Genomic DNA, 54,329 nt, shown 5'->3' on the forward strand with positions numbered 1-54,329 from the left:
GGAATAAGCCGCCTTGACCGCCAGAAAAACCGCCATCGTCACCGGTTCCACCTCGGGCATCGGCCTGGCCATTGCCCACGCGCTCGCGGCCGAAGGCTGCAACATCGTCGTCAATTCCTTTTCCGACACCGCCGACGACCACGCCATCGCCGACGCAATTGCGAAACACCACAAGGTCCAGACCGCCTATGTCAAGGCTGACATGTCGAAGCCGGCCGAGTGCCGGGCTCTGGTCATGAAGGCAGCCGAGACATTCGGCTCGGTCGACATCCTGGTCAACAATGCCGGCATCCAGCATGTCGCGCCGGTGGAAAGCTTCCCGATCGAGAAGTGGGATGCGATCATCGCCATCAACCTGTCATCGGCCTTCCACACCATCGCCGCCGCCATCCCGTTGATGAAACAGGCCGGTGGCGGCCGGATCGTCAACGTCGCCTCGGCCCATGGGCTGGTGGCCTCGCCGTTCAAGTCGGCCTATGTCTCGGCCAAGCACGGCATTATGGGCCTGACCAAGACGGTCGCCCTGGAACTGGCGCGCGACAAGATCACCTGCAATGCCATTTGTCCCGGCTATGTGCTGACGCCGCTGGTCGAGGCGCAGATCCCCGACCAGATGAAGGCCAACAAGATGGACCGCGAGACTGTGGTCCGCGAGGTCATGCTCGAAAAGCAGCCGACCAAGGAGTTCGTCACCGTCGAGCAGGTTGCGGCGGCGGCAGTGTTCCTGTGCTCGGATGCGGCAGCGCAGATCAACGGCACGCACATCTCTGTCGATGGCGGCTGGACCGCTCAGTGAGCCGTCCAGCGGTCAAGGGTCACGCCATGCCGAAAAACGGCAAGGCGGAGGAGCCAAAGAAGATCAACATCGCGCTGCAAGGCGGGGGTTCGCACGGGGCGTTTTCCTGGGGCGTGCTCGATCGGCTGCTCGAGGACGGGCGCCTCGATATAACGGCGGTTTCGGGCACCAGCGCCGGCGCCATGAATGCCGTCGCGCTGGCCGACGGCTTTGTCCGCGGCGGCGTCGAGGGCGCGCGGCGGAAGCTCGACGATTTCTGGCGTGCGGTGGCGGCAAAGGGCCGCTTCAGCCCAGTGCAGCGCATGCCTTGGGACGTCGCCTGGGGCAATTGGTCGATCGAGAACACGCCCGGCTATTTCCTGTTCGACACGATGTCGCGGGTATTTTCGCCCTATGTCGCAAATCCGCTCGCCATCAATCCGCTGCGCGACGTGGTCGAACGTGAGATCGATTTCGACAATGTGCGCGCCTGCAAGTCGATGGAACTGTTCATTTCCGCGACCAATGTCGAGACCGGCCAGTTGCGTGTCTTCTCGGACGGCGAGATCGACCTCGACACGGTGATGGCGTCGGCCTGCTTGCCGCAATTGTTCCGTGCCGTCGAGATCAAGGGCGTGCCCTATTGGGATGGCGGTTATGGCGGCAACCCGGCACTGTTCCCGTTCTTCAAGACAGCGGCCACCGAGGACGTGCTTTTGGTGCAGATCAATCCGGTGGTCCGCGAGGGGACGCCGAAGAGCGCCAATGAGATCCAGAACCGCATCGACGAGATCACTTTCAATGCCGGGCTGTTGCGCGAATTCCGCTCGATCGCCTTCGTCAAGGAACTGATCGCCGCCGGCCGATTGCCGCACGGCGAATATCGCGACATCCGCATGCACCGCATCGATGCCGACGAGGCGTTCAAGGATCTATCGGCATCGTCCAAGGTCAATGCCGAATGGGCGTTCCTTGCCTATCTGCGCGACCTCGGCCGCACCGCAGCCAGTGACTGGCTGGAAGAAAATTACGACGCCGTCGGCAAGCGGCCGACGATCGATCTGTCCGGCGAGCTCGACGACGGCTTGAAGCCGGTGCGCGGGCCGGCGCCGGGCCGGCGGGTCAAGGAGTTTCTTGCGGCGCGCAAGCAGCCCGAGGCCGCCCGCCGTCCGGCCTAGAACGATTCATCCTTTCGGAAACGCCGAACCGCTCTATCTTTTTTGACGCAATTCCGGACGGAAAACCGTTTCACACTTTTTCTGGAATTGTTCTGGCTCCCCCGCAAAGCAGATGACATCGCAATCTGTCCAATCATCCTGACACTTGCTGCCATACCGCTGTTTTGGCGATCAACAGCCGATGCTGCAGCCGCATCTTTGCGGACAAAGCAACAATCCATCAACTTTTCTGACTATATTGCGATGCAACTTTGAGGTAGAAGCGCGCTTCGCCGATCACGGCAATTTGAATACGGCCTCGCGCGCACCCATATCGGCGACGCGCCCCAAGTAGAAGATGCGGCCTGGCCGAACCCCGCGCACTGGAAAAAATGACGATGCCGAAATTCAGGTTTCACAAGCTTGCAGCCATTGTTGTGCTCATCGGGTTCGCCGGCTGGATGGCGACAGGCGAATTCTCGTCCGTCGGCAGCGCGTCCGCCGACAACAAGCGCAAGGCAGGAGAGGTCGAGCAGCCCAAGGCAGCCGACGTAGGCAAGCCCCAAACTGGCGAACAGGGAGCTGCCAAGCCGGGGACTGCCGAGGCAGAACAGCCCAAGGCGCCGTTGCGCACGGTCGCGGTCATAACCCCGCCGCGGCGTACCTATGCACGCGCTATCCGCATTTCCGGACTGACCGAAGCCGATAAACGCGCCGTCCTGGCGACACGCGTAGCAGGCGTCATCGACAAGCTGCCGGTCAAGCAGGGTCAACACGTCAAGACCGGCGACCTCGTGCTGATGCTTGCCGCCGAGGAAAAAATCTCGGCGGTCGACAATGCCAAACAACTTGTCGTGCAGCGTGAGGCGGAACTGGCTGCGGCCTTGCGGTTGATGAAAACCGGCAATCTGCCGACGCTGCAGCTCGATACGGCCCGCTCCAACCTGTCGCTGGCCAAGTCGCAACTGGACGCCGCGCAAGCCGAGCTCGACCGCAACGAGGTGAAGGCGCCCTTCGACGGTGTCATCGACCGGGTGCCGGTGGAGCTTGGCAGTTCCGTCATGCAGGGCGGCGAGGTGGCGACCATTCTGAAGCTCGATCCGGTGATCGCCCGCGGCGAAGTCAGCGAACGCGATCTCGGCTATCTGAAGATCGGTGACGAAGCCAATGTGCGCCTGGTCAGTGGCCAGATCGTCAAGGGTACGGTGCGCTACATCAGCCGGGATGCATCTTCGGCAACCCGTACCTTCCGGGTTGAAGTCGCTATCCCCAATGCCGATGGGTCCGTACCGGCCGGCATGACGGCAGAAATTGCGCTCAGCGCCCAGCCGACCGACGCCGTGATGCTGCCGCGATCGGTGGTGACGCTCGGCGACAAGGGCGACCTCGGCATCCGCGCCGTCGACAAGGATGACAAGGTCGTGTTCTTCCCGATCGACCTGGTCGACGACACGCCGACCGGCCTGGTGCTCGGCGGCATTCCGGCCGACGCCCGCATCATCGTCGCTGGCCAGGAGCTGGTGAAGGAAGGCGAAGTGGTCAAGCCGGTCGAGGCCGACCAGGCGACCATTCAAAAGCTGTTGGGCGAAGCGACGACCGGGACGCAGTAATCATGGACATCGTCAAACTTGCAATCAGCAATGCCCGGCTGACCATTGCGGTCCTGGTCTTTCTCATCCTTGCCGGTGCGGTCGCCTACCAGTCGACGCCGAAGGAAGCGGAACCCGACGTTCCGATTCCGATGATGTATGTCAGCCTGATCTACCAGGGAATCTCGCCGGAAGACTCCGAACGCCTCCTGCTGCGGCCGATGGAAGCCAAGCTGAAGAGCCTGAAGGGCCTCAAGGAGATGCGCTCGGCCGCCTTCCAGGGCGGCGGTTATGTGCTGGTCGAATTCCAACCACAGACGGATCTCGCCACCGCGCTGCAGGACACGCGCAGCAAGGTGCAGGACGGCAAGGCCGACCTGCCGCAAGCGGCTGAGGAGCCCGTGGTCTCCGAGGTCAACATCTCCGAGTTCCCCGTCCTGGTCGTGACGCTGTCGGGCGAGGTGCCCGAGCGCGTGCTGACGGCGGCGGCGCGCGAGTTGCGCGACCGCATCGAGGAAGTGCCTGGCGTGCTCGAGGGCTCATTGCAGGGTGCGCGCGACGACCTCGTCGAAGTGGTCATCGATCCGATGAAACTTTCGTCCTACGGGCTGCAGCTCGACCAGTTGATCGGTGCGGTCGGCGCTTCCAACAGTCTTGTCGCCGCCGGCAACATCGAAGGATCCGAGGGCAAATACGCAGTCAAGGTGCCCTCGCTTATCGAGACACCAGAAGATGTGGCGGCGCTTCCGGTCGTCGCCGGCCCCAACGCGGTGGTGCAGGCCAAGGATATCGCCACCATCCGCTCGACCTTCAAGGACGCCGAGACGGTTACCCGCCTGGACGGCAAGCCGGCGATTGCCATCGAGGTGAAGAAGCGCATCGGCTCCAACCTGATCGATACGATTGGCAAGGTCAGGGAGGTGTCCGACGCCTTCATCAAGACGATGCCGGAGGGCATGCACGTCACCTACACGCAAGACAAGTCCGTCTTCGTGAACCAGTTGCTCGGCGACCTTCAGAACCACGTGATGATCGCCGTCATCCTGGTGTTCATTGTCATTCTCTACGCGCTGTCTGGCCGTGCCTCGCTACTGATCGGATTGGCCATCCCCTCATCCTTCCTGATCGGCATCCTGTTGCTGGCGATGATGGGCTACACGATCAACATGATCGTGCTGTTCAGCCTCATCCTGGCGGTCGGCATGCTGGTCGACGATGCCATCATCGTCACCGAATTCGCCGAGCGACGCATGAGCGAGGGCATGCCGAAGGAACAGGCGTTCGCGCTTGCGGCCAAGCGCATGGCCGGCCCGGTCATCGCCGCGACGATGACGCGCATTGCCGCCTTCTCGCCGCTGTTGTTCTGGCCGGGCATCATCGGCGATTTCATGAAATACATGCCGATCACGTTGATCGTGACGCTCTCGGCCTCGATGCTCTATGCGCTGGTCTTCGCGCCGACGCTGGGCGCCATATTTGCCAAGGCGCCGGCTCATCACCCCGACGACAATCGCGACGGCTGGTACATGGCCGTGGTCAAGCAGGCGGTGCATTATCCCATCACCGTGCTTGTCCTTACCGTCGCGCTGTTGTTTGGCGTGGGCTACGCCTATTCGAAATTCGGCGCCGGCGTCGAATTCTTCCCGAATGTCGAGCCTGACTACGGCCTGCTCTATGTCCACGCCCGCGGCAATCTTTCGCTTGCCGAAATGGACGCGGCCACCAAGACGGCGGAAAATCGGCTGCTCGGCTGGCCGGGCGTGAAGTCTGTCTATACCCGTGTCGGCAAGACGCAGGGCGGCGGCCAGGACGTTCCGGAAGACGTGGTCGGCGTGATCCAGTATGAATTCGTCGATTGGCGCGAGCGCAAATCGGCGAACTCAATCCTGGACGAGTTGCGCGGCGTGATGGCCGGCATTCCCGGTGTCGACGTCGAGGTTCGCGTGCCGGAAGCCGGCCCGCCCACCGGCAAGCCGATCCAGATCAGGCTTTCGGCCGTCGACCCGAAGGGTCTTGACGACAAGGCCCGCGCCGTCGCCACGCGCATTGCCAAGGTGCCCGGCGTCATCGATATTTCCGATGGCCTGGCGCCGCCCGGCGTCGATTGGGCGCTCGAGGTCGATCGCGCCAAGGCGGCGCAGTACGGCATCAGTCCGACCGCGGTCGGAACGGTCGTGCAACTGGTGACCAACGGGCTGAAGCTCAGCGAGTACCGCCCCGCCGGCGCCGACGATGCAGTCGACATCAGACTGCGCCTGCCCGAGGATCGGCGCACGCTGTCGACGCTCGACGAACTCAGGGTTCAGACCGCGCAAGGCTCGGTGCCGATCTCGAACTTCGTCGTACGCAAGCCGGAGCCGACGGTCGGTATCCTCAATCGCATCGACGGCGCGCGAACGGTGGTCGTCCAGGCCAACGTCGCTGCCGGCGCCCAGGTGGCTGCCGTCCAGCAGGAGGTCACCAAAGCTGTCGCCGACATGAACCTCGGCAGCGGCATTCGCTGGAAGCTTGCCGGTTCCAATGAGGACAGCGCGGAGGCCGGGGCCTTCCTCAGCAAAGCCTTCGGTGCCGCGATCTTCCTGATCTTCATTGTGCTTCTGGCGCAGTTCAACAAGTTCACCAGCGTCTGGCTGGTGCTGTCCTGCGTGGTCATGGCGACGATCGGCGTGTTCCTAGGGCTGCTGCTGACGGGAGAGGCATTCGGCATCGTCATGTCGGGCATCGGTGTCATCGCGCTGGCCGGCGTGGTGGTGAACAACAACATCGTGCTGATCGACACCTACGACCGGTTGCGCGAAGAGGGCTGGGACAAATACGAAGCCGTTCTGCAGACCTGCCGCGAACGTGCCCGCCCGGTGGTGCTGACGGCAGTGTCGGCGATCCTCGGCGTGCTGCCGATCGCTTTCGGCCTCGGCCTCGAAATCTTCCATCACGAGACGACGATCAACGCGCCGTCGACGCAATGGTGGATTTCGCTGTCGTCGGCGATCGTCTTCGGCCTGTCCTTCGCCACCGTGCTGACGCTGGTGGTGACGCCGTCAATGCTGATGGTGTTCACCCGCGCCAAGGTAAAACCCGGTGCGCGTCGGGGCTGGTTCAGTCGCCTGTTGGGGCGCGGCAAGGCCGAGATCTCGTCGGAAGGCCTGGAGGCCGATCTGGGCGCCGAACCGGCGATCGCCTTCCCGAAGGCCGCCGAATAGAGGCTGAATCGCCGTTCTGATCAAGCAAAGGCCGCCCGGGAACAATGGGCGGCCTTCTGCATTGTTCCGTCATTGCAACCTCAAAGCGAGGATTTTCTGATGACGATAAGCACCATTCTCATCATTATCCTTATTCTTATCCTGATCGGCGCGGTTCCGGCGTGGCCGCATTCGCGGTCCTGGGGTTACGGACCATCCGGCATCGTCGGCGTCATCCTGATCGTTGTCCTGGTGCTGCTGTTGATGGGCCGGATCTGACCGCAATCATTGGTCCCCGACAAGCGGCGGATGACCGTCAGGCCATCCGCCTTTTTTCAGATTGCTTCTGCGCTGCCTTCACCGTGGCGATACCGATGTCTTCAAGCGCTTCCGACACTGCATTTTCCAGCGGCGTGTGGGGGATCGCACCGATAATGCCTTCAAGCCTGCCTGAAACCAGCCGGTGCGGCTCGAAGCGGAGATAGGACATCGAAACGATCTCGCGCCACATTGCCACAAATGGGCTGCCGGCACGCAGCACCCACCACGGCATCGACGTCAGTTTCAACGTGCGCCCGAGCGCCTTCTCAGCGGCCGCCTTGATCTCCAGATCGGTCACCGCATGGCCGGGAAAGTTCAGCGCCTCGTAGGAGCCGAGCTTGTCGAGATTGTCGGCCAGTCCGACGAAAGCCTTGGCCAGGTCGGGCAGATAGGCCCATTCATGCACGAGATCGACCGGCCCTGGGGCGGTATAGACGCCCTTGGTCATCTTGGCGGCAACGACCAGATCGAACCACGATCCGCTGCCGGTGCCGCCGAAGAAGTCACCGGCGCGCAGCAGGATGGTGCGCACCCGACCCGCGTCGGCCTCGCGGCGAAACAGGTCTTCCATGGCAACGCGGATGCGGCCCTTTTCCGTCGTCGGGTGAAACGGCGTGTCTTCGGTGATCACCGCCGGTATCGGCGAGCCGTAGTTGTAAACGGTGCCCGGGAAGAGATGCAGCGCGCCGTTCGCCCAGCAGGCGGCCATGACGTTCTCCGCCATCGGCAGGCACTTGCTCCAGTCGGTGTAGAGCGGGCTCAGGCCGTTGAAAATGATATCAATGCCGTCGGTGGCGCGGATCAGCGCCTCGCGGTCGAGCGCATCGCCGGCGATCGCCGTGGCGCCTTCGAGCTCCGCCGGCACCTTGCCGCTGCGGGTGACAGCGCGGACGTGGTAGCCAGCATCGATGAAGGCCTTGGCCACCGCGCGGCCGAGCCGGCCATTGGCGCCGAGAATTGCGATCTTGGTCATTGTTCGTCTCCGTGTTTGCGTTACGACGCCAATGTGATCTCTTCGCTAACGAATGAAAATTGACCAAAGCTGGCGATCTGATATTCAATTTTGAATGGATATCGACTGGAACCTGATCAAGAGTTTCGTCACGGTGGCGGAGACCGGGAGCCTGTCGGCCGCCGCGCGAAAACTTGCCGCAAGCCAGCCGACACTCGGCCGCCACATCGCCGAGCTGGAGCAGGCGCTCGGCGTCACCTTGTTCCGGCGCGGGCGGCGCGGCTATGCGCTCACGGAAGCGGGCAGCACGCTTTTTGAACGGGGCCGCGCGGTGAGCGAGCAGGCGAGCGCATTTTCGCTGCTGGCCCTGGGATCGGTCGAAGCGATCGAGGGCACGGTGCGCATTGCCGCCAGCGAGGTGGTGGCGGCCTATGTGCTACCCGAGATGACGGCGCGGATCGCCGTCGAGGAACCCGGCATCGAGGTTGAGATCGTCGCTTCGAACCAGGTCGAGAATCTGCTGCGTCGCGACGCCGACATTGCCATCCGCATGGTCAAGCCGGCGCAGAATGAACTGGTCGCGCGCAAGGTGACCGACATTCCGCTCCGCGCCTGCGCGGCAAAATCCTATCTCGACCGGCGTGGCCGTCCGCGCGAGGCCCGCGATCTTGCCGAGCACGATCTGGTCGGCTTTGACCGGAGCGATGAAATCATTCGCGGCTTTGCCCAATTCGGGGTTCCGCTCAACCGCAATGCCTTCCGCTTCAGGACCGACAACCACATAGTTTTGTGGGAGGCACTGCGGGCGGGAAACGGCATCGGCTTTGGCCAGGAGCCGCTGGCAGATCGCGATGCGCTGCTGGAGACAGTGCTGCCGGGGCTCCCGCTGCCGACGCTGCCGGTGTGGCTGGCCATGCACCGCGACGTGCGTACCAGCGTCCGCATCCGCCGCGTCGCGGATTTCCTCTACGAACAGTTCAAGCGCTATTCAGCCGGTGCAGGCTCGGCAGCAAATTCGGCGCGATGAGCGAGCCCGGCCATCAACAGCACGACTATCAGCAACCCGGACAGAGCGACGAAGATCGGGCCGAAGCTCGAGTGTTCGGCGATGAAGCCGATCGCCGAAGGCGCCACCAGGATGCCTGAGTAACCCATTGTGGTGACGACGCTCATGCCGGTGCCGGGCGCCATGCCCTCCTGGTTGCCGCCGGCCGAAAAGATGATCGGCACCATATTGGCAATACCCAGGCCGCAAAAGGCAAAGGCGGCAATGGCCAGCCACGGCGAGGGAGCCAGCCCGGCCACCAGCATGCCGGCTGCAGCGGCAAGCGCCGACGCGCGCAGCGTCGTAACGGCACCGAAACGGTTGCGGACGCCATCGCCGAGAAAGCGCATGACGGCCATGACGCCGGAAAAGGCGGCATAGGCCAGGCCTGCGATAGCAAGATCGGCGCCGAGCTCCTGCCTGAGATACAGCGCTGCCCAGTCGAGCACCGCGCCTTCGGAGATCATCGTCAGCAGCGCCATCAGCCCGACCAGATAGACAAGCGGGTTTGCCGGCAGGGCGAATTTGTGATGCTCGGCGACCGGATGCTTGTCCTCGGCGATCAGGTAGCGGATCGCTACCGCGATGACAGCAAAGGCGAGCGCCGTCACCATCGTCGCATGCGCGAGATGACCATAGTTCTGGATGGCGAAACCGCCCAAAGCGCCGCCTGCGAAACCGCCAAGGCTCCAGAAACCGTGCGAGGACGACATGATGGCGCGGGACAGCCGCCGTTCCACCGCCACCGCATTGGCATTCATGGCGACGTCCATGCCGCCGATCGAACCGCCGAAGATGAACATGGCGATGGCCGCCAGGGGCACATTGGGGGCCAGAGCCACCATCAAAAGACCGAAGCTGCCGGCAAGTCCGAACCAGCGCAGCACGGTGCGCGAGCCATGCTTCGAGATCAGATGGCCGCACCAGGTCATGGCGGTGACGGCGCCGGCGCCGAACAACAGGATCAGCAGGCCGAGCGTGAATTTGCTGATGTCCAGCCGGGTCAGGAACACCGGGATCTGCGGCGCCCAGCTGCCGGTCAGGAAGCCGTTGGCGAGGAAGATGCCGGCCACGGCCCAGCGTCCACGAATCGCGAGTTGCGTGATTTTCTGCGCGTCCATCGGGTAGAATCCGGTCCGGAAATGGCTTTGCGCGGCAAATTAGATCGATTCAATTCACAGTCAAGCGCTCTTCGCCGAAAGTGCTTGGACCAGACGGCGCCACAAGGCGCCGGTGGACGCTACGTCCTCTCGTGTCGGCCAACCACCTCGGTGGTCCACTCCAAAATCTCTACGGCTCGGGATAAGGCGCGCCATCCTTGTGCACAAACCGGCCGTCGGCGTTGGTGCTCATCATGTCGATGTCGGAGCAGGTGGTTACGTCGGCGGGCCAACGCGAACCAACTTCGAGATAGATCGCAACTGCGCCCGATTTGTTGATCATGTGATGGCCGTTGCCGGAGCCTTTCGGAAAGGCCGCGCAATCACCCGCGCGCAGCACCGTCTCGCCGGCATCTTCGACGAGCGTCAGCTCGCCTTCGAGCACGTAGACGAACTCGTCTTCGTGCGAATGCCAGTGGCGCTGGCTCGACCAGTTGCCCGGCGGCAGGCGCATGAGATTGATGCCGAAGTCGGTGAGCCCGCCGGCGTTGCCCAGCCGCTGCCGCACGCGTTCGGCACAGGGTGCATCGAACGGAGGTGGATAGGATGAGCCCTTGCGTCCGGGTACGTCGGCGACGTCGATCTTAGGCACGGCAGTCCTCCCATTTGGGGCAAAAACCATTCGTGAAGGTCGTTCAGTGCGATGGATTGTGACCCTGGAACGGTTCATCGTTTCACGGAAACGCCGAACCGTTCCATCCTTTTGTCTTGACGCAATTCCGGACGGAAAACCGTTCACACTTTTCCTGGAATTGCTCTAGTGGTCCCTGGGGCGTCTTGCCTCGAACTCGGCCTTCTTGGCATCGGAGGCCTCGATCTGGTTCAGTGCCTGCCACTCGGCATAGGCCATGCCGTAGATGATCTCGCGCGACTGGTCCTTGCTGAGTTCGACACCCTCGGCTTGCGCCGCATCGCGGTACCAGTTGGACAGGCAGTTGCGGCAGAAGCCGGCGAGGTTCATCAGGTCGATGTTCTGCACGTCGGAACGCTCGCGCAGATGCGCGACCAGCCGGCGGAAGGCAGCGGCTTCGAAATCGCGCTTTTGTACGTCGCTGAGTTCGGGCATGGCTTGTTGGCCTCCTTGGCCTCCATCATGCCGGCCCGGTGCGCGAGCCGAATATTTTCACTGCATGTATATCGGCACGTCGATCTATCGCGTCAACGATCGGCGCCAGCCGTTCGGCCCAGGCGAGCGCACCCTTCCGGTCGGCGATCAGGTCCTGGCGGATCTCGATAAGCGCATGGGCAAAGCCGTTGACGATAGCGTGCCTGAACATGGTATCGCCGCGCAGTGCGCCGTCATAGGGTTCGTTGTCGCCGACGACGAGGCTCTTGTCCTCGGCGAGCATGTCGATCAGCGGCCGCGCAACGCGATCGTCGAGATCCCATAATATGCCGACATGCCACGGCCGCACGAAGCCCTGCATGGTCGGTGTGAAGGAATGCACCGAAAAAATGAAGGGCGCCTGCGCCGACGCTTGCGCCACCGAGGCGATCATGGCGCCGGCGGCGTCATGATAGGGGCGGTAAAAGCGATCCAGCCGTCTTTCGCGTTCCTCCGGCGCCATGGGATAATTTCCCGGGATGACGGTGCCGTCATAGAGCTGGCGAATCAGCGTTGGATCGTCCTCGCCGCGATTGGGGTCGATCAGCAGTCGCGAAAAATTGGCAAGCACCGCCGGAACGCCGAGCAGACTTGCGAGTTCGCGGGTTACAGTCTCGACGCCGATGTCGTAGGCGATGTGGCGGTCAAACTCCGCCGCGGGCAGGCCGAGGCTGCCATACTCCTCCGGCAGGTCGCGGCGGGCGTGATCGGCCAAAAGCACCATGCCGCGCTTGCGATCGCCTTCGACGATGTCGAAAGGCGCGAAAACTGTGGATCGGGTCATTGGCGGGAAAGGTCTGTTCGCTGGCTTCCGGGGAGGGTGGTATCGTCATTCCACGAAGAGAACGCTCGCGCAATGCCGTTGTTTGGCCACGGTTTCTGCCAAAAAACTGAGCAGGGGCGACCGTAAGCGCGTCAGAGCCTTCTAAATCGATTGGAATTGGATAGATCGGCGCGTTGACATGCGTACGGACTTTTCCGAAAAGGGGCGTTGAGAGATGCAAATGTGGTTCTTGAGGGGTTTCAGGATGGGTTTCGCCGGCAGGCTGCGTGTGCGCCATGCCTTGGCCATGCCGCTCCTGATACCGGCCATGGGCCTTTTTGTGGTGATTTCGGCCTCGCCGGCACGCGCCGATTTCCGCGTCTGCAATGCCACGCAGAACCTGGTCGGCGTCGGCATCGGCTATCGCGCCAAAGCCGGCTGGATCACCGAAGGCTGGTGGCACATCGAAGGATCGAGCTGCAAGACGCTGATCGAGGGACCGTTGTCATCAAGGTTTTACTATCTTTATGCAGAAGACGCCGAGCGCGGCGGACGCTGGGATGGCCCGATCAACATGTGCGTGGCCGAAAAAGAGTTCAAGATCGCCGGCGTTACCGATTGCGTCGCCCGAGGCTTTCAGCGCGCCGGATTCCAGGAATATGACACGGGCGAGCAGGCAAGCTGGATGGTCCAGCTGACTGACGAGCCCGCAACGGATGGCGCTCCAGCCGCCCCGGGAACAAACAGTCAATGAGACGCAGCCGCAAGGTCAAGATCCTCGCCACCATCGGTCCGGCCTCCTCGTCCGAGGAGATGCTGAAGAAGCTGTTCGAAGCTGGCGCCGACGTGTTCCGCATCAATATGAGCCATACCGATCATGAATTGATGCGGACGCTCGTCGGCCGCATTCGTGCCGTCGAGGAGGCGGTCGGCCGGCCAATCGGCGTTCTCGCCGACCTGCAAGGGCCAAAGCTGCGCGTCGGCAAATTCGCCAACGGCAAAGAGGTGCTGACCGTCGGCCAGACCTTCACGCTCGACGACAATCCCGAGCCCGGCAATTCGACGAGGGTCTACCTGCCGCATCCCGAAATCCTGCGTTCGGTCGAGGCTGGTCATCGCCTGCTGATCGACGACGGCAAGCTCGAGCTCAAGGCGGTCAGCAGCAACGGCAAGGCGATCGTCTGCACCGTCGTGGCCGGCACGACCATTTCCGACAAGAAGGGCGTCAGCCTGCCCGACACCGATCTTCCGGTCGGCGCGCTGACAGAAAAGGACCGCCGGGATCTCGACGCGGTTCTGGCGACCGGCGTCGACTGGGTGGCGCTGTCCTTCGTGCAGCGGCCCGAGGACTTGGCCGAGGCACGCAAGATCGCACGCGGCCGGGCGCTGATCATGGCCAAGATCGAAAAGCCGCAGGCCGTCGCCCGGCTGGCCGAGATCATTGAACTTTCGGATGCGCTGATGGTTGCCCGCGGCGATCTCGGCGTCGAGATGCCGCTCGAAGCCGTGCCTGGCATCCAGAAGCAGATCACTCGCGCCGCGCGCCGTGCCGGCAAGCCGGTGGTGGTCGCCACGCAGATGCTGGAATCGATGATCACCGCGCCGGTGCCGACACGCGCCGAGGTGTCGGACGTTTCGATCGCCGTGTTTGAAGGCGCCGACGCGATAATGCTTTCGGCGGAGTCCGCCGCCGGCGCCTATCCGGTCGAGGCGGTGGCGATGATGAACCGGATCGCCACCAAGGTCGAAACCGACCCGACCTATGCCGGCATCATCAACGCGCAGCGCTCGGAACCGGAAGCGACGGGAGCCGACGCCATCTCGCTCGCCGCCCGCGAAATAGCCGAGACGCTTAAGCTGTCGGCGATCATCACCTATACCGCGTCCGGCACAACCGGCTTGCGCGCCGCGCGCGAGCGGCCGCAAGTGCCGATCGTGGCGCTGTCGCCGATCCTCAACACGGCGCGGCGGCTGTCGCTGCTGTGGGGCACGCATTGCGTCGTTTCTCCCGATGCCATCGACCTCGACGACATGGTCGATCGCGCCTGCCGCATCGCTTTGGACGAAGGCTTCGGCAAGCCCGGCGACCGCGTCATCATCACGGCCGGCGTGCCGCTGAGGACGCCGGGCTCGACCAACATGCTGCGCATCGCCTATGTCGGATCGGAAGTCGGCCGCTAATGTCGGCTGCGGCTGCCGGATGGGCCGGCTGCATGGCGCGTCGTAAACGCGGCGCCAGCCCGGCGCATCGACCGCAGTCGGGTTAGGATCGACGCCGAACTCCGCCAGCTTGCATCAGCCTGTGGCCGGCCGTGAAGCGGTTCGAAGGCCCTATCCGACTTGAGCTGGAAGTCAGTTAAGGTAATCTCTCCTGGGAGAAAGAGGAGGGTGATCCAATGTGGATGCGCACTGATCTTCTGGAACTCCTCGGCATTGAACACCCGATAATCCAGGCGCCGATGAGCGGCATCACCACGCCGGAACTCGCGGCGGCAGTCAGCAATGCCGGGGCGCTTGGCTCGCTCGGATGCGGCATTCTGCCTGCGGCGGCTATCCGCGAGCAGCTCACGGCGACACAGCACGCCACCAATCGTCCGATCAACGTCAACTTCTTTGCGCACCCGGCGCCGGCACGCGATGATGCGGCAGCTCAAAGTATGCGAGACCGCCTTCGCGGCTGCTATGAGGAGGTCGGCCTCGGACCGGTGCCCGAGCCGGGCGAACCCTTCCCCACCTTCGATCGTCAGCGTCTCGAAATTGTGCTCGAGCTTCGCCCGAAGGTGGTCAGCTTCCACTTCGGCCTACCCGACACCGCAATTGTGCAGCAGTTGAAAGCCGGCGGCTGTATTGTCCTGTGTTCGGCTACCACCGTCTCGGAAGCGCGCCAGCTTGAGGCAGGAGGGGTGGACGCCATTATCGCGCAGGGATACGAGGCGGGTGGGCATCGCGGCACATTCACTGGCGACCCTGCTATCGGCACAGCCGGCACTATGGCCCTCGTACCACAGATTGTTGATGCCGTGCGGGTGCCTGTAATTGCTGCCGGCGGTATCTTCGACGGTCGCGGCATTGCTGCCAGCTTTGCACTTGGTGCATCTGGTGTGCAGATCGGCACGGCTTTCCTGGCCTGTCCTGAAGCCAATGTGCAGCCAGTCTATCGCGTAGCATTGCGCTCGGCCAACGACGAGAGCACGTCGGTGACTCGCTGCTTCACTGGCCGCCCAGCGCGCGTGGTGCGCAACCGGTTTGTGATGGAAATGGCTGGTGAGGAAGATGCTGCGCTGGCGTTTCCGCTACAGGCGAGTCTGGTCATGCCGCTTTCAATGGCAAAGGATGAAAGCAAGCGGGCTGACTTCTTGCCTATTTGGGCCGGGCAGGGCGTTGCGAAGCTGCGGGAGATGCCGGCCGCCGCCCTTGTGGAGAAACTCGTCACGGAGCAAGCGGCATAGATCGGGCCGATAGGGGAGTAGGGGAGTAGGGGAGTAGGGGATGTGTTCCGGAGTGCATCTACACCACTCACATACTGCCTTACTCCCCTATTCCCTTACTGGTCTCAAATGCCTTCGCCGGCAAGCTCTTCGGAAAGTGCGGCGACCTGGTCCTGGGCGCTGCGCATCATCGGATAGATGCCGAGAACGCGCTGCCAGGCCTCGAGCGCCGACTGCTTGTGGCCGGTTTCGGCCATGATCTGGGCCAGGCCGGAAAGCGCGCCGAAATGGCGTGGTTCGAGCTGCAGGGTACGGTCGATGTCCGACATCGACTTCCCGTAGTTCTTCATCATGAAATGAACCGTGGCGCGCCGGTTCCAGCCTTCCGCATAGGTCGGCTGCAGGGTTACCACCTGATCGAGGAAATCGAGCGCAACATCGAATTTCTGGTTTTCAGTCGCCTTTTGCGACCATTGCATCATCAGGTCGATCGAGGCACTGCCCGACTGGGACCACTCGCTGCCGATGCGCCCGGCGATGCGCTCGGCCGCCTTTTCGTTGCGTTCGCGCTTGAGATCGGCAAACAGCTGATCGAGCCGCGCCTGTTTCGTCATCACAACCGGAGGTGCTGTCGGCCGATTTGCTGTCGGATCTTCAGCCCACGCCGGCAGCGAGACAGCGCTGGAAACGAAGAAAGCCGTGAAAAATGCAAAAAGAATCCGCATCGCGGGAATCTAGCCCCCGACGCCGGATCGTCAAACTGAATTTAGCGTGAGAGGCGTATCATGCGCACGGAGGCACGCAGCCTCCGGTCAAAAACTCAACCCTGGCGCGCCTTGTAGCGCGGAGCGGTCTTGTTGATGATGTAGACGCGGCCCTTGCGACGAACCAGCTGGTTGTCGCGGTGACGCGCCTTCAACGCCTTGAGCGAATTCTTGATCTTCATGGTCTTGCCCGTCGGTCTGGGCCCGGTCCCGGGCCGAACTATTAAGGCGCGCCCACAGACGCGCCTTTGAACTGTGCGTGGCTCATAGACGAGGAGCCTTGCCCGTGTCAACCGCAAGCGCGTTGCCTAAACGATACGGACCGTTTCGTATCATCGAAATACCCGCCAACGGCGCCTTGCGGCATTGCGCGGGCTTGAGACGGCTGGAATGATGCGGTTGCGAATTGGAGATCATCATGCGCCGAATTCTTGTGTCCGCCTGTCTTGCCGTCCTTGCGGCAGGTTCTGTTGCCCATGCGCAGGAATGCGACCGCAACGACGACAGCCAGCAGATGATGAACATCTGCGCCGACGCGGACTACAAATCCGCCGACGCCAAACTCAACAAGGCCTACCAAGAGCTCATCAGCGCAAGCGATGCAAAAGCCAGGAAGCTGTTGCAGACGGCGCAGCGCGCGTGGATCGCCTTTCGCGACGCGGAATGCAGCTATTCCGCCGCGGACAGCGAAGGCGGCTCCATCTATCCGATGCTGATATCGGAATGCCTGACGCGGCTGACCGACGACCGCACCAAACAGCTCACCGCCGATTCGACCTGCGCGGAAGGCGATGTGAGCTGCGCCAGCCCCGACGAGGACGAGAGCGGCGACATCCAGTAAGCGTAGGTTCTAACTTTTGTTTGAGCATGATCGTTCCCGAAAACCGGATTCCACTTTTCGGGATCATGCTCTAGCTGCGGCGGCTCACGCGCGTGAAATGGCCCATCTTGCGGCCGGGCCGTGCCTCGGCCTTGCCATAGAGGTGCAGCATCAGATCGGGCTCGGCGAGAAGTTCAGGAACGCGCCGGATGTCGTCGCCGATCAGGTTTTCCATGACGCAGTCGAACTGCCGTGCGGGATTTCCCAGCGGCAGGCCGGCGACGGCGCGGATGTGCTGCTCGAATTGCGAGATGGTGCAGGCGGCCTCCGTCCAGTGGCCGGAATTGTGGACGCGCGGCGCAATCTCGTTGGCCAGCAGCGAACCGTCGGCCAGGACAAAGAATTCGACGCCGATGACGCCGACATAGTCGAGCGCTGCAAGTATCTCGGCCGCCGCCGTTTGAGCCGCAGCCGCCGTGTCGGACTTCACCCCGGCCGGCAGCGTCGAACTGTGAAGAATACCGTTGCGATGGACATTCCAGGCCGGATCGTAGGCGGCGAGCGAACCGTCGATGCCGCGCGCGGCGATCACCGAAATCTCGCGCTCGAAGGCGACGAATGATTCCAGGATCAACGGCACGTTGCCCATCGCCTCGCAGGTGCCGGCAAAGCCGCCTGCTTCCATGTTGCGGAAGACACGCTGGCCCTTGCCGTCATAGCCCATCCGCCGCGTCTTCAATATCCCGCTGCCGTTGAACTTTTTCAGCGCAGCCGTCAGTTCGTCGTCATTGTCGACAGGACTGAAATCTGCGGTCGGTATGCCGATGCCGTTGAGGAATTTCTTTTCCGCCAGCCGGTCCTGCGCCACTTCCAGCGCGCGTGCCGGCGGATAGACCGGAACCGTGGCGGCAAGTGCCGCGGCGGCAGAAACCGGAACGTTCTCGAATTCATAAGTAACGACGGCACTGGCCGCAGCCAGCTCGCCGAGCGCGGCCGCGTCGTCATAGGCGGCGACGATCTGCCGGTTGGCGACCTGTGCCGCCGGGCAATCCGGCTGCGGCTCCAGCACGACGATGCGGTAGCCGAGGCGGGCCGCGGCCATCGCCAGCATGCGGCCGAGCTGGCCGCCGCCAATGATGCCGATGGTCGATCCGGAGGGCAGGCTCACGGCGTGTCCGTGGGCTCTGCGGCCACCTTGGCGGTCTGCGCGGCGCGCCAGCTATCCAGCCGGGCGGCAAGCTTTTCGTCGCTCAGCGCCAGCACCGCGGCGGCCAGAAGGGCGGCGTTGGCAGCGCCGGCCTTGCCGATGGCCAAAGTGCCGACCGGAATGCCGGCCGGCATCTGAACGATGGAAAGCAGCGAATCCTGGCCGGACAGCGTCTTCGATTCCACCGGCACGCCGAACACCGGCAGCGGCGTCATCGCCGCCGTCATGCCGGGCAGATGAGCTGCGCCGCCGGCGCCGGCGATGATCACCTTGTAGCCGGCCGCCTTGGCGCCCTTGGCGAAGTCATAGAGCCGGTCGGGAGTGCGGTGGGCCGAGACGATCAGCCGCTTGTGCGGAATGCCAAGCGCCTCCAGCGTCTCGGCGGCGTGGCGCATCGTCGCCCAGTCGGACTGGCTGCCCATGATGATGGCGACGTCGGCGCGGTGATCGTCCAAGCTTATGCTCCCCGGCGGCAAAGGCGCGCATTAGCGGAATTCGAGCGGAGCCGCAAGGATGGCCAGAGATGGCGAGCCGCCTATGCCGGTTCCTGTCGCACGCAAATGCATACGGCCGATCGTTTCACCGGGCGGCCGCCGTTCGAAAGCGATTGACGAAGTCGTCGAGTTCGGGCCGTTCCGTATCGGAAATCGCCCAGTAGGAAAAGGCGCTGTCGCTCCAGTGCACCAGCGAGAAGCCACCAGCCGAAAGATCGACCGGCACGGTCGTCGAACCTGTGTCCTCCGGAGCGGCGACGAGGGTGATCAGGTGCTCGCGGTGCCGGTAGACCAGCGCCGGCACCGGCCGGTCGGCGATCACCTCGACCCGGCCACCGAGCAATGTGAAACCGTCATTCGCAAGATCAGGCGCCGGGGGCGACAGGCCGACCCTGGCATCGAGCCAGGGTTTGACGGTATGCCGGTCGGACGAGACGACGTCCACCGGGCTGGCGGCCAGCAGGCTGCGGCGATGGCCGCTCGCGACCGCGGCGGCAAAGCTGTCGGGCGCCCGGCTGAGCATCACCCATTGCGTCGCGCCGCTGGCCAGCACGGCGGTGACGACGATCGATGCCGCCAGCGCGCGCCAGTCGAACGCGCCAAAACGGCGCATTGCCCGGCGCGCCGGCAGCATCGGACCGTCGCGCGCGGGCGTCGACACCACTTTCGTTGTATCGGCTGTCCCGATAGCCGCAATGCGAGCCTTGAAATCGTCACGGACATCGGGCCTCGGCAGCCCGCCAACAGCGGTCTGCAGCGCTAAGGTGCGGGCATGCTCGGCGGCGAGCGCCGCATCGGCGGCGATGCGCCGCTCGACGGCCAATGCCGCCGCTGCGTCGAGTTCGCCATCGACCAAAGCGTGGATCATCAGCTTCATGCCCGCCGGGTCTTCGGGCAATCCATCGTTGTGCGCGCTCATGGCGCCCTCCCAAGTTGGGACATCAGCAGGCCGCGCGCTCTTGCTAGCCGCGACATCACCGTGCCCAGCGGCACGCCAAGCAGTGTCGCGATCTCGCGATAGCTGAGGCCGTTGATGTCGCGCAGCACCAAGGCCTCGCGAAATTGCTGCGGCAGCGCGGCGATTGCCGCCTCGAGTGCCGCCGTGTCGGCCTTGGCGATCAGGCTTGCCTCCGGACTGTTCGGGTCTGTCAGGGCGTTGTCGCGCATGGCCACATCTTCCAGATCATTGAGATCGCCGACAGCGACGACACTTCGCGGCCGGTTGCGCGCCAGCCAGGAATAAGAAGCGTTGCGCACGATCGCCAGCAACCAGGCGCGGGCATTGCCGCCAGCATAGGTGGCCATGCCGGCATGCGCCTTCAGGCAGGCGTCCTGAACAACATCCTCGGCGTCGGCGGTGTTGCCGGTCAGCCAGCGGGCAAGCGAAAGCGCATCCGCGAGATGGGGCAGAACCACCTCGCGGAAGCGCTCGGCCGCGGCCTTGTCGTTCAACACCGTCGCATCGCCCGGCATCCCGGGCAGGACCTTCCGAACATCCTCACGGAGCGACGGTGATCCTGCCCTGCATGTGCGGGTGCAGCCCGCAGAAATAAGCATAGTCGCCCGCTTTGGTGAAGGTGAGGGCATATGTATCACCGGTGTCAAGCGCCTTGGAGCGAAACGAGCCATCGTTGGCGACCACCAGATGCGGGATGTCGTCATCGTTTTGGAAAGTCACGACGGTACCCGGCTTCACCGTCAGCACGGCCGGCGTGAAGGCGAAGTTCTCGATCTTGACCATTGGCTCGTCAGCGGCCTTCAGCGGCGCGGAAGCAATCGCCAGGATGGCAGCCAAACTGAATGCGACAGGAAATCCGACGAAGAGGCGGGTCGGGAAGCGGATCATCGCATTTCCTCTCAGGCCAGCGTGCGGTCGATGATGGCGAGGTCCTGCCCGCCTTGCTTGACCGTCACGCTACTGGTGCCGAGCAGACCGCGCAGCTGGCCGGCGGGCACGGTCATCGGCCCGGGTGAGGCGGCGGTGCCTGGCGCCGGTTGCGGGAAAGCGGTAGAACGCGCGGTGTGGAAGGTGACGTTGCCTTCGACCTTCTGCATGATCTGGTGGATATGGCCGTTGAGCACGGTCACCGAGCCGAAGCGCTTGAGCAGAGCCAAAGCCTGAGCCGCGTCGTCGGTGCCCCAGCCCCATTCGGGATAGACAGCCCACAGCGGGATGTGGGCAAAAACGACGATCGGCGTCGAGGCGCTGACCGCCTTCAGATCATCGACCAGCCATGCCAGCTGGTCAGCACCGAGATTGCCGAGCCCGCCGGCCTTCAGGTTGACGACGTTGACCAGCCCGATGAAATGGGACGCCGTTCTGGTCGAACGAATACCAGCCGGCACCCTTGGTGCCCTTGCCGTAACGCTCGAGATAGGCCTGGCCGTTGCCGTCATCGATCAGGTCGTGCTCGCCCGGCACATAATGCACGTCGAAGCCTGCGCCGCCGATGATCTGGGCAGCGTTGTCGAACTGTGCGGCCTTCGACAGATGGGTGATGTCGCCTGTGTGGATCATGAAGGCGGGCTTTTGCGGCAGCGCCTGGATCTTGCCCATCGCCTCCTTCAGCGTATCAATGGCGTGCGGGTTGGCGGCCTTGTCGAAGCCGATGTGGCTGTCCGAGATCTGGAGGAAGGTGAAACCGGTGGCCATTGCCTCGGCGGCTTCCGCCGCGCCGAGCAGGCTGAGCGAAACCGGCACGCCGGCCGAAATCGTCCAAAGCACTCCCGTGCCGGCCCAGATCATGCATTCCAGTGCGTGACGGCGGCTGATGCCGTCAGCTTCATTGTCGTGGTGGTGGTTCATACCGGTCTCCTGCAACGCCGGGAATGGCGTATGCTTGGGAGACCAATGGGCGGGGTGGTTTATTCCCGCCCGAAGACAAAGCGGTCATTCACAGTGCCGTGATGGCGCAGTGGGGCGGTTGGCGAAGCCAGGCTCGAAAAGCACGGTTCGTCCATCGACTGGCTTCAGCGTTGTGACTAATCAGGCCAGCGCAAGGCGCCGGCGGACTGCTTGCGAACGGACTTCATTGCATTGGCGGGACGATCAGCTGCGCTCAACACCGCCCGCAGGCGTTCGGCGACGGTCTCCGCCTCGCCAGGGTGGAGATTGCACGGGTCGAGGAAGAAGTGGCCGCGCTCGACCTCGTGGTTGCGAACGATAATGGGGGGCGAACCCGCCGCCAGCGCAGAGGCAAGACCGGCGGCGGTGAACCGGCTTTCGGGCGCAACGAATATCTGCAGCCGGTCGAGAGGATTTCCGGTCGGATCGGGAATGATATGTGCTGCGATGCCCGGAAGGTCCTGCAATGCGGCTTGCCACAGCTGCAGTGCGGCTTCTTCCCGCTGGCGGATGCCGGCATGGTCTCGCCGCTCCCAGGCTTCCAGGGCCGCCATGGTGCCGGCAATGCTCTCCTTGCCGACCTTCATGGCGCGCGCAACGCCCCGGTTCTGGAGATAGGCGGCCCGCACCAGATCCTTGCGGCCCGCAATGATGCCGCTTGTCGGCCCTGAGAGAAATTTGTGCCCGCTATAGACGACAATGTCGGCGCCGCGCGCCAGAAAGCCGCGCAAATCGTATTCCGAGGCGGCGTCGACGATCACTGGCACGCCCTTGGCGTGGCAGATCTCGCAGAACTCTTCGAGCGAGAGCATGCCGTATTGCACGGTATGATGCGCAACGACGTAGAGGGCTGCCGCCGTTCGGTCCCGGATCGCTTCGCCTACATGATAATCCTGAGTGACGCTGACCGTGCCGGCAGGCACTGCCTTGGCTCCGGCAAGCCGGATCGACTGGTCGATCGGCGCGCCATAATTGACGATGTGGCCAAGCTGAACGATGACCTCCGATTTGAGGCCCTCGGTGTCGTCCGGCAGCCGCTCGATGGCGAGAAGGTTGGTACCCGTCATCGCGCCGGCAATCGCCATGGTTATACCGCTGGCGCAGCATGCGGTGATGAAGCCGGCCTCGCCGCCGGTGAGGCGTGCAATCACGGTGCTTGCGGCGCGCTGCAGATCGTCCATTTCTACCCATTGCGAGGCCATTTCCGACATTGCGGCAATCGCTTCGGGGACAATGATTGAGGCGCCGAGCGCCGTCATCGTGCCGGAAACATTGATGATCGGACGAAGGCCGAGCCGTTCGCGGATTGTCGTGTTGGAACGGTCAGCGGCATAGGTCGTCATCTCGGTAGATCCTATTCATGGATTTCAGGCGGCGATCTCGACGACCGCCTCGATTTCAACTGTGATGTTGCCCGGCAGCGAGCCGACACCGATCGCGGAACGGGCGTGTCCGCCAATCCTATCAAAGACGGCGGCGAAAAGATCGGAACAGCCATTCACCACCTTGGGGTGCTCGCTGAATGTCGGGGTCGCATTGACAAAGCCAAGCAGCTTGACGACGCGCACGATGCGGCCGAGGTCGCCGGCCGCGGCATGCATGACGGCGAGCAGGTTCAGGCCGGTCAGACGGGCATGATCATAGGCCTCTTCCACGGAGACATCCTCGCCGACTTTGCCGGTGCAGAGCACACCATCAGCGCGCAACGGTCCCTGGCCGGAGAGGAAGATCAGCCGTCCGCTCTCGGCGTAGGTGACGAAGTTGGCGATGGGCTTCGGCGGCTCGGGCAGCGTCAGGCCCAATTCCGCGAGCCGGATGTAAGGCGTCATAAAAGCTCCTTGCGACAGCGTTCGCCGTCCGACGTCAGAAATGCGAGGCGCGAAACCGCGCCAGGAAGCTGCGAAGGCGTTCATTGTCGAACTCCGCAGCCAGAATCTCGGCGGGTGGTCCGACGGCACTGACGCCGCCATCCGCCATGAAAACGATGCGGCTCGACGCGTCGCGTGCAAAAGCCATTTCATGCGTGACCATCAGCATCGTCATGCCGTCTTCGGCGAGGCTGCGCACGACCTCGAGCACCTCGCCAACCAATTCGGGGTCGAGCGCCGAAGTTATCTCGTCGAGAAGCAGGATCTTCGGCTCCATCGCCACGGCGCGGGCGATGCCGACGCGCTGCTGCTGGCCGCCGGAAAGCTCGGCTGGCAGACTGTCGGCCTTGTGGGCGAGGCCGACCCGGCCGAGCCAGTGCTCGGCAATGGTGCGGGCCTCGGCATTGCTCTTGCCGCGCACCTTGCGCAAACCAAGCATGATATTGCCGGCCGCGGTCAGATGCGGAAACAGATTGAAGCTCTGGAACACCATTCCGGTCTCGGCTCGCATCGCCGCGAGGTCGCGCTCGCTGCGGCGCTGACGTGTTCCCGCCTCGCGGTAGCCGACCTCTTTGCCATCGATACGGATCGAGCCGTTATCATAGCTCTCCAGAAAGTTGACGCAGCGCAGCAGCGTGGTCTTGCCGCTGCCGGACGGCCCGATGATCGTCACCACCTCGCCGCGCGCCACCTTGAGGCTGACCGAGCGCAGGACCTCGACGGGACCGAAGGCTTTGGACACGTCGGAGACGTCGAGAAGCGCCGGATTTGCGTGGGCGGAGTTGGACATCTTGCTATTCCCGGATGAAGGAGAAACGCCGCTCCAGCCGCCGGCTGGCCAAGGAGAGGGCGTAGTTGACGGCGAAATAGACGAGCGCGCCGAGGATGTAGAGCGGCATCGCTTCGTAGGTGCGGCCGATGACCTGGTTGATCGCCTGCATCAGGTCGGTGATGCCGAGCAGCGAGACCAGCGCGCTGCCCTTCACCGCGTCGGTGACGCCGTTGATCCAGGGCGGCAGGAAACGCCTGAACGCCTGCGGAAAGATGACGTAGGCCAGCCGCTGGCGAAAGGTCAGCCCGATCGCCATCGCCGCTTCGGACTGACCCTTGGGGATCGAGCCGACGGCGCCGCGCAGATATTCGATGACCTGCGCCGTCTTGAACAGGGTAAGCGCGAGCACGGCCGCCCAAAAGGATTCCAGATGCAGCCCTACTGCCGGCAGGCCGTAGTAGACGAAGAAGATCAGCACCAGGATCGGAATGCCGCGTATGGTGTCGCTGAAGATGCGCACCACCCAGCGCAGCGGAGACGGACCATAGACGAGGCCGACGCCCATCAGCACGCCGGCGATGAGCGATAACACCACGACCAGCAGCGACACCCACAGCGTCAGGGCAAATCCTTGACCCAGGAAAGGCAAGGCATAGGCGATCTGGCCAATCATCCTAGTGCACCGCCCTGAATCGGCGTTCGACCAACCGCAGCGCGAAAAGCAGCGCATAGCCGGTCAACAGGTACATCGCCGTCACCACCAGATAGACCTCGACGATGCGGAAGGTGTTGAAGTTGATCCACTGGGCGCCGTAGGTGAGCTCGGGCACCGAAATGACCGATGCCACGGACGTATCCTTGAAGAGCGATATGAATGTGTTGGAAAGCGCCGGCAGCGTTATGCGCAGCATCGTCGGCAAGCGCACATGGACCAGCCTTTGCCATGGCGTCAGGCCGATCGCCTTGCCGGCGTCGAGCTGGCCGCGCGGCACAGCTTCGAGCCCCGAGCGGAACACCTCGACCAGATAGGCGCCGCTATAGAGCGACAGCGTGGCAATGAATGAGGTTTGCGCGCTGTACGCGATGTCGACTACAGTCGGCAGGCCGTAGAAGACCAGGTAGACGAGCAGAATCAGCGGCACGTTGCGGATGAACTCGACATAGGCCGCGATGACGGTCCGAACCGCCCGCCCGGCCGACACGTACCAGACCGCCAGAAGCAGCCCGATGACGATGCCGATCGCGATCGAGATGACGGCCAGTTCGAGGCTGAGCAGGAGCCCGCCCCAGAGCTTGTCGAAATGCCGCCAGATCAGGTTGAAGTTGAGGGTATAGCCCATGCGTCTCCCGCAATGCTGAGGGCTGCCGAGGAGAAGCAGGCGGAAGGGCGCTGCCCTTCCGCCTGCTTGCATCAGATGACCGGGAAGCCGGGATGGCGGGCCGGCGGCTCCTGTCCGAAATAATCCTTGAACGCCGCGTCATAAAGCGCCGTTTCATGGCCGAACATGGCGATGGTAAAGGTCTGGTTGACGAAGGTCAGCCAGTCGAGGTCGCCCTGCCGCAGTGCGGCACCATAAAGCATCGAGAACCAGCTCTTGCCGGCATCGAAGTATTTGTCCGGATTGCGCGAGGCGAGCCAGCGGACCGTCGACAGATCGACGGCGGCGGCGTCGACGCGCTTCGATTCCAGCGCCTGCAGCACGTTGGCCTGCGTGTCTATCTGCATTACCTGCGCCTCGGGCAGGACGATACGCACGTTTGCCTCGGCATCGACGTTCTGCAGGATGGAAATCCGGGTCGCCGAACCGGTGGCAAGCAGCTTGTCGAAGGTCTTGTTTTCGGCGTTCGGAAGGGTCAGCAAGGCGATGCCCTCGACGTAGTAGGGCCGGGAGAAGTGGATCAGCTGCGAGCGCTGGGCGGTCATGGTCATGAACTGTATGGTGATGTCGACCTTGTTGGTGGTCACGTTTGGAATGCGCTGAGCCGGATCCTGCATGACGAATTCGACCTTGGTCGGGTCGTCGAAAAGCCCCTTGGCAAGGATGCGCCCCATGGTGATGTCCATGCCGACCAGCTCGCCAGCGTCGTTCTCGAAGTGCCAAGGCGCGTTGGTGCTGCCGGTGCCGACGATCACCTTGCCGCGCTCGAGAACGGTGCGCAGCAGGCTGTCGGGCGCTGCCTGGGCCGCAGCTTTCTGGACATCGACCGCAGTGGCGGCACTCATCACTCCGGCCGTTGCAAGCCCGGCCATTCCCAGTTTCAGAAATTCACGCCTTTTGGATGTGTCGTTCACGGCGACCTCCTTCGTGTTGTGTTCCCCGTTGGACCAGCAGCGCAGGCATCGGTTGCAACTGACGTCATTGTCCCTTACAAGGGACGCCTGTACTCTGTACAAGACAGATTAACATCAGGAATCGATAATGCAAGAAGGCAATGCCTTGGCCGCTCGACCGGACGCCGGTCTGGACGAAGACAAGAATTCGGGCTCGCGGGAGAAGGGCCTCAACCGGGTCCTCCAGATTCTGGAGTTTCTCCACGCGACCCAGCGCGCGATCGGCATTGGCGATCTTGCCAGAGGGGTGAACGCACCGCGGTCGACGACCTATACGCTGGTGCGCTCGCTGGTCGACGCAGGCCTGCTGGAGATGGCCGGAGACGGCAATCGGGTCTATTTTGGAAAGAAGCTCTATCTCTACGGAATGGACTATGTGCGGGGCAACGACCTGCTCAGGCGAGGGCGGCAGGAAGTCGACCATCTGTCACGCGAGTCCGGCGAGACCTCGGAGCTGTGCATGCTGCAAAGCGGCCGCTACACCATCGTCCATTCAAGCCCGGGAACCAGGCCATTCAGGATCAGCTCGGCGACGGGTCTGCAAATACCGCTTCCCTGGACAGCTTCCGGGCGGCTGCTCCTCGCCGGCTTCGACAGGGCAGCGATCGAGGATATGGTCTCGGAAGACGACCTCGTACTGCCGGACGGCCGCAGGTTGCAGCTCGACGATTTCATAGCCGATATCGCGGTGGCCAAGTCGGCCGGCTACTGCGTCACCTCCGGCCTTGTCGATGCCTACACGAAATGCCTGGCCGCGCCGGTCTTTTCGGCGCCGGGCAGGGTCGAGGCGACGATGTGCCTGGTGGTTCCCATCGATACCTCGACCGAAAAGACCGATGACCTGATAGAGCTGTTGCTCGAGCGCGCCGCGCGGCTTTCGATCGCGGCATAGGCCGCCTTTTCAGCAGGCCAGCGCCGGCGTCCATTCAAGCGATAATGTCTGGAATGATCTTGTCTTCCAGCGCCATCAGCCTGTCCTTCAGGAAAAGCTTCTTTTTCTTCATGCGCTGGATCTGCAGCGGGTCGCAATTCATGGCGATCATCGCATTGATGGCCGCGTCGAAATCGGCGTGTTCCTGCTTCAGCCGGGAATATTCGAGGCGGATATCTGCCTGTTCCTGATCGGACATTTTTACCGTCTGCACGTCTGCGGCGCCCAAACTATGGGCCTGATTGGGCGGGACCGGGGGTCTTCTTGCACCGGCGCGCAGCCCATACCACATTTCATATTGTCGTGGAATGCTACCACGCAGCATTCGACATCGGTGCGCGATGGTGGCACACTGTCATTATGCCGTCACAGAAGCGAGCCTGCGGTGGACGTGCCATGACGGCTGCAATCCGAGGAAACCATGAAAGGGAGAACCAATCATGTCTCTTGCATCCCATCTTGATGAGCTGCAGCGGAAACACGGCGACATCGAACGCGAAATCGACGATGCGATGACCCATCCGTCGGTAGACGACCTCGAAATCGTGAATCTCAAGCGGCGCAAGCTGGCGCTCAAGGACGAGATTGAAAAACTGAAGGCGAAACCGACGACGCACTGACGCCCATCCAGGACTAGCTGCGCCGCCTGGCGCGCGATTTCTTTCCGGTGGCATGTCTCTATGCTGCCGGAAACGCTTATGGATTTGCGGCAAGCTGCCGTCTTGTCATTTCCGATTTGCTAGGTCTGCGCGCCAGTCGCCATTGACAAGCCATCTTTGCTCGTCCACCTCATGCCCGGACCTTCAAGATTAAAGGCAGCCGGCATGACCGGATATTTTTCCTCACCCTTCCCGCGCCGCAGGTCGGTCGGTGTCGACGTCGGCGGCGTGATGGTCGGCGGCGGCGCCCCAGTTGTCGTCCAGTCGATGACCAACACCGACACGGCCGATGTCGACCAGACGGTGGCGCAAGTGGCGGCGCTGCATCGCGCCGGCTCCGAGATCGTGCGCATGACGGTCGACCGCGACGAAAGCGCTGCCGCTGTGCCGGCCATCCGCGAGCGACTGGAGCGGCTCGGGATCGACGTGCCGCTGGTCGGCGATTTCCATTACATCGGCCACAAGCTCCTGGCCGATCATCCGGCCTGCGCCGAGGCCTTGGCCAAGTACCGCATCAACCCCGGCAATGTCGGTTTCAAGGACAAGAGGGATCGGCAGTTCGCGGCGATCGTCGAGATGGCGATCCGATACGACAAGCCGGTGCGCATCGGCGTCAACTGGGGTTCGCTCGACCAGGAGCTGCTGACCCGGCTGATGGATGACAACCAGGCCCAAGGCTTTCCGCTGACCGCGCAGGAAGTGACGCGCGAAGCGATCGTGCAGTCGGCGATCCTGTCTGCCGAAATGGCCGAAGAGATCGGCCTTGCGCGCGAGAAAATCATCCTCTCGGCCAAGGTCAGCGGCGTGCAGGATCTGATCGCCGTCTACACCGAGCTTGCCACCCGTTCCAACCATGCGCTGCACCTCGGGCTGACAGAGGCCGGCATGGGCTCGAAAGGCATTGTCGCATCATCGGCTGCGATGGGCATCCTGCTCCAGCAAGGCATCGGCGACACCATCCGCATCTCGCTGACGCCGGAGCCGAACGGCGACCGCACACGAGAAGTGCAGGTGTCGCAGGAGCTGTTGCAGACCATGGGCTTCCGGCAGTTCGTGCCGATCGTCGCCGCCTGCCCGGGCTGCGGTCGCACGACCTCGACCGTGTTCCAGGAGCTTGCCCAGAACATCCAGGCTGACCTGCGCAAGAACATGCCGGTGTGGCGCGAACAATATCCCGGCGTCGAGAACCTCAAGGTCGCGGTGATGGGTTGCATCGTCAACGGTCCGGGCGAATCCAAACATGCCGATATCGGCATTTCGCTGCCCGGCACCGGCGAGACGCCGACCGCCCCGGTGTTCGTCGACGGCAAGAAGGCGGCGACGCTGCGCGGCCCGTCGATCGCCGCGGATTTCGAGAAAATGGTTTCCGACTACATCGAACGGCGGTTTGGCCAACACGGCAAAGCCGCGGCGGAGTAGTTCGATGCGGCGTTTGCTTGGGGCGACGCTGGTTGTCATTTGCTGGCTGGGCTGGGCGACAGCCGTCCAGGCCGATCCGCCGCGGCCCGCCAAGCAGAAGCTGATCGATCGAGTTTGCGATCTTATCGAGACGCATGCCGACCAGAACGGCCTGCCCCGGGATTTCTTTGCCCGGCTGATCTGGAAGGAGAGTCGCTTCGATCCCAATGCGGTCAGCCCCGTCGGTGCGGAGGGTATCGCCCAATTCATGCCGGGTACCGCCAAGATGCGCGGGCTCGCCAATTCGTTCGATATCGAGCAGGCTATCCCGGCCTCGGCAAAATACCTCGCCGAAATGAAGACCGGCTTTGGCAATCTGGGCCTCGCCGCAGCCGCATACAATGCCGGCGAGAGCCGGGTGACGCGCTGGCTGAATTCCGGCGGCTTCTTGCCGATGGAGACCGAAAGCTACGTTTTGGACGTCATGGGCGAGCCGGCCGACAGGTTCACCGATGCCGCGTATGCCGGCGTCATCCGGCCGCTCGACAAGAAGGCGAGCTTCGCTGCCGCCTGCCGCACGCTGCCGGTGATCATGTCCAGAACCGTGCCGATGTCGTCGATCAACATCAAGCCATGGGGCGTGCAGGTGGCCGGCAATTTCCGCCGCGCCGCGGCGCTCAATCAGTGGAGCAATGTGAAACGGCGGTTTCCAGCCTTGCTCAGCGGTCGCAATCCGGTGGTCAGCCGGGTGCGCACACCGATCGGCAGGCGCGGCATCTATGCGGTGCGGATCGGCGCCGACACCAAAGCCAAGGCCGACGATATTTGCCAGAAGCTGCACAGCGTCGGCGGCGCATGCATTGTGGTGCGCAACCGGTAAAGCCATATGTCGGCGCGTTTCGCGCCATTGCTGCCCATCTCGCTCCCGCTGGGCGCTTCATCTTCGACACGCGATCACATTTTCCGTGAACCCTTAAGCAGAACCGTCAGGCAGGTCTTGCATCGTCGTTGATGCGGGGTAAGGTCCCCGCGATTTTTCGCGAAAGGGATCAGCATGGCCGACTTCAAGACACTGGACGACATCGGCAATATCAGCGGCAAGCGTGTGCTGGTGCGTGTCGACCTCAACGTTCCCGTCACTGAGGGCAAGGTCACCGACGCCACCCGCATCGAGCGCATTGTACCGACCATCGCCGAGCTGTCCGGCAAGGGCGCCAAGGTCATCCTGCTTGCACATTTCGGTCGTCCCAAAGATGGACCGGCGCCGGAATTCTCGCTCGAGCCGATCGCCAAGGCGACGGCGGACGTGCTCGGCCGTCCGGTTGGCTTTGCCACCGACTGCATCGGCGACAAGGCCGCGAGCGCCGTCGCCGCCATGGAAAGCGGCGATGTGCTGCTGCTCGAGAACACCCGCTTCTACAAAGCCGAGGAGAAGAACGACCCGGCCTTCACCGAAAAGCTCGCCGCCAACGGCGACATCTTCGTCAACGACGCCTTCTCCGCTGCGCACCGCGCCCATTCGTCGACGGAAGGGCTGGCGCACGTGCTGCCGGCCTTCGCCGGGCGCACCATGCAGGCCGAGCTCGATGCGCTGGAAAAGGGCCTCGGCAATCCCGTCCGCCCGGTTGTCGCCATTGTCGGCGGGGCCAAGGTCTCGACCAAGATCGACTTGTTGATGAACCTGGTGAAGAAGGTCGACGCGCTGGTCATCGGCGGCGGCATGGCCAACACGTTTCTCGCGGCACGCGGCACCGACGTCGGGAAATCCTTGTGCGAGCACGATCTCGCGACCACCGCCAAGCAGATCATGATCGAGGCGGCCGAGGCCGGCTGCGCCATCATCCTGCCCGCCGACGCCGTTGTCGCCAGGGAGTTCAAGGCCGGTGCCGCAAGCGAGACCGTCGCCATTGCAGACGTACCAGCCGACGGCATGATCCTCGATGTCGGCGCGAAAACCGTGAAAACCATTGCCGAATGGATCGACCGTGCCGCGACGTTGGTCTGGAACGGGCCGCTCGGCGCCTTCGAGATCGAGCCGTTCGACCATGCGACGGTGGCGACGGCCAGGCACGCGGCAGCGCGCACCAAGGCCGGCAGGCTGGTCTCGGTGGCCGGCGGCGGCGATACGGTGGCCGCCCTCAACCATGCCGGCGTCAGCGATGATTTCACCTATGTCTCGACGGCCGGCGGTGCTTTCCTCGAATGGATGGAAGGCAAGCCCTTGCCCGGCGTCGACGTCTTGAAGCGCTGAGCGCGGCGTTAATAACAGCGCGAAGCAGTGCGCTCGCGATTTTCAATCGATTCGCGCTTCTCCGACGAAAGGGTTCGACTTGAACCTGCATTGCTCTGGTGGTCTGCTGGGTACGGGTCAATTCTTTCAGGAGAAGCACGATGAGCGAACGTCTCGAGGACATTGCCGCCGCGATGGTGGCCAACGGCAAGGGCCTGCTGGCTGCCGACGAGAGCTCCGGCACTATCAAGAAGCGCTTCGACGTCATCGGCGTCGAGTCGACCGCCGACAGCCGCCGCGACTATCGCGAGATGATGTTCCGCGCCAGCGATGCAATGACCAAGTACATTTCCGGCGTTATCCTCTATGACGAGACCATCCACCAGAAGGCCGCCGACGGCACGCCGCTGGTCGACATCATCAAGGCATCAGGCGCCATTCCCGGCATCAAGGTCGACGCCGGCGCCAAGCCTCTGGCAAGATTTCCCGGCGATACCATCACCGAAGGCCTGGACGGCCTGCGCGAACGCCTCGCCGACTATTACAAGCTTGGCGCCCGCTTTGCCAAATGGCGCGCGGTAATCGACATCGATGTTGCCAAGGGGGTGCCTTCCGCCACCTCGATCGGCTCGAATGCCCATGCGCTCGCCCGTTACGCCGCGCTTTGCCAGGAAGCCGGCATCGTGCCGATCGTCGAGCCGGAGGTGCTGATGGACGGCGCTCATGACATCGACACTTGCTACGAGATCAGCAAGGCGACACTGACAAAGCTATACACCGAGCTCTATGCGGCCCGCGTCGTCCTCGAAGGCACCATCCTGAAGCCAAACATGGTTCTCGCCGGCAAGAAATCGGGCAAGGTCAGCAGCCCCGACGAGGTCGCCGAAAGGACGATAAAACTGTTCCGCGAGACGGTGCCAGCCGCGATCGGAGGCATCGCCTTCCTTTCGGGCGGACAATCGGACGAGCAAGCGACCGCCAACCTCAACGCCATCAACGCCATCGGCCCGCATCCGTGGAAGCTGACCTTCTCCTACGGCCGCGCCTTGCAGGCCGCTCCGCAGAAGGCCTGGAGCGGCAAGGCGGCGAACGTCGCCGCCGCGCAGGCCGCCTTCGCCCATCGCGCCCACATGAACCATCTGGCAGCGCTTGGACAATGGCAGCCGTCGCTGGAGCAAGCCGCTTAACCGAATCCATCTTGCGTTTCTCCCGACCCGGGCCACGTGCCCGGGTTTTGCTTGAAAGCAGCAAGGGCTGCAATTTTCTTGCAACTGAAATGCAGCTCGGTGTCGGCATTCCTCGCTGCCGAACGTCCTCCGTGAAAAGAGGAGCAGACCTATGCCAAACAACAAGACCGTTTCGCAGGAAGACTGGTTTCAGGCGCACAAGGCGCATCTGGCGCGCGAAAAGGAATTGACGCGCTTTCGCGACCGCGTCGCCGCCGAACGCCGCGAATTGCCATGGCTGAAGATCCGCAAGGACTACGTCTTCGAGACCGAGCAAGGGCCAAAGAAACTGCCCGACCTGTTTGGCGGCAACAGCCAGTTGATCGTCTACCATTTCATGTTCGGGCCGGGCGCCGATTATCGTTGCGAGGGCTGCTCGTTCCTTGCCGACCACATCGACGGCGCCAACCAGCATCTCAGGCACCACGATGTTTCGCTTGTCGTGGTGGCGCGGGCGCCGCTGGCCGAGCTTCTGCCCTACAAGCAGCGCATGGGCTGGAAATTCGACTGGGTGTCGTCCTACGCCTCGGACTTCAACTTCGATATGCAGGTGTCATTCACCGACAAGCAGATCGCGGCCGGCGACACGACCTACAATTTCGAGCGGCGCGCGCGGAGATCGAAGGACCTTCCCGGCACCAGCGTGTTCTATCGCGACGAGAAAGGCGACATCTTCCTGACTTTCATCTCGCGCTCCAGAGGCGGCGATCCGCTGATCGGCGCCTATCACTATCTCGACCTGACGCCGAAAGGCCGCAACGAAACCGGGCCGCATCATAGCCTCGCCGACTGGGTGCGGCTGCATGACGAGTATGAAGACCAATCCGGGACGCATGACTGCTGCCATTGAGGCGACAGGCTGTCGCTGCAAGGTCGTTCACCTTCAGTGCAACATGCGCTAAGTGCTGTTCGCTGTGCCCTAAAAGGGATTTGCCATGCGGCGCTTTCCGACCCTTCTCACCTGGCTCGCCTTTCCGGTCTATGTCTGGCAAGGACTTGGCGTGCGTCGCCGCACCACCCGCATGCTGCCGGCACAAGGTCCGGTCATGCACGAGATATCAGGCCAGGCGCCGGCAATCTCGCTGCTGGTGCTCGGCGATTCCTCCGCCGCCTCAGTCGGCATCGGCAATTCCGAAAACGGATTGGCCGCGCAACTGGCCGTTCTAATTGCGCAACGCACCGGCCGCACCGTGCGCTGGCGGGCAGCCGGCTTCAACTCGGCAACCTCTGGCCAGATCCGCGATCATGTGCTGCCCAATCTGTCGGCCGATCCGTGGACGCATATCGTGCTCGCCATCGGCACCAACGACACCAAGAATTTTCATTCGGTACCGCGCTTCAAGCGCGATTTTGGCGGCCTGCTCTACGCGCTGCGCGCCAAATGGCCGGAGGCGCGCGTGGTGTGGTCGCCGGTGCTGGAGTTCACCCGGGCGCCGGCAATGCCGCCGCTGCTCGGCAAGATCCTCGAGATCCGCGCCGGCGAGATGAACCGGATGGGCGAGCGCCTTTGCCTCGAGCGCGGCGCCATACCGGCGCCCCGCCTGCCGATCACTGACGCCGAGGCCGGCTTTGCGTCGGATGGATTTCATGCTTCGGAAGCCGGCTACCGCGCCTGGGCGGAACATCTGGCCGGCTTGGTGCTCGCCAACGAACCGGGCGTCGCGTAGCGGCTGCCGGCACTAAAGCGCGTCGCGTTCGATTGGCCTCATGCGACGCGCTTTAGGTTCTTTGTTTTATGTATGTCGTTGGCGCAAAACCGCTGCACACTTTTGCGCGACATGCATTACGTCCAGTGTCCGAGCACCGCCGTAATCGAAATCGCGGCCATAGCCAACAGCGCCAGCTTCCAGAAATCGCTGCGCCGCTTCAGCCCCGGCCAGCCGAGCGGCTTGATGAGCTGGATGACCATCATGGCGATGATGACGAGCGCGAGAAGTTTCGACATGCAGCCTTTGATCAGCATCGCGGCTGACTGTCAAAGCGGCTCCGCGATCGCGGTCTTTCCACCGCGGCACGCCTCTTTTCAGTACTGTTCGATCACTTCGGTGGACAAATTGGAACGCCGGTCATGAGAGCCGCACCCTCCTGACAGACTGCTGTCAGTAGGGGTGTGCGATAGTGCCTGCATCGAAAGAGAGGAGACCAGCCATGAACGGTTTTACCATTCTGCGTAGCGTGCAGCACTATGTCGGCAAGATCCGGACGATGCGCAATGAGATCCGCACCCAGCGTTTCATGAACACCCTGCCGGCGGACATCCGCAAGGATATTGGCTGGCCGGACATGTATGGCGACCGCCACAATGGCGGCAACTGAGGCAATCTTTCTGCCCGGCGTTTGGATGCGGCCCGGCGATGAGCTTAAACAGGCATGCTGAAGCCTCCTGACAGTATGGTGTCAGGAGGCTCGTGCCATAGTGGGATGGCCGTCAGAGACGGACGGCCGAGAGGACGATCGATGAAAAGCTGGACCGACAGGCTGAACACGCCTGGCATCAACGGCATAACACCGTCGCCACGCACCATCGCTGATGTCGTCGAAGGCCAGCCGATGCTGGTTCCTACAGCTCGCCAGGTCGATGCATTCATCCGCGCCATCCCCGAAGGCATGGACATGGATATCCGGGCTTTGCGCATGGCGCTCGCCATCGAGCACAGTGCCGAGGTGACATGTCCGGTCACCATCGGCTATCATCTGCGTACCGTCGCCGAGCCCGCCAACGAGGATCTTGAGCGTGGCATGGCGCTGGGCGACATTGCGCCGTTCTGGGGGGTGCTCGACGCAAGCACGCCGACAACGAGGAAACTGTCCTTCGGCGCGGCCTCCGTCGCCGCGAAGCGCAAGCGCGAAGGGCTGGAGCAATAGACGCCGAGGGACCATACGATGCGCCGCGCCGACAGGCTCTTCCAGATCGTGCAGCACCTGCGCGGTGGCCGTCTGGTCACCGCCCAGAAGCTGGGCACGTGGCTCGAGGTTTCCGATCGGACCATCTATCGCGACATCGCCGACCTGCAGTCGACCGGCGTGCCGATCGACGGCGAGGCCGGTGTCGGCTACATGATGAGGGAGGGTTTCGACCTTCCGCCGCTGATGTTCACGCGTGACGAGATCGTCGCGCTGGTCGCCGGCGCCCGCATGGTGCGCGCCTTTGGCGGCGCGGCCATGGCGCGAGCCGCCGACGAGGCGCTGGTCAAGATCGGCGCCGTGCTGCCCGACGCCGAAAAGGACCGCATCGCCCGCACCGAGATCCACACGCCGATGTGGGTGGTAAGCGACGCCGCCCGCGAAGCCATCGACCTGATTGAGCGGTCCATCGAGAAACGTCAGGTGCTGACCATCGACTATTCGGATGAGGCCGGCCGCAGCACCGCGCGCGACATCCGCCCGCTCGGCCTGTGGTTCTGGGGCAAGGTGTGGACCTTGGTCGCCTGGTGCGAGATGCGCGCCGATTTCCGCGCCTTCCGCATCGACCGCATCGCCTCCGTGGTCATCGCCGGCCGCACCTTCAAGCCGGAGCGCGGCAAGCAGCTCGCCGATTTCTACCGCGCGGTGGAACGCAGCGAGGACTACGGCATGGCACCGGACCGGGCGGCGCGAAGCTGACACGGAAGATCGAAAAAAAAGCCCGCTTGAAAGCGGGCTTTTTGTTTTGGATGCGAGACCTCTATTCCTCTTCGTCCGTATCCTTGTCCTTCGACTTCAGCGCCGAGAGCTTGGCGAAGACGGCGTTGGCGTCGAGTTCGCGATCCTCGTCCTTTGGCTTTTCCGACGCCGGCACCAGCCGTTCGGTCAAGGCAGCCGGCAGCAGCGTATCGCCGACCGGCTGTGCCTGCTCGCGGCCGCGCGAAGCGCGGTTGATTTCCATGTCGAGGTCGATCTGCGACGTCAGGCCGAGCGTCACCGGATCCATCGGCTGGAGATTGGCGGAGTTCCAGTGCTTTCTGTCGCGGATCTGGTCGATCGTCGACTTCGTCGTGCCGACAAGGCGGGAAATCTGCGCATCCTTGAGCTCGGGATGGTTGCGCACCAGCCAGAGGATGGCGTTGGGCCGGTCCTGGCGCTTGGACAGCGGAGTGTAGCGCGGACCCTTGCGCTTGGATTCCGGCACCCGCACCTTGGGGTCGGAGAGCTTCAGCCGGTGGTTCGGGTCCTTCTCGGCGCGCGCGATCTCGTCGCGAGTGAGCTGGCCGGTCATGATCGGGTCCATACCCTTGATGCCTTGCGCAGATTCGCCGTCGGCGATCGCCTTGACCTCAAGCGGATGCAGTCCGCAGAACTGCGCGATCTGCTCGAAGGAAAGCGCTGTGTTGTCAACCAGCCAGACGGCGGTCGCTTTTGGCATCAGCAGCGTATTGGCCATTACAAAAATCCTTCTCGTTCGCCCGCGTTCCCGCGCGGGCGGTGGTTTACAGCCACCAAAATGGGAAAATCGCGGTCTATATAACTGCTCACTCGCCATTTCGCAATGTTTTTGGCAGGCGCGCGTCAAGGACGGCATGGCGGCGCGACCAGCAGACCGCGAAGGGTCGGCACATGAAGCCATGCAGTCGAAAGCTTCAAAAAGACAAAGCCCGCCAGACCAAGGTCGGGCGGGCTCGGAACCGACGACGGAAATCCGTCTGCTACGGCTCTGGCTTCTAAGGCTTGATCCCGAACCGCGGCTCGGCGTTGCGGAAAAGCAGCGCCCGGTCTTCGGACAGGATCGTGCTCGAGATCAAAGCCCTTGGCGGGCGATTCTCTCTATGTCGCCGCGGTTGATGCCGAGATCATTGAGCTGACGAGCGTTCAGCCGGTTCAGTTCGCGCACGGTTTCGTTGTACATGCGCCAGTTACGGAAAGCGCGGATCGGGTTCATGGTAGTCCTCCATCGTTTCGATGCCGCGTAAATAGGCATCGGCGATGAAAAATTGAACAGACGCTTTTGCATGGCGGCAATGCGTTTGTTGCATTGCACCATTAAGCCTTCGTTCAGCCTGTTTACCGGCCGTCAGGCGACATCGAGCACAATCTTGCCAATGTGCTCACCCTCCTCCATCCGCTCATGCGCCCGCCAGGCTTCCTTGAGCGGGAAGATCGTGTCCATCACCGGTGCAACCTTGCGCGTGCCGAGCAGCGGCCAAACCTGCGCCTCCAGCGCAGCCGCGACTGCCGCCTTGAAGTCCACCGTGCGTGGCCTGAGCAGCGAACCCGTGTGCACGAGCCGCTTGGCCATGATTTTGAAGAAATCGGCGCTCGCCACCGCTCCGCCCTGCGTCGCGATCTGGACGATGCGGCCCTCCACGGCCGCAGCCTCGTAGTTTCGCGCGACATAATCGCCGCCGACCATGTCGAGGATGACGTTGGCGCCCTTGCCGCCGGTTGCCTCCTTGACCGCGGCGACGAAGTCCTCCTCGCGGTAGTTGACCGCCCGGTCGGCGCCGAGCTTGAGGCAGGCGTCGCATTTCTCCTTGCTGCCGGCGGTGGTGACGACATAAGCGCCGAAAGCGGCAGCAAGCTGAATCGCCGTCGTTCCGATACCCGATGAGCCGCCATGCACGAGCAGCGTCTCGCCGCTCTTCAGGCCGCCGCGCTCGAAGACATTGTGCCAAACAGTGAAGTAGTTTTCCGGCAGCGCCGCCGCTTCGGTGTAGGTAAAGCCGGCGGGCAGCGGCAGCACGCTGCCGGCATGAACCTTGACATATTCGGCATAGCCGCCGCCCGCCGTCAGCGCGCAGACCCGGTCGCCGACGCGCCAGCGCGATATCTCGTCGCCGAGGGCGGCGACTTCGCCCGCCGCTTCCAGGCCCGGCAGATCCGACGCACCTGGCGGCGGCGGATAGGCACCCTTGCGCTGCTGCACGTCGGGCCGGTTGACGCCGGCGGCACGCACCCGGATCAGGATCTCGCCAGGGCCGGGTACCGGCACGTCGCGGGTTTCCGGTTTCAGCACCCGCGGCCCGCCCGGCTCCGAGATGGCGATCGCCATCATCCTGGCCGGAATTTTCTGTGCGTTCGCCATGAATTTTCCCGTCGTGTTTCGCCGGTTTCTAGCGCCAGCTGTTGCCTGCCATTTGCATCCATACCCCTGCCCTATGTATGCTCATTGGCAAATCAGGCAAATGGGCAATCACGGAGGAGCGACGATGGCGGTCTTCGACGACGAACCCAAGAAGAAAGCGCGCCCGCACGAGATCGGGCAGGATCTGTCGCTGCTTTCTGTCGATGAATTGTCCGAGCGGATCGGCATCCTGCGCGGCGAGATCGCCCGGCTGGAAGCCGAGCTCATGACCAAGGGCTCCACCAAGTCGGCGGCAGAGGCGCTGTTTCGCCGCGGATAGTACTGCGGGCAATTCCAAAAGCTCGGGCACGCCGCCGAAAAGCCCGAATGCCGCTGTCTCCAGACCTGTGCCCCGAACCCCAGCCGGATTGAACAATGTTCGCAAGCTACAGACCGATCCTCTCGCTGCTGCGCGGCACCGCGTTCCTGCTGGCGGCATCCGGGCTGCACGGGCTGCTGTTGCCGCTGCGCGGCCAGGTGGAGGGCTTCTCGACCGCATCGCTCGGCCTGATGGGCACGGCTTGGGCCGGCGGCTTCGTCACCGGCTGCTTCTTTGCGCCACGCATCGTGCGCCGCGCCGGTCATGTCAGGGCTTTCGGCGCCTTTGCCGCATCGGGGGCGATCGTCGCACTGCTCACCGGCCTGATCATTGATGAATATACCTGGATCCTGCTGCGCGCCTTCACCGGCTTCACCATGGCCGGTGCTTTCATGGTCATCGAAAGCTGGCTGAACGAGAAGGCCACCAACGAAAACCGCGGCACCGTCTTCGGCCTCTACATGATGGTCACCTATGCCTCGATCATGGGCGGTCAGATGATCGTTGCCGGCGGCGATGTGAAATCGGCGTCGCTATTCATGATCACCGGCATTCTGTTTTGCCTATCGCTGATCCCGACGGCGGTCTCGACGGCGTCGCACCCCAAGCCGCTGCAGGACGTGTCGCTTGACGTCAAAGGGCTCTACGTCAATTCGCCGGTGTCGGCGATCGCCTGCGTGCTGATCGGCATCGCCAACGGCGCCTGGGGCACGCTTGGTGCCGTTTATGGAGCTCGCATCGGCATCTCGACGGCCGAGATCGCGCTCATGATGAGCCTGGTGGTCATCGCCGGCGCCGCCATGCAGCTTCCGGCCGGGCGGCTCTCCGACACGACGGACCGTCGTTTCGTGCTGGCGGGCGCGGCTTTCGGCGCTGCGCTGTTCGCCATCGCCATCTTCCTGTTCGAACCGCGCTCCGGCGTCTTCGTCATCGTCTGCACCGCCGCCTACGGCGCCTTCGCCTACACGCTCTATTCGATCGCGGTGGCGCATGCCAACGACCATGCCCGATCGGAAGACTTCGTCAAAGTGTCGGGCGGCCTGCTGCTGCTTTATGGCTTCGGCACGATGATCGGCCCGCTGCTGGCCGCCGGCCTGATGGGCTGGATGCGTCCCGAGGGGCTGTTCCTGGCTACTGCGCTGGCGCATCTCTGCCTGGCCGCCTATACGCTGCTGCGCATCAGCCGTCGCGCGCCGGTGCCAATCGAAGGCCGCGATGCCTTCAAGACCCAGCCGGCCGACCGCTCGGTGACGCCGGAAGCGTTGCGGCTCGACCCGCGCAGAAAAGCTGAAACCGACGGTTGAGATTCGAGACGCTTTGCCCCACAAATAAGGCATGATGCTTTCCGACGCCTTCATGGCGATTGCCGATCCCAACCGGCGCTATCTCTTGGAAGAGCTCCGGCGCGGACCGAAGACCGTCAACGAACTGGCCTCTGGCTTGCCGGTGTCCCGCCCGGCCGTTTCGCAGCATCTGAAGGTGCTGCTTGATGCCGGGCTGGTCAACGCCAAGCCGGAAGGCACCAGGCGCGTCTATACGGTCAGCAATGCCGGCTTCCTAAAGCTCAACATCTGGCTCGACCAGTTCTGGGATGCAGAGCAGCTCGGTTCACCCGGAAGCTGAGAGGCGTCGTCCGCGCGTCGGGCAGCTCGTGCAGCCTCGGGCCTGGAGCAATTCCAGGAAAAGTGTGAAACGGTTTTCCGTCCGGAATTGCGCAAAAAACAAAAGGATAGAGCGGTTCGGCGTTTCCGTGAAACGATGAACCACTCTCTAGCCGTTGTTGTAGGGGAAGAGCTTGAAATAGGGCTGCGCTTCCTCGATCACACGGGCAACCGACGGGCGCCGCAGCAGCCGGTCGTGATAGCGCCTCACCGCAGGATATTTGTCGCCGAACGGCTCGACCTTGTTAGCGTAGAACAGCGCGGGGCGGCGGCGCAGTCGGCCATGGTGAAGCTCCCGCCCACCGCCCATGTCCTCGACTGCATGTCCTGTTCGATGACGGCGTAGGAGCTGCGCAGCTGGGCGCGGGCCTGCTCGACGCCGAACGGATCGGTCTTGCCCTCCGGCCGCAGCCGGTCGCCGACGATCTTCTGCATCGGTTCCTGGACGTAGAAGTCATAGAAGCGGTCGGCGAGCCGGGTCTGGCGAGCGAGATCGACATCGGCGGGGATCAGTTCGGCCGGCCCAGGATAATACGCGTTGAGATATTCGATGACGATTGTCGATTCCGGCACGGTCCGATCCAGCGCTTCATCACGCAGTACCGGCATCTTGCCGAGCGGCCACAATTTCAGAAACGCCGCGCGCGACTGTTCATTGCCGAGATCGACGACGACGGATGTGAATGGCGTGTCGTTCTCATAGAGCGCGATCAGCGGCTTCCAGCAGAAGGAGGCCAGTGGATGAAGGTGCATAGTCAAGGACATTGTTGTTCGTTCCTTAGGTGGTTCATCTCGAGGAAATTCGGGGTCTAGGTCAGGCTCGGTCCCTATTTGGCTTGGCTGTGGGTGACGATGGCATCGATGATCGCGGCCCAGTCGTCGGGATGCAGCTCGTGGCCGCCGCCCTCGATCCGGACCAGCCTTGCGCCGGCGACCGCGTCGGCAAGAGCGGCGCCATGCTCGACTGGAAAGATCGGATCGTCGGTGCCGTGGATAACGAGGAGCGGGATCTTCATCTCGTGCAGCCGCCCCGTCCAGTCCTCGCCGCTCCGATCTTCGCCGCTCTTGAGCATGAAATGGTTGGTGGCGCTTAGAAAGCCGCCGGACCGGTCGTAATCCTGTTCGACGAAAGCCCGCGTGCGCTGCTCGTCGAATGAGCGTGCGGTGCCGGTGAGCGCATGCGCGTCCTTGACGATGAAATCGACCGCCTGGCCACGGTCAGACCAGTCGACCTTCGCGCCTTCGGCCGAATGTTTCCTGTAGGCCTCGGTGGTTCCGGGCAGATGCGACGTATTGATGCCCAAGGGCGAGCTGCTGATCACCGTAAGCGAAGTGACACGCGACGGGTATTTCAACGCAACGAGCTGCGCAATCACGCCGCCCATCGACATGCCGACCACGTGCGCCTTTCGGATTCCCTGGTCGTCAAGGACGCGGATGGCATCGTCCGCCATGTCGTCGAATGTATAAGGCGGCTCGCCCGGCGCGTATTTGGTCGAACGGCCGGTATCGCGATTGTCATAGCGGATCACGAAGCGACCCGCGCCGGCCAGCTTTCGGCAAAACGCTTCCGGCCACCAGAGCATGGAAGCCATGGCGCCCATGATCAACAATACCGCCGGATGTGCCGGATCGCCGAACGTCTGGGATACGATTTCGGGGTGTTCGGCGTTTCTCATGGCTTTCCTCCTCGGGCCGCAAATCCGATTGCAATTTGCAATCGGTTGCACGATATTAAAACCGATACGATAATGCAACCGGTTTTTGGAGATTCGCATGAACATCGATCGCCGGTCCGGATGTCCGATCAACCTGTCGCTCGAAGTGTTCGGCGATCGGTGGAGCCTGATCATCCTTCGCGACATCATCTTCGGCGGCAGACGCCACTTTCGCGAACTGCTCAATGGCTCGATGGAGGGCATCGCCTCCAACATCCTCGCCGACCGGCTGAAGCGGCTGATGGAGCTCGGCATGCTGACCAAGGCGGACGATCCCTCCCACAAGCAAAAGGCGATCTACAGCCTGACCGAAATGGCGATTACGCTGGTGCCGATCCTGGCGCATCTCGGCGCCTGGGGCCGCGTCTGGCTGCCGGTCAGCGAAGAGCTCTCTATCCGTGCCGAGCTTCTGGAAAAAGGCGGCCCGCCGATGTGGGATAAGTTTATGAACGAGTTGCGCCACGAGCATCTGGGTGCGTCTCCCGCCCCATCTGGACCCACCGTGCGCGCGACCTTGCAGGCCGCATACGATGCGGTGATCGCCCGCAATGCGGAGCGAGTCGGGTGCGATCCGGCGCCATGACCAACTTATTTTCCCAATTGCGGGCTGGCTCTGCTATCAAGGGACTGAAGATAATTTACCGGATTGGATAACGCTCTTGGTCGAGAACTCTAAGGACACTGCCCGTGCGCGGGCCGATTTGCGTTTCAAGAAACAGGAAGAGGCAGCCACGGTGCGCCAGAAGGCCATGGCGGAATATGTCGCCGAGAGCGACGCTCGCCAGGCCAAAACCAACAAGCTGCGGGCGCTGCGCCTCGCCAAGGAAGCGGAAGACCTGGCCAATGCGCCTCCGGCGCCGGTGAAGAAGTCCCGCGCCAAGAAGAAATAAGCCGGCGCTCCTTGGATCGCATTGCTTCGTTTCGTACGCGGAACAGTTTTCACCGCGATCTGTTCTGCCGGTTGATAACTGGCGCGTTTAGGAGGCGGCCATGACCGCACTGACGCTCGACAAAGCCCTTGAGATCATCGCCGCCGCCTTTGCCAAGGGTGCCGAGCTCAAGCTCAGGCCGCTTGGCGTCTCGGTGCTCGATGCCGGCGCCCATCTGGTCTCGTTCCAGCGTCAGGACGGCGCCTCGTTCCTGCGTCCGCAAATGTCGGCCGGCAAGGCCTATGGCGCGCTCGCTATCGGCATGGGCTCGCGCCGGGTGGAGGCTTTCGCCAAGGAGCGCCCGCATCTGATAGCCGGCGTCTCCGACGTGTCGGGCGGACGCGTCCTGCCGGTCGTCGGCGGCGTGCTGATCCGCGATAAGGCTGGCACGATCATCGGCGCCGTCGGCATTTCCGGCGATACGTCGGACAATGATGAAACGGCAGCCATCGCTGGCATCGAGGCGGCTGGCTTCACCGCCGACCCGGGCTGAGCCGGAATCCTTAATTCATGTTGATGTCGCGGCTGGCCGACCGCATCGACACCGAAAAGCCGGCCAGCACGTCGATCAATGCTATGACCATCAGTGTGAAGAAAACGGAATGGGCGGCGCCCTTCACCAGCAGGAATTCGACCAGATAGGCCACAAAGACGAAGGTCGACAAAAGGTGGTCCATGATCGAGGCATTTGTCGTTCGCGTCGACTTCACCACTTCGACGAACAAGAAGATCAATGCGATCAGCACGATGAGATCGCCGAGGGTCATCGAGAACACCCCGCCCGACATCATCCGGACCGAAAACATTTCGGTCGCCCACGGGTCGTCGCCGCTGCCGAATATTCCCAGAAGCCCGAGATTGTAGAGAATGAAAGGCACGATCAGCAGCGGAATGGCACCGAACATGTGGCGGCTCCGGTTGGACTGATCTTTGTAGAGTGCGCCCGGCGTTCGCCGTCAAGAATTTTCGTGCGGCCCATAAACACGGACAAAGACGGCGTGAAACAACAATGTCAGCCCCGGCCGGTATGATCAGTTGTCGACGAACGCAAAAAGACCGGCCAGTGGCCGGTCTTTTGCAATAATAAACCGTAGAAAGCTGTCTCAGCTTTCCTTCGGCTCCAGCACCTGGCGACCGCGATACATGCCGGTCTTCAGGTCGATATGGTGCGGACGGCGCATCTCGCCGGAGTTCTTGTCCTCGACATAGGTCGGGGCCTTCAGTGCGTCGGCGGAACGGCGCATGCCGCGCTTCGACGGAGAGGTTTTTCGTTTCGGAACGGCCATGGATATGCTCCACTACATGGTCAAAACGCCCTGGCGGCCCTCGTGAAAGGGCCACGTCAGGGGCCGGAATCTGAGAAAGTCGGCTGCCTATACACGCCCGATGGCGTTTTGGCCAGCGTCGCGGTGTTTTTTTTTGACACTATCGCAGGCAGCCGACATAGGCGCCGGCGCGGCCCGCGCGCCGTTCGATCAACGCGGCAAGCCGCCTCAGTCCCGGCCCGGGCTTCGCCGGATTGCGCACGATCGGGTTCGGCAAGGTGACGGCAAGCAGCGCTGCCTGTCGGCGCGACAGCTGTTTTGCCGAGACGCCGAAATGATGTTGGGCGGCGGCCTCGATGCCGTAGATGCCCGGTCCCCATTCGGCGATGTTGAGGTAGATCTCCATGATCCGCCGTTTCGACAGCACCGCATCGAAATAGACGGCCAGCGGCAGTTCGACGACCTTACGGACCGAGCCCAACGGCCGCGACCATAGATAAAGGTTCTTTACCGTCTGCATGGTGATGGTCGAGGCGCCACGCGTCATCTCGCCGGCGAGCGCATCGTCGACGACGCCGCGCAACTCGCCTAGATCGACGCCGCGATGGAAACAGAACTGCCCGTCCTCCGACATGATGACCGAATATGCCAGCACCGGCGCCACATCGTCGATAGAAACCCAGCGCCGATCGTAGCCGGAAAACGTCGCCAGGTCCTTCAGCATCAATGTCGAAACCGGGTGCACGAATGACGGCAGGTACAGAAAGGTCAGCACCACCGGCATCAGCGCCAGCACGATGGCGACAGCGATGCCGCGCCGGACCCAGCGTTGAAGACCGATGCGGCTGCCGCGTCTCGGTCTCGCCATGTCCAACCCTTCGGTTTCGTGATCGACGATCGGTTCCGCCAAGCCACCCAATCCGCGCTACTCCCTGCCCCCGGCATAATGGCGCTTGGCTTCTTGCGCAACGTCTGAGTGTCGGCTACCGCTCCCGACCATGACGAAAGACGACCAAATGGCGTTCGAGGCTGCACTTATTGCCCGGGCAGTTCCACTCGAGGCGCTGCTGAGGCGGTTGCTCGACGGGCGCACGCTTTCAGGCGAGATCGCGCGGCCGGAACGCCTGATGGCCGCGATGCGACATGGCGTGCTGAACGGCGGCAAACGACTGCGCCCCTTCCTGGTCATGGAAAGTTCTGCACTGTTTTCAGCCGACGTCGAGCCGGCGCTGCGCGTCGCGGCGGCGCTCGAATGCGTGCACTGCTATTCGCTCATCCATGACGATCTGCCGGCCATGGACGATGATGATTTGCGCCGTGGCCAGCCGACCGTGCACAGGGCTTTCGATGAAGCGACCGCCATTCTTGCCGGCGACGCCTTGCTGACGCTTGCCTTCGACATCCTTGCCGACGAGGCGACAATGCTGCCGGCCGAGCGCAGGGCAGCGCTGGTGCTGGCGCTGGCCCGCGCCGCAGGGGCCGGCAGCATGGTCGGCGGCCAGATGCTCGATCTCGAGGCCGAACAAAGCCGGCCGGACGAGGCTGGCATCATCCGGCTTCAGGCGATGAAAACCGGTGCGCTGATCCGCTTTGCCTGCGAAGCGGGCGCCATCCTTGCCGGCGCGCCGTCGCGCGACCGCGAAAGGCTGGCCGAATTCGGCTCGGCGATCGGGCTTGCCTTTCAGCTTGCCGACGATCTGCTCGACCTGACCGCCGACGCGCATCAGATGGGCAAGGCAACCGGCAAGGATGCCGCGGCCGGCAAGGCGACGCTGGTCGCGCTGCACGGACCGGACTGGGCGCGGGACCAGCTCCATGGCCTCGTCGACCAAGCTCATGCGCTGCTCGAGCCCTATGGCGAACAAGCCGCGCTTCTGAAACAAGCGGCGCAGTTCGTTGCGGCCCGCAACAATTAAGCTGCCCCCTATGGCGCGCCGTACAGCCACGGAGAATTGGCGACTGTTCGGCCAGATGCCCTCGCAGCCGGCCGATCGGGATGATTTCCGGCGATGTCGGACCACATGGACTCGCCACGCCAGTTGCCGAACCATTCTTCAGCCTCGCGGCAGGGCTCCGCGGCTCGGGTCGACGCGGTCAGCCTTCGCCAGTTGTCTTTTCCACCACGGGCTGCGGAACCGGTTCCATTTCGGCCACCGCCTCGACCGCTCGCGCTTCGGCCGGCTTGCGCCGGTTGCGGATGAAGGCGGCGATACGGTCGCGGATTTCGCCGGCGCTGAGGAACACCGGAACGCGTGCCACCGGCGCGGTCGGCTCGAAGGATAGGCCAAGGCCGGTGATCCTGCCCTTGTCGTCGACGTCGCGGACGATCAGCTCGATCGGACCGAGCAGCACGCGGTCGGCATATTCGGCGTGGCCGCCGAGCCGCGCCGTGACCAGATCGCCAATGGTGAGCTTGCGTTCCGCTTCGGTCAGGCCCGGCGCGTAGGCGGTCTCCAGTTCCTCGGCGGAGCGTGATGGATCGACGGCAAAGGCGCCGAAGAAATCCGCATCCTCGGGATCGACCACGGCACGGCTGGCGAACAGCTTGTCGAGCAGGCGCGGATAGCGGTCCGGCACGAAGATGTAGACATGATCGCCGGCCGCCAGCCGGCCCATATCCTGGAAGCGCATCGAGCGTCCGTCTCGCAGCACAAGCGACGGCCGCGCCCAGCGCGGAATGCGTTCGCCGCGCGCCACCGGGCTGCCGGGTGCCACGCGGTAGGCAAGAAGCTCATGATGGGCGGAGCCCGGCAGTTCCAATTCGACCTTGTCGAGCGGTCCCAGGCGGGCCGGCACGATAAGGCCGAGGCGGCGCGCCAGCGGCCCGACGGTCCATCCCTGGATGACCAGAGAGACCAGCACGATGATGAAGGCGGTGTTGAAGATGAGGCGGCCGTTCTCAAGACCGCCGAGCAGCGGCGTGATAGCAAGCAGGATCGACACGGCGCCACGCAGGCCAACCCATGAGACAAAGGCGACTTCCGGGCGTGGCAGACGGAACGGCACCAGGCATAGCCAGACGGCGACTGGCCGTGCGACAAATATCAGGAACAGTCCGAGCAGCACCGCCGGCACCAGGATCGCCGGAAATTGCGAAGGCGTCGCGAACAGGCCGAGGATCAGGAACATGATGATCTGCGCCAACCACGACATGCCGTCCTGAAAGCGCTTGAGGATGGTGACAGCCCGGATATCGGAATTGCCGGCGATCAGGCCCGCGAGATAGACCGCCAGGAAGCCGGAGCCGCCGACGGCGCCGGCGGCGGCAAACACCATCAGCGACAGCGTCAGCACGAAGATCGGCAGCAGGCCGTGATCTAGATTGAGGCGATCGACAAGGCGCACGATGGCCATGCCGCCGAGAATACCGATGACCGCACCGAGCCCCATGTTGACAAGGAAACCGACGGCAAGATCGGTAACCAGCACCTTGGCCTCGGGGTGGGTGTTGGCGGCGATGACCTCGACCAGCGTGATGGTCAGGAAGATGGCGATCGGGTCATTGGTGCCGGATTCCACCTCGAGCGTCGAACGCACGCGCTCGCGCAAATTGATCTCGCCGGCGCGCAGCAGGAAGAACACCGCCGCGGCGTCGGTCGAGGCGACGGCGGCACCGAGCAGGAAGGATTCCAGCCATGTCAGGTCGAGCAAATAATAGGCGGCGGCGCCGAACAAGCCAGTGGTCAAAAGGACGCCGAAGGTCGCCAGCGACAGCGCCGGCCCGGCCGCCTGCCGCAAGGCATTGAGCGGCGTGCCGAAGCCGGAATCGAAAAGGATGACCGCCAGCGCCAATGAGCCGGCAAAATAGGCAAATCGGGCATTGTCGAAATGGATGCCGAGACCGTCGGTTCCGGTGGCAAGGCCGATGCAGAGAAACAGCAGCAGGAGGGGGGCGCCGAAACGGAAGGCGATCAGGCTCGAAAACGCGGCGGCAACGACAAGTGCTGCGCCAACGAGCGTCACCAGATAGATACCATGCTCCATTCGTTGGTCGCCCCTAGTCGATATGCTCCGGCATCACGGGAGAGTGGGGCGAAGACATGGCCGCTGCAAGGCAGCAGCGCGGCTTTTCGCCCTACGCTGCCGATAGTCGAATGTTTTGGCACCTCCGAGCAGCGGAGGCTGCCTCGGGGGGGCGTGCTGCAACGAAAAACGCCCGGACTGAGCCGGGCGTTGTCCAAGTCGAGAAGATGGTTCTGCGATCAGGCGATGGTCTTGCCGAAGGCGACAGCGGTGTCGCCCATGCGGTTGGAGAAGCCCCACTCATTGTCGTACCAGGCCAGCACCGAAACGAAATTGCCGTCCATGACCTTGGTCTGGTCGAGCGCCACGATCGAGGAGTGCGGATCGTGGTTGAAGTCGATAGAAACATTGGGATGACGAGTGACGGCAAGGATGTCCTTCAGCTTGCCGTTCGAAGCCGCGATTACCGCGTCGTTGATTTCCTGGACGGTGGTCGACCGCTTGGCGATGAACTTGAAATCGACCAGCGAGACGTTCGGGGTCGGCACGCGGATGGAGATGCCGTCGAGCTTGCCCTTGAGCTCGGGCAGTACCAGGCCGATGGCCTTGGCGGCACCGGTCGAGGTCGGAATCTGCGAAAGCGCGGCGGCGCGGGCGCGGTAGAGGTCCTTGTGCATGGTGTCCAGCGTCGGCTGGTCGCCAGTATAGGAGTGGATCGTCGTCATCATGCCCTTCTCGATGCCGACGGCCTCATTCAGCACGGCCGCCAGCGGCGCCAAGCAGTTGGTGGTGCAGGAGGCGTTCGAGATGACGATGTGGTCCTTGGTCAGCTTGTCGTGATTGATGCCATAGACGACGGTGAGGTCGGCCCCCTCCGCCGGAGCGGAGACGAGAACGCGCTTGGCACCGGCGGTCAGATGGGCGGCGGCCTTGTCGCGGGCGGTGAAGATGCCGGTGCATTCGAGCGCGATGTCGATGCCGAGTTCCTTCCACGGCAGTTGCGTCGGATCCTTGATCGCGGTGACCTTGAATTTTTCCTTGCCGACGATGATCTGATCGCCGTCAACCGTCACCTCATGCGGAAAGCGGCCATGCACGCTGTCGAAGCGCAGCAGATGCGCGTTGGTCTCGACCGGGCCGAGATCGTTGACGGCGACGACGTCGATATCCTTGCGGCCGGATTCGTGGATGGCGCGCAGGATGTTGCGGCCGATGCGGCCGAATCCATTGATGGCAACTCTGACGGTCATTGTTCTCTCCCTGGGAGTTGGGGGCCGAAGATCAAGTCCGCAGCTTCATAACGGCGGACGGGCAAAGAATCCAGCCGCCGAGGCTCGGATTTAAATCGATTAGTGCTCCGCCGGCCGGCAAAACCGCTATGCCAGCCTTTGCGGATCGGGGCTTAATTTCATTTGCCGTGCAGACGGGCTTCCGCCGCCTTCACCGTTGCTTCGGCGGTGATGTCGAAATGCGGATAGAGCTGTTCGATCGTGCCGGAGGCGCCGAAGCCGGTCATACCGATAAAGATGCCTTCGGTGCCGATGAAATAATCCCAGCCCTGACGGATGCCGGCTTCGATGGCAATCTTGAGCGGCGCATTGCCGATCATCCTGCTGCGATAGTCGGCGCTCTGCTTGTCGAACAATTCGAAGCACGGCACCGAGACGACGCGGGTAGCATGGCCGTGCTTTTCCAGCGCCTCGCGCGCGGCCAGCGCGATCTCGACCTCGGAGCCCGAAGCGAAGATCGTCACCGCCGCCTCGCCACTTGCGGCGGCAAGTTCATAGGCGCCGCGGCTGGAGAGGTTTTCCGCAACGAAGTCGTTGCGTACCGTCGGCAGGTTCTGCCGGGTCAGCGCCAAAGTCGAAGGCGTCTTTTCCGATTCAATGGCCAGCTGCCAGCATTCCGCGGTTTCCACCGCGTCGGCCGGGCGGAAGACATTGTGGTTCGGGATGGCGCGAAGTGCTGCCAGATGCTCGACCGGCTGATGGGTCGGGCCGTCTTCGCCAAGGCCGATGGAATCATGGGTCATGACGAAGATCGAGCGGATGCCCATCAACGAGGCAAGCCGCATCGCCGGACGGGCATAATCGGAAAAGCACATGAAGGTGCCGCCATAGGCGATAATGCCGCCATGCAGCGTCAGCCCGTTGAGCGCAGCCGCCATGCCGTGCTCGCGAATGCCGTAGTGGACATAGCGCTGGCCGTAATCGTCGGCAGTGATGTTCTTGGTCTGGCTGGTCTTGGTGTTGTTGGAGCCGGTCAAATCGGCCGAGCCGCCGATGGTTTCGGGCACGGCGCCGTTGATGACCTCCAGCGCCATTTCCGACGATTTGCGGGTGGCGACCTTCGGCTTGTCGGCGGCGAGCTTCTGCTTGTAATCGCCAATGACAGCATCGAAGTTGGCCGGCAGCGTGCCGCTGATGCGGCGTTCGAATTCGCCGCGCAATTTGGCGTCGGCCTTGGCAAGGCGGCTTTCCCAGTCGGTGCGAGCCTTGACGCCGGCCCGGCCGGCGGTACGCCATGCGTCGAGGATATCGGCCGGAACCTCGAACGGCGGATAATCCCAGCCGAAGAATTTTCTGGCGCCGGCGATTTCCTCGGCGCCGAGCGGCGAGCCATGCGCCTTGTTGGTGCCGGCCTTGGTCGGCGCGCCGAAGCCGATCGTCGTCTTGCAGGCAATCATCGTCGGCTTGTCGGAGTGGCGGGCCGCTTCAATGGCATAGGCGATCGCTTCCGGGTCCTGGCCGTCGATATGGCTGGCGTTCCAGCCGGACGCCTGGAAGCGGGCGACCTGATCAGTGTTGTCGGCCAGCGACACCGGGCCGTCGATGGAGATGTTGTTGTTGTCCCAGAAGACGATCAGCTTGTTCAGCTTCAGATGTCCGGCAAGCGCGATGGCTTCCTGGGACACGCCTTCCATCAGGCAGCCGTCACCGGCAAGCACATAGGTGTAGTGGTCGACGAGATCGTTGCCGAAAGCGGCATTCATGATGCGCTCGCCGAGCGCGAAACCGACCGAATTGGCAAGGCCCTGGCCGAGTGGGCCCGTCGTCGTCTCGATGCCGGCGGCATGGCCGTATTCCGGGTGGCCCGCGGTCCTCGACCCCAATTGGCGGAATTGCTTGATCTGGTCGATGGTGATGTCTTCATAGCCGGTCAGATAGAGCAGCGAGTAAAGCAGCATCGAGCCGTGGCCGGCCGACAGGATAAAGCGGTCGCGATCCGGCCAATGCGGGTTCTTCGGATCGTATTTGAGAAAGCGGGTGAACAGCAGGGTGGCGATGTCGGCACAGCCCATGGGCAGCCCGGGGTGGCCGGAGTTTGCCTTCTCGACGGCGTCCATGGCGAGAAAACGGATCGCATTGGCCATCCGGTCATGTTGTTCGCGCGAGGTCATGCTTCCTCCAAAATGGGGGTTTGGGCCTTGGGAAAGCCCTTGAAAAGGGTGCGCGACACATAGCAGGCGCGGCCTTTTAGTCAACAAATCGGTGTGCTTTTGCCGGTCTTGTGATGGCCATGCACCACTTACATTAGCGTTAGCAGGGGACAGTCGCGATCGCTTTATTGACGTGCGGTTCACACGGCGCGTAATGTTTCAGGGATAACGCGTTCTGAACGTGGATGATTCGGTGATGGGCAGGGCGCAGGACGAAAGCCATGACCGGGGAAACGACCCTCAAGGAAGTCATTGCCAGGCTGGGTAAGGCCATCGAAGGGCTGGAAAACGCCGTCGCGGCCAAGCTCGAGCACGAGCGGGACTATTCGGAAGCCGAGGCCGAAGTGCAGCGGATGAACGCCGACCGCTCGCGGCTGGCGCAGGAACTCGACAATTCCGAGGCCCGCGCCGAACGGCTGGAAGATGCCAACAAGGAAGTGTCGCGAAGGCTGGTGACAGCCATGGAGACCATCCGCGCGGTACTGGACAGGTAGGCCAATGGCACAAGTCACGGTTTCCATCGACAGCAAGCAGTATCGGATGGCCTGCGACGAGGGCCAGGAAGAGCATCTGATCGATCTTGCCGAGCGCTTCGACCGCTATGTCTCGCATCTGAAGGATTCTTTTGGCGAGATCGGCGACCAGAGGCTGACCGTGATGGCCGGCATCATGGTCATGGACGAGCTTTCAGAACTGCAAAAGCGGGTCAAGGGCATGGAAAGCGAAGTGCTGACGCTGCGCAAGACGCGCGACGACGCACTGACCAAGGCCGACAAGAACGATTCCGTGCTGACCGGGGCGCTCGGCGCGTTGGCCCAGCGCATGGAAGACCTGGCGACGACGTTAGCAGTGAGCAAGGCCTGAGCCAGCGCAGCGAAAATTCCTGCTGCATTTGCCGAGAAGCAATGAAAATATTTCGCCGCCGGCCTCGATGCCGGCGCAACAGCCGTTTGAAGGATGACGCCGGAGTGGTAGAAAGGCAAAAGCAGCGCCGGTCAACGCCGGCTGCGATCTGCACTCACAAGGTAGGGACATGTCATGAGCCTCCGCATCAACGATATCGCGCCGGACTTCACCGCTGAGACCACGCAAGGACCGATCAGCTTCCATGAATGGATCGGCGACGGCTGGGCGGTATTGTTCAGCCATCCGAAGAACTTTACGCCGGTTTGCACAACCGAACTCGGCACGATGGCCGGGCTCGAAGGCGAGTTCAGGAAGCGCAACGTTAAGATCATCGGCATCTCGGTCGATCCCGTCGAAAGCCATGGAAAGTGGCAGAACGACATCAAGACGGCGACCGGCCATTCGGTGAACTACCCGCTGATCGGCGACAAGGATCTCAAGGTCGCCAAGCTTTACGAGATGCTGCCGGCGGGTGCCGGCGAGAGCTCGGAGGGCCGCACGCCCGCCGACAATGCCACGGTGCGTTCGGTCTACGTCATCGGGCCCGACAAGAAGATCAAGCTGGTCCTCACCTATCCGATGACGACGGGCCGCAACTTCGACGAAATCCTGCGCGCCATCGATTCCATGCAACTGACCGCCAAGCACCAGGTGGCGACGCCGGCGAACTGGAAGCAGGGCGAGGACGTCATCATCACCGCTGCTGTCTCGAATGAGGATGCCATCAAGCGCTTCGGCGCCTACGAGACAATCCTGCCATATCTCAGGAAAACCAAGCAGCCTTCCGCCTGAGCAGGCAGAGGCGGCACGGAGAAATTTTTGGTTTTCCTAGCCGTGTGAGCACGGGGTGCTTGACGACGCCTGGTTGACGGACAACCATGCCTTTCATTTGCCGTGGCTGAGAAAATCATTCCTGCCACGGTGAGAGATCAAGGGGGCTGGGATTGGACGCATTATCGGCCAGGTCGCAGGTCACCGGCTTCTATGACAAGCCGAGCGGGTCCGTCCAGTATGTGGTCGCCGACATGGCGACCCGCAAATGCGCCATTATCGATCCGGTGCTCGACTTCGA

Annotated in this window: 62 protein-coding genes and 2 pseudogenes (1 of these 64 only partly in view); 32 read left to right on the forward strand and 32 right to left on the reverse strand. The window is 63.0% G+C overall.

Annotated features, from left to right (window positions below; all coding sequences use genetic code 11):
* Window positions 1–13: 13 nt before the first annotated feature.
* From NKG95_RS01975 to NKG95_RS01995, 5 genes are all read left to right on the forward strand, one after another.
* A complete protein-coding gene (locus NKG95_RS01975) occupies window positions 14–796 on the forward strand; it encodes a 3-hydroxybutyrate dehydrogenase (RefSeq protein WP_023721008.1) in 783 nt (260 codons plus the stop codon).
* A gap of 26 nt (window positions 797–822) precedes the next feature.
* Complete coding sequence (locus NKG95_RS01980; protein ID WP_023721007.1) at window positions 823–1,953, forward strand: patatin-like phospholipase family protein; 1,131 nt, start codon at window positions 823–825, stop codon at window positions 1,951–1,953.
* A gap of 377 nt (window positions 1,954–2,330) precedes the next feature.
* Entirely contained in the window at window positions 2,331–3,542 is a 1,212-nt protein-coding gene (locus NKG95_RS01985; RefSeq protein WP_353039827.1) for an efflux RND transporter periplasmic adaptor subunit, read from the forward strand.
* A 2-nt stretch (window positions 3,543–3,544) separates the two neighbouring features.
* Complete coding sequence (locus NKG95_RS01990) at window positions 3,545–6,721, forward strand: efflux RND transporter permease subunit (RefSeq protein ID WP_353020214.1); 3,177 nt, start codon at window positions 3,545–3,547, stop codon at window positions 6,719–6,721.
* Window positions 6,722–6,820: 99 nt separating this feature from the next.
* Complete coding sequence (locus NKG95_RS01995) at window positions 6,821–6,979, forward strand: DUF3309 family protein (RefSeq protein ID WP_023678456.1); 159 nt, start codon at window positions 6,821–6,823, stop codon at window positions 6,977–6,979.
* Window positions 6,980–7,016: 37 nt separating this feature from the next.
* On the opposite strand, the gene NKG95_RS02000 is transcribed toward NKG95_RS01995, so the two are convergent.
* Window positions 7,017–7,994: an SDR family oxidoreductase gene (locus NKG95_RS02000; protein ID WP_353020215.1), complete on the reverse strand. Its 978-nt coding sequence runs from the start codon at window positions 7,992–7,994 to the stop codon at window positions 7,017–7,019.
* Between the two features lie 94 nt (window positions 7,995–8,088).
* Here NKG95_RS02000 and NKG95_RS02005 point away from each other — a divergent pair, with 94 nt between their 5' ends.
* Window positions 8,089–9,000 carry a LysR family transcriptional regulator gene (locus tag NKG95_RS02005; protein WP_353039829.1) on the forward strand — a complete coding sequence of 304 codons (912 nt, stop codon included), beginning with the start codon at window positions 8,089–8,091 and terminating at the stop codon, window positions 8,998–9,000.
* Here the strand turns inward: NKG95_RS02005 and NKG95_RS02010 are convergent.
* The 4 genes from NKG95_RS02010 to NKG95_RS02025 form a co-directional block, all read right to left on the reverse strand.
* A complete protein-coding gene (locus NKG95_RS02010) occupies window positions 8,958–10,139 on the reverse strand; it encodes an MFS transporter (RefSeq protein WP_353039831.1) in 1,182 nt (393 codons plus the stop codon). The genes NKG95_RS02005 and NKG95_RS02010 overlap by 43 nt on opposite strands.
* Before the next feature lie 169 nt (window positions 10,140–10,308).
* Complete coding sequence (locus NKG95_RS02015) at window positions 10,309–10,770, reverse strand: cupin domain-containing protein (RefSeq protein ID WP_352480892.1); 462 nt, start codon at window positions 10,768–10,770, stop codon at window positions 10,309–10,311.
* A gap of 165 nt (window positions 10,771–10,935) precedes the next feature.
* The gene (locus tag NKG95_RS02020) at window positions 10,936–11,244 is read right to left on the reverse strand and encodes a DUF1244 domain-containing protein (RefSeq protein WP_353039832.1); all 309 of its coding nucleotides are present in this window, start codon (window positions 11,242–11,244) and stop codon (window positions 10,936–10,938) included.
* Between the two features lie 25 nt (window positions 11,245–11,269).
* Window positions 11,270–12,067 carry an N-formylglutamate amidohydrolase gene (locus tag NKG95_RS02025; RefSeq protein WP_353039834.1) on the reverse strand — a complete coding sequence of 266 codons (798 nt, stop codon included), beginning with the start codon at window positions 12,065–12,067 and terminating at the stop codon, window positions 11,270–11,272.
* A gap of 286 nt (window positions 12,068–12,353) precedes the next feature.
* Between NKG95_RS02025 and NKG95_RS02030 the strand changes: the two genes are divergently transcribed.
* The 3 genes from NKG95_RS02030 to NKG95_RS02040 all read left to right on the forward strand — a co-directional run bounded on the left by NKG95_RS02030 (window position 12,354) and on the right by NKG95_RS02040 (window position 15,495).
* Window positions 12,354–12,800, forward strand: coding sequence for a DUF1036 domain-containing protein (locus NKG95_RS02030; RefSeq protein ID WP_245278666.1), 447 nt, complete (start codon window positions 12,354–12,356; stop codon window positions 12,798–12,800).
* Complete coding sequence (gene pyk, locus NKG95_RS02035) at window positions 12,797–14,227, forward strand: pyruvate kinase (RefSeq protein WP_352847151.1); 1,431 nt, start codon at window positions 12,797–12,799, stop codon at window positions 14,225–14,227. Before NKG95_RS02030 ends, pyk begins: the two co-directional genes overlap by 4 nt.
* 215 nt (window positions 14,228–14,442) lie before the next feature.
* Window positions 14,443–15,495, forward strand: a complete 1,053-nt coding sequence (locus NKG95_RS02040) for an NAD(P)H-dependent flavin oxidoreductase (protein ID WP_353039836.1) — start codon at window positions 14,443–14,445, stop codon at window positions 15,493–15,495.
* A 104-nt stretch (window positions 15,496–15,599) separates the two neighbouring features.
* Here the strand turns inward: NKG95_RS02040 and NKG95_RS02045 are convergent, their stop codons facing one another.
* A complete protein-coding gene (locus tag NKG95_RS02045; RefSeq protein ID WP_023720995.1) occupies window positions 15,600–16,199 on the reverse strand; it encodes a tetratricopeptide repeat protein in 600 nt (199 codons plus the stop codon).
* 95 nt (window positions 16,200–16,294) lie between these two features.
* Window positions 16,295–16,420: a type B 50S ribosomal protein L36 gene (ykgO, locus tag NKG95_RS02050; RefSeq protein WP_006327841.1), complete on the reverse strand. Its 126-nt coding sequence runs from the start codon at window positions 16,418–16,420 to the stop codon at window positions 16,295–16,297.
* A gap of 236 nt (window positions 16,421–16,656) precedes the next feature.
* On the opposite strand from ykgO, the gene NKG95_RS02055 reads away from it, so the two are divergent.
* A complete protein-coding gene (locus NKG95_RS02055; RefSeq protein ID WP_023720994.1) occupies window positions 16,657–17,079 on the forward strand; it encodes a lysozyme inhibitor LprI family protein in 423 nt (140 codons plus the stop codon).
* 70 nt (window positions 17,080–17,149) lie between these two features.
* Here NKG95_RS02055 and NKG95_RS02060 read toward each other — a convergent pair whose 3' ends face one another.
* The 12 genes and pseudogenes from NKG95_RS02060 to NKG95_RS02115 form a co-directional block, all read right to left on the reverse strand.
* The gene (locus NKG95_RS02060) at window positions 17,150–18,226 is read right to left on the reverse strand and encodes a 5-(carboxyamino)imidazole ribonucleotide synthase (protein ID WP_353039838.1); all 1,077 of its coding nucleotides are present in this window, start codon (window positions 18,224–18,226) and stop codon (window positions 17,150–17,152) included.
* Window positions 18,223–18,720 (reverse strand): 5-(carboxyamino)imidazole ribonucleotide mutase, encoded by a 498-nt coding sequence (purE, locus tag NKG95_RS02065; protein ID WP_352522817.1) that lies wholly within the window; start codon window positions 18,718–18,720, stop codon window positions 18,223–18,225. Before purE ends, NKG95_RS02060 begins: the two co-directional genes overlap by 4 nt.
* Window positions 18,721–18,844: 124 nt before the next feature.
* Window positions 18,845–19,678: an anti-sigma factor family protein gene (locus NKG95_RS02070; RefSeq protein WP_353039840.1), complete on the reverse strand. Its 834-nt coding sequence runs from the start codon at window positions 19,676–19,678 to the stop codon at window positions 18,845–18,847.
* On the reverse strand, window positions 19,675–20,232 hold the full coding sequence (locus NKG95_RS02075) for a sigma-70 family RNA polymerase sigma factor (protein WP_353039842.1): 558 nt from the start codon (window positions 20,230–20,232) through the stop codon (window positions 19,675–19,677). The genes NKG95_RS02070 and NKG95_RS02075 overlap by 4 nt, the downstream gene beginning before the upstream one ends.
* 25 nt (window positions 20,233–20,257) lie before the next feature.
* Complete coding sequence (locus NKG95_RS02080; protein ID WP_352522814.1) at window positions 20,258–20,605, reverse strand: cupredoxin domain-containing protein; 348 nt, start codon at window positions 20,603–20,605, stop codon at window positions 20,258–20,260.
* A gap of 11 nt (window positions 20,606–20,616) precedes the next feature.
* Window positions 20,617–21,565, reverse strand: a pseudogene (locus NKG95_RS02085) (metallophosphoesterase family protein).
* 176 nt (window positions 21,566–21,741) lie between these two features.
* Window positions 21,742–22,947 carry an aminotransferase class V-fold PLP-dependent enzyme gene (locus NKG95_RS02090; protein WP_352522812.1) on the reverse strand — a complete coding sequence of 402 codons (1,206 nt, stop codon included), beginning with the start codon at window positions 22,945–22,947 and terminating at the stop codon, window positions 21,742–21,744.
* Between the two features lie 24 nt (window positions 22,948–22,971).
* Window positions 22,972–23,433 carry a RidA family protein gene (locus NKG95_RS02095; protein WP_353039843.1) on the reverse strand — a complete coding sequence of 154 codons (462 nt, stop codon included), beginning with the start codon at window positions 23,431–23,433 and terminating at the stop codon, window positions 22,972–22,974.
* Between the two features lie 34 nt (window positions 23,434–23,467).
* Complete coding sequence (locus NKG95_RS02100) at window positions 23,468–24,262, reverse strand: amino acid ABC transporter ATP-binding protein (protein ID WP_352522810.1); 795 nt, start codon at window positions 24,260–24,262, stop codon at window positions 23,468–23,470.
* A 4-nt stretch (window positions 24,263–24,266) separates the two neighbouring features.
* Window positions 24,267–24,917, reverse strand: coding sequence for an amino acid ABC transporter permease (locus NKG95_RS02105; RefSeq protein WP_352522809.1), 651 nt, complete (start codon window positions 24,915–24,917; stop codon window positions 24,267–24,269).
* Between the two features lies 1 nt (window position 24,918).
* Window positions 24,919–25,584: an amino acid ABC transporter permease gene (locus NKG95_RS02110; protein WP_353039844.1), complete on the reverse strand. Its 666-nt coding sequence runs from the start codon at window positions 25,582–25,584 to the stop codon at window positions 24,919–24,921.
* Between the two features lie 71 nt (window positions 25,585–25,655).
* The gene (locus NKG95_RS02115; protein WP_353039845.1) at window positions 25,656–26,537 is read right to left on the reverse strand and encodes a transporter substrate-binding protein; all 882 of its coding nucleotides are present in this window, start codon (window positions 26,535–26,537) and stop codon (window positions 25,656–25,658) included.
* Between the two features lie 127 nt (window positions 26,538–26,664).
* On the opposite strand from NKG95_RS02115, the gene NKG95_RS02120 reads away from it, so the two are divergent.
* Window positions 26,665–27,468, forward strand: coding sequence for an IclR family transcriptional regulator (locus tag NKG95_RS02120; protein ID WP_023720986.1), 804 nt, complete (start codon window positions 26,665–26,667; stop codon window positions 27,466–27,468).
* Between the two features lie 34 nt (window positions 27,469–27,502).
* Here NKG95_RS02120 and NKG95_RS02125 read toward each other — a convergent pair whose 3' ends face one another.
* Window positions 27,503–27,706, reverse strand: coding sequence for a YdcH family protein (locus NKG95_RS02125; protein WP_023678480.1), 204 nt, complete (start codon window positions 27,704–27,706; stop codon window positions 27,503–27,505).
* 241 nt (window positions 27,707–27,947) lie between these two features.
* Here NKG95_RS02125 and NKG95_RS02130 point away from each other — a divergent pair, with 241 nt between their 5' ends.
* The 7 genes from NKG95_RS02130 to NKG95_RS02160 all read left to right on the forward strand — a co-directional run bounded on the left by NKG95_RS02130 (window position 27,948) and on the right by NKG95_RS02160 (window position 34,687).
* Window positions 27,948–28,127: a YdcH family protein gene (locus NKG95_RS02130; RefSeq protein ID WP_023678481.1), complete on the forward strand. Its 180-nt coding sequence runs from the start codon at window positions 27,948–27,950 to the stop codon at window positions 28,125–28,127.
* 204 nt (window positions 28,128–28,331) lie between these two features.
* Entirely contained in the window at window positions 28,332–29,585 is a 1,254-nt protein-coding gene (ispG, locus tag NKG95_RS02135; RefSeq protein WP_352815080.1) for a flavodoxin-dependent (E)-4-hydroxy-3-methylbut-2-enyl-diphosphate synthase, read from the forward strand.
* 4 nt (window positions 29,586–29,589) lie between these two features.
* Window positions 29,590–30,444, forward strand: coding sequence for a lytic transglycosylase domain-containing protein (locus NKG95_RS02140; RefSeq protein ID WP_023720984.1), 855 nt, complete (start codon window positions 29,590–29,592; stop codon window positions 30,442–30,444).
* Between the two features lie 174 nt (window positions 30,445–30,618).
* On the forward strand, window positions 30,619–31,815 hold the full coding sequence (locus NKG95_RS02145; RefSeq protein WP_023720983.1) for a phosphoglycerate kinase: 1,197 nt from the start codon (window positions 30,619–30,621) through the stop codon (window positions 31,813–31,815).
* Between the two features lie 140 nt (window positions 31,816–31,955).
* Window positions 31,956–32,981, forward strand: coding sequence for a class I fructose-bisphosphate aldolase (locus tag NKG95_RS02150; protein ID WP_023720982.1), 1,026 nt, complete (start codon window positions 31,956–31,958; stop codon window positions 32,979–32,981).
* 151 nt (window positions 32,982–33,132) lie between these two features.
* Window positions 33,133–33,870: a DUF899 domain-containing protein gene (locus tag NKG95_RS02155; RefSeq protein WP_023720981.1), complete on the forward strand. Its 738-nt coding sequence runs from the start codon at window positions 33,133–33,135 to the stop codon at window positions 33,868–33,870.
* Window positions 33,871–33,955: 85 nt separating this feature from the next.
* A complete protein-coding gene (locus tag NKG95_RS02160) occupies window positions 33,956–34,687 on the forward strand; it encodes an SGNH/GDSL hydrolase family protein (protein WP_023720980.1) in 732 nt (243 codons plus the stop codon).
* Between the two features lie 116 nt (window positions 34,688–34,803).
* On the opposite strand, the gene NKG95_RS02165 is transcribed toward NKG95_RS02160, so the two are convergent.
* Window positions 34,804–34,965, reverse strand: a complete 162-nt coding sequence (locus tag NKG95_RS02165) for a hypothetical protein (RefSeq protein ID WP_008873884.1) — start codon at window positions 34,963–34,965, stop codon at window positions 34,804–34,806.
* Between the two features lie 203 nt (window positions 34,966–35,168).
* Between NKG95_RS02165 and NKG95_RS02170 the strand changes: the two genes are divergently transcribed.
* The 3 genes from NKG95_RS02170 to NKG95_RS02180 all read left to right on the forward strand — a co-directional run bounded on the left by NKG95_RS02170 (window position 35,169) and on the right by NKG95_RS02180 (window position 36,623).
* Window positions 35,169–35,336, forward strand: coding sequence for a hypothetical protein (locus NKG95_RS02170; protein WP_023720979.1), 168 nt, complete (start codon window positions 35,169–35,171; stop codon window positions 35,334–35,336).
* Window positions 35,337–35,477: 141 nt separating this feature from the next.
* Complete coding sequence (locus tag NKG95_RS02175; protein ID WP_353039846.1) at window positions 35,478–35,885, forward strand: hypothetical protein; 408 nt, start codon at window positions 35,478–35,480, stop codon at window positions 35,883–35,885.
* Window positions 35,886–35,903: 18 nt separating this feature from the next.
* Window positions 35,904–36,623, forward strand: coding sequence for a helix-turn-helix transcriptional regulator (locus NKG95_RS02180; protein ID WP_353039847.1), 720 nt, complete (start codon window positions 35,904–35,906; stop codon window positions 36,621–36,623).
* 61 nt (window positions 36,624–36,684) lie between these two features.
* On the opposite strand, the gene NKG95_RS02185 is transcribed toward NKG95_RS02180, so the two are convergent.
* From NKG95_RS02185 to NKG95_RS02195, 3 genes are all read right to left on the reverse strand, one after another.
* Window positions 36,685–37,380, reverse strand: a complete 696-nt coding sequence (locus tag NKG95_RS02185; protein ID WP_353039848.1) for a DUF1013 domain-containing protein — start codon at window positions 37,378–37,380, stop codon at window positions 36,685–36,687.
* A gap of 354 nt (window positions 37,381–37,734) precedes the next feature.
* Window positions 37,735–37,875, reverse strand: a complete 141-nt coding sequence (locus tag NKG95_RS02190; RefSeq protein ID WP_023720976.1) for a DUF1127 domain-containing protein — start codon at window positions 37,873–37,875, stop codon at window positions 37,735–37,737.
* Between the two features lie 132 nt (window positions 37,876–38,007).
* The gene (locus tag NKG95_RS02195) at window positions 38,008–39,018 is read right to left on the reverse strand and encodes an NAD(P)H-quinone oxidoreductase (protein ID WP_031194545.1); all 1,011 of its coding nucleotides are present in this window, start codon (window positions 39,016–39,018) and stop codon (window positions 38,008–38,010) included.
* Window positions 39,019–39,142: 124 nt separating this feature from the next.
* Here NKG95_RS02195 and NKG95_RS02200 point away from each other — a divergent pair, with 124 nt between their 5' ends.
* From NKG95_RS02200 to NKG95_RS02210, 3 genes are all read left to right on the forward strand, one after another.
* Complete coding sequence (locus tag NKG95_RS02200; RefSeq protein ID WP_023720974.1) at window positions 39,143–39,337, forward strand: DUF1192 domain-containing protein; 195 nt, start codon at window positions 39,143–39,145, stop codon at window positions 39,335–39,337.
* A 95-nt stretch (window positions 39,338–39,432) separates the two neighbouring features.
* The gene (locus NKG95_RS02205; RefSeq protein ID WP_352480880.1) at window positions 39,433–40,680 is read left to right on the forward strand and encodes an MFS transporter; all 1,248 of its coding nucleotides are present in this window, start codon (window positions 39,433–39,435) and stop codon (window positions 40,678–40,680) included.
* A gap of 31 nt (window positions 40,681–40,711) precedes the next feature.
* Complete coding sequence (locus NKG95_RS02210) at window positions 40,712–40,999, forward strand: ArsR/SmtB family transcription factor (RefSeq protein WP_023720972.1); 288 nt, start codon at window positions 40,712–40,714, stop codon at window positions 40,997–40,999.
* A 147-nt stretch (window positions 41,000–41,146) separates the two neighbouring features.
* Here the strand turns inward: NKG95_RS02210 and NKG95_RS02215 are convergent.
* Window positions 41,147–41,802: pseudogene (locus tag NKG95_RS02215) on the reverse strand (glutathione S-transferase family protein).
* 62 nt (window positions 41,803–41,864) lie between these two features.
* Window positions 41,865–42,716 (reverse strand): alpha/beta fold hydrolase, encoded by an 852-nt coding sequence (locus NKG95_RS02220; RefSeq protein ID WP_353039849.1) that lies wholly within the window; start codon window positions 42,714–42,716, stop codon window positions 41,865–41,867.
* Between the two features lie 97 nt (window positions 42,717–42,813).
* Between NKG95_RS02220 and NKG95_RS02225 the strand changes: the two genes are divergently transcribed.
* The 3 genes from NKG95_RS02225 (at window position 42,814) to NKG95_RS02235 (ending at window position 44,177) form a co-directional block, all read left to right on the forward strand.
* Window positions 42,814–43,338, forward strand: a complete 525-nt coding sequence (locus NKG95_RS02225; protein ID WP_352640174.1) for a winged helix-turn-helix transcriptional regulator — start codon at window positions 42,814–42,816, stop codon at window positions 43,336–43,338.
* A gap of 76 nt (window positions 43,339–43,414) precedes the next feature.
* Window positions 43,415–43,645 (forward strand): hypothetical protein, encoded by a 231-nt coding sequence (locus tag NKG95_RS02230; protein WP_023720968.1) that lies wholly within the window; start codon window positions 43,415–43,417, stop codon window positions 43,643–43,645.
* A gap of 100 nt (window positions 43,646–43,745) precedes the next feature.
* Window positions 43,746–44,177, forward strand: coding sequence for a GlcG/HbpS family heme-binding protein (locus tag NKG95_RS02235; RefSeq protein WP_023720967.1), 432 nt, complete (start codon window positions 43,746–43,748; stop codon window positions 44,175–44,177).
* A gap of 10 nt (window positions 44,178–44,187) precedes the next feature.
* Here the strand turns inward: NKG95_RS02235 and NKG95_RS02240 are convergent, their stop codons facing one another.
* The 3 genes from NKG95_RS02240 to NKG95_RS02250 form a co-directional block, all read right to left on the reverse strand.
* A complete protein-coding gene (locus NKG95_RS02240) occupies window positions 44,188–44,589 on the reverse strand; it encodes a hypothetical protein (protein ID WP_023720966.1) in 402 nt (133 codons plus the stop codon).
* 198 nt (window positions 44,590–44,787) lie between these two features.
* A complete protein-coding gene (rpmF, locus tag NKG95_RS02245; RefSeq protein WP_006203806.1) occupies window positions 44,788–44,970 on the reverse strand; it encodes a 50S ribosomal protein L32 in 183 nt (60 codons plus the stop codon).
* Between the two features lie 139 nt (window positions 44,971–45,109).
* The gene (locus NKG95_RS02250; protein WP_031194544.1) at window positions 45,110–45,868 is read right to left on the reverse strand and encodes a transglycosylase domain-containing protein; all 759 of its coding nucleotides are present in this window, start codon (window positions 45,866–45,868) and stop codon (window positions 45,110–45,112) included.
* A gap of 79 nt (window positions 45,869–45,947) precedes the next feature.
* Between NKG95_RS02250 and NKG95_RS02255 the strand changes: the two genes are divergently transcribed.
* Window positions 45,948–46,865 (forward strand): polyprenyl synthetase family protein, encoded by a 918-nt coding sequence (locus NKG95_RS02255; RefSeq protein WP_352640176.1) that lies wholly within the window; start codon window positions 45,948–45,950, stop codon window positions 46,863–46,865.
* 178 nt (window positions 46,866–47,043) lie between these two features.
* Here the strand turns inward: NKG95_RS02255 and NKG95_RS02260 are convergent, their stop codons facing one another.
* From NKG95_RS02260 to tkt, 3 genes are all read right to left on the reverse strand, one after another.
* A complete protein-coding gene (locus NKG95_RS02260; RefSeq protein WP_023720962.1) occupies window positions 47,044–48,933 on the reverse strand; it encodes a potassium/proton antiporter in 1,890 nt (629 codons plus the stop codon).
* A 218-nt stretch (window positions 48,934–49,151) separates the two neighbouring features.
* Window positions 49,152–50,162 carry a type I glyceraldehyde-3-phosphate dehydrogenase gene (gene gap / locus NKG95_RS02265; protein ID WP_023720961.1) on the reverse strand — a complete coding sequence of 337 codons (1,011 nt, stop codon included), beginning with the start codon at window positions 50,160–50,162 and terminating at the stop codon, window positions 49,152–49,154.
* A 158-nt stretch (window positions 50,163–50,320) separates the two neighbouring features.
* Window positions 50,321–52,312 (reverse strand): transketolase, encoded by a 1,992-nt coding sequence (gene tkt / locus NKG95_RS02270; RefSeq protein ID WP_353039850.1) that lies wholly within the window; start codon window positions 52,310–52,312, stop codon window positions 50,321–50,323.
* A 260-nt stretch (window positions 52,313–52,572) separates the two neighbouring features.
* On the opposite strand from tkt, the gene NKG95_RS02275 reads away from it, so the two are divergent.
* From NKG95_RS02275 to NKG95_RS02290, 4 genes are all read left to right on the forward strand, one after another.
* On the forward strand, window positions 52,573–52,845 hold the full coding sequence (locus NKG95_RS02275) for a DUF4164 domain-containing protein (protein WP_006200774.1): 273 nt from the start codon (window positions 52,573–52,575) through the stop codon (window positions 52,843–52,845).
* Between the two features lie 4 nt (window positions 52,846–52,849).
* Window positions 52,850–53,215 carry a cell division protein ZapA gene (locus tag NKG95_RS02280; RefSeq protein WP_353022785.1) on the forward strand — a complete coding sequence of 122 codons (366 nt, stop codon included), beginning with the start codon at window positions 52,850–52,852 and terminating at the stop codon, window positions 53,213–53,215.
* A 174-nt stretch (window positions 53,216–53,389) separates the two neighbouring features.
* On the forward strand, window positions 53,390–54,049 hold the full coding sequence (locus tag NKG95_RS02285) for a peroxiredoxin (RefSeq protein ID WP_023720958.1): 660 nt from the start codon (window positions 53,390–53,392) through the stop codon (window positions 54,047–54,049).
* A gap of 152 nt (window positions 54,050–54,201) precedes the next feature.
* A protein-coding gene (locus NKG95_RS02290) for an MBL fold metallo-hydrolase (RefSeq protein ID WP_352480873.1) crosses the window boundary here: on the forward strand, window positions 54,202–54,329 show its beginning. The gene runs 745 nt beyond the window's last position; only the first 128 of its 873 coding nucleotides appear in the window; it begins with the start codon at window positions 54,202–54,204; the stop codon falls past the right edge of the window.

Origin of the sequence: Mesorhizobium sp. M1423, from assembly GCF_040317575.1 — a bacterium.
In the GTDB taxonomy this organism is placed as follows: Bacteria; Pseudomonadota; Alphaproteobacteria; order Rhizobiales; family Rhizobiaceae; genus Mesorhizobium.

Coding starts and splice junctions, on each gene's coding strand:
- NKG95_RS01980 (WP_023721007.1), top strand. CDS start 823: ATGCCGAAAAACGGCAAGGCGGAGGAGCCAAAGAAGATCAACATCGCG.
- NKG95_RS01985 (WP_353039827.1), top strand. CDS start 2,331: ATGCCGAAATTCAGGTTTCACAAGCTTGCAGCCATTGTTGTGCTCATC.
- NKG95_RS01990 (WP_353020214.1), top strand. CDS start 3,545: ATGGACATCGTCAAACTTGCAATCAGCAATGCCCGGCTGACCATTGCG.
- NKG95_RS01995 (WP_023678456.1), top strand. CDS start 6,821: ATGACGATAAGCACCATTCTCATCATTATCCTTATTCTTATCCTGATC.
- NKG95_RS02000 (WP_353020215.1), bottom strand. CDS start 7,994: ATGACCAAGATCGCAATTCTCGGCGCCAATGGCCGGCTCGGCCGCGCG.
- NKG95_RS02005 (WP_353039829.1), top strand. CDS start 8,089: ATGGATATCGACTGGAACCTGATCAAGAGTTTCGTCACGGTGGCGGAG.
- NKG95_RS02010 (WP_353039831.1), bottom strand. CDS start 10,139: ATGGACGCGCAGAAAATCACGCAACTCGCGATTCGTGGACGCTGGGCC.
- NKG95_RS02020 (WP_353039832.1), bottom strand. CDS start 11,244: ATGCCCGAACTCAGCGACGTACAAAAGCGCGATTTCGAAGCCGCTGCC.
- NKG95_RS02025 (WP_353039834.1), bottom strand. CDS start 12,067: ATGACCCGATCCACAGTTTTCGCGCCTTTCGACATCGTCGAAGGCGAT.
- NKG95_RS02030 (WP_245278666.1), top strand. CDS start 12,354: ATGCCGCTCCTGATACCGGCCATGGGCCTTTTTGTGGTGATTTCGGCC.
- pyk (WP_352847151.1), top strand. CDS start 12,797: ATGAGACGCAGCCGCAAGGTCAAGATCCTCGCCACCATCGGTCCGGCC.
- NKG95_RS02040 (WP_353039836.1), top strand. CDS start 14,443: ATGTGGATGCGCACTGATCTTCTGGAACTCCTCGGCATTGAACACCCG.
- NKG95_RS02045 (WP_023720995.1), bottom strand. CDS start 16,199: ATGCGGATTCTTTTTGCATTTTTCACGGCTTTCTTCGTTTCCAGCGCT.
- ykgO (WP_006327841.1), bottom strand. CDS start 16,420: ATGAAGATCAAGAATTCGCTCAAGGCGTTGAAGGCGCGTCACCGCGAC.
- NKG95_RS02055 (WP_023720994.1), top strand. CDS start 16,657: ATGCGCCGAATTCTTGTGTCCGCCTGTCTTGCCGTCCTTGCGGCAGGT.
- NKG95_RS02070 (WP_353039840.1), bottom strand. CDS start 19,678: ATGAGCGCGCACAACGATGGATTGCCCGAAGACCCGGCGGGCATGAAG.
- NKG95_RS02075 (WP_353039842.1), bottom strand. CDS start 20,232: ATGCCGGGCGATGCGACGGTGTTGAACGACAAGGCCGCGGCCGAGCGC.
- NKG95_RS02080 (WP_352522814.1), bottom strand. CDS start 20,605: ATGATCCGCTTCCCGACCCGCCTCTTCGTCGGATTTCCTGTCGCATTC.
- NKG95_RS02090 (WP_352522812.1), bottom strand. CDS start 22,947: ATGACGACCTATGCCGCTGACCGTTCCAACACGACAATCCGCGAACGG.
- NKG95_RS02095 (WP_353039843.1), bottom strand. CDS start 23,433: ATGACGCCTTACATCCGGCTCGCGGAATTGGGCCTGACGCTGCCCGAG.
- NKG95_RS02100 (WP_352522810.1), bottom strand. CDS start 24,262: ATGTCCAACTCCGCCCACGCAAATCCGGCGCTTCTCGACGTCTCCGAC.
- NKG95_RS02105 (WP_352522809.1), bottom strand. CDS start 24,917: ATGATTGGCCAGATCGCCTATGCCTTGCCTTTCCTGGGTCAAGGATTT.
- NKG95_RS02110 (WP_353039844.1), bottom strand. CDS start 25,584: ATGGGCTATACCCTCAACTTCAACCTGATCTGGCGGCATTTCGACAAG.
- NKG95_RS02120 (WP_023720986.1), top strand. CDS start 26,665: ATGCAAGAAGGCAATGCCTTGGCCGCTCGACCGGACGCCGGTCTGGAC.
- NKG95_RS02125 (WP_023678480.1), bottom strand. CDS start 27,706: ATGTCCGATCAGGAACAGGCAGATATCCGCCTCGAATATTCCCGGCTG.
- NKG95_RS02130 (WP_023678481.1), top strand. CDS start 27,948: ATGTCTCTTGCATCCCATCTTGATGAGCTGCAGCGGAAACACGGCGAC.
- ispG (WP_352815080.1), top strand. CDS start 28,332: ATGACCGGATATTTTTCCTCACCCTTCCCGCGCCGCAGGTCGGTCGGT.
- NKG95_RS02140 (WP_023720984.1), top strand. CDS start 29,590: ATGCGGCGTTTGCTTGGGGCGACGCTGGTTGTCATTTGCTGGCTGGGC.
- NKG95_RS02145 (WP_023720983.1), top strand. CDS start 30,619: ATGGCCGACTTCAAGACACTGGACGACATCGGCAATATCAGCGGCAAG.
- NKG95_RS02150 (WP_023720982.1), top strand. CDS start 31,956: ATGAGCGAACGTCTCGAGGACATTGCCGCCGCGATGGTGGCCAACGGC.
- NKG95_RS02155 (WP_023720981.1), top strand. CDS start 33,133: ATGCCAAACAACAAGACCGTTTCGCAGGAAGACTGGTTTCAGGCGCAC.
- NKG95_RS02160 (WP_023720980.1), top strand. CDS start 33,956: ATGCGGCGCTTTCCGACCCTTCTCACCTGGCTCGCCTTTCCGGTCTAT.
- NKG95_RS02165 (WP_008873884.1), bottom strand. CDS start 34,965: ATGTCGAAACTTCTCGCGCTCGTCATCATCGCCATGATGGTCATCCAG.
- NKG95_RS02170 (WP_023720979.1), top strand. CDS start 35,169: ATGAACGGTTTTACCATTCTGCGTAGCGTGCAGCACTATGTCGGCAAG.
- NKG95_RS02175 (WP_353039846.1), top strand. CDS start 35,478: ATGAAAAGCTGGACCGACAGGCTGAACACGCCTGGCATCAACGGCATA.
- NKG95_RS02180 (WP_353039847.1), top strand. CDS start 35,904: ATGCGCCGCGCCGACAGGCTCTTCCAGATCGTGCAGCACCTGCGCGGT.
- NKG95_RS02185 (WP_353039848.1), bottom strand. CDS start 37,380: ATGGCCAATACGCTGCTGATGCCAAAAGCGACCGCCGTCTGGCTGGTT.
- NKG95_RS02190 (WP_023720976.1), bottom strand. CDS start 37,875: ATGAACCCGATCCGCGCTTTCCGTAACTGGCGCATGTACAACGAAACC.
- NKG95_RS02195 (WP_031194545.1), bottom strand. CDS start 39,018: ATGGCGAACGCACAGAAAATTCCGGCCAGGATGATGGCGATCGCCATC.
- NKG95_RS02200 (WP_023720974.1), top strand. CDS start 39,143: ATGGCGGTCTTCGACGACGAACCCAAGAAGAAAGCGCGCCCGCACGAG.
- NKG95_RS02205 (WP_352480880.1), top strand. CDS start 39,433: ATGTTCGCAAGCTACAGACCGATCCTCTCGCTGCTGCGCGGCACCGCG.
- NKG95_RS02210 (WP_023720972.1), top strand. CDS start 40,712: ATGATGCTTTCCGACGCCTTCATGGCGATTGCCGATCCCAACCGGCGC.
- NKG95_RS02220 (WP_353039849.1), bottom strand. CDS start 42,716: ATGAGAAACGCCGAACACCCCGAAATCGTATCCCAGACGTTCGGCGAT.
- NKG95_RS02225 (WP_352640174.1), top strand. CDS start 42,814: ATGAACATCGATCGCCGGTCCGGATGTCCGATCAACCTGTCGCTCGAA.
- NKG95_RS02235 (WP_023720967.1), top strand. CDS start 43,746: ATGACCGCACTGACGCTCGACAAAGCCCTTGAGATCATCGCCGCCGCC.
- NKG95_RS02240 (WP_023720966.1), bottom strand. CDS start 44,589: ATGTTCGGTGCCATTCCGCTGCTGATCGTGCCTTTCATTCTCTACAAT.
- rpmF (WP_006203806.1), bottom strand. CDS start 44,970: ATGGCCGTTCCGAAACGAAAAACCTCTCCGTCGAAGCGCGGCATGCGC.
- NKG95_RS02255 (WP_352640176.1), top strand. CDS start 45,948: ATGACGAAAGACGACCAAATGGCGTTCGAGGCTGCACTTATTGCCCGG.
- NKG95_RS02260 (WP_023720962.1), bottom strand. CDS start 48,933: ATGGAGCATGGTATCTATCTGGTGACGCTCGTTGGCGCAGCACTTGTC.
- gap (WP_023720961.1), bottom strand. CDS start 50,162: ATGACCGTCAGAGTTGCCATCAATGGATTCGGCCGCATCGGCCGCAAC.
- tkt (WP_353039850.1), bottom strand. CDS start 52,312: ATGACCTCGCGCGAACAACATGACCGGATGGCCAATGCGATCCGTTTT.
- NKG95_RS02275 (WP_006200774.1), top strand. CDS start 52,573: ATGACCGGGGAAACGACCCTCAAGGAAGTCATTGCCAGGCTGGGTAAG.
- NKG95_RS02280 (WP_353022785.1), top strand. CDS start 52,850: ATGGCACAAGTCACGGTTTCCATCGACAGCAAGCAGTATCGGATGGCC.
- NKG95_RS02285 (WP_023720958.1), top strand. CDS start 53,390: ATGAGCCTCCGCATCAACGATATCGCGCCGGACTTCACCGCTGAGACC.